Here is a 57,671-nt window from a genome sequence, read left to right on the forward strand (position 1 = left end):
TATTTCCTCAATTTCGCACTTACGGGTTACCCTGTCCAAGATGGGGACCCCATTGGCCATTTTTTCCAGGAAAGTTTTGGTGATGGGCCTATCTACGGTAACTATATATTCTTTCTGGTGCTTATTTCTGGCCCGTAAAATCTTATTTACTATATCTCCGTCATTGGTCAATAGAATTAAGCCTTCACTGGGTTTGTCCAATCTTCCAATAGGGAATATTCTACTTGGGTAATTTATGAAGTCGATAATATTGTCCTTTTCCACCCTGGTATCTGTAGTGCAAACAATACCAATGGGTTTGTTAAATGCAATGTATACAGGCTTTTCTTGAGGTTCGGATATAAGTTCCCCATCTACACGTACCTCGTCGTCCATAGTGATCTTGGTGCCCATTTCGGGAACTTTTCCGTTAATGGTTACCCGTCCCTGCTCAATAAGTTTGTCCGCCGCCCTACGCGAACAATACCCCATTTCACTTAAAAATTTGTTTATTCGGGTGGCTTCCTTCTCTTTCATATACGCTCCTTAAGCCCGATTTCCAAATCGGATTTAGGGGCGAAATATACTTAATTTAACGCTTATTATTGTTAACATTGGCACAAGATATTTCACCTCTATTTCTTCTGTAGTAAATTTTGGTAGGTAATTATTTTTTTAGGGGATCTGCATTCTCCATATAAATCTCTTTTGCAAGTTCGTTGTTCAATTTTTTAAAGAACATCATTTCTGCATAGAATTGCCAATCGAAATTTATGGATTGATTGGCCAAATGCACATGATGGTCCTGATCCAAAATATAATTATCCGGTTTGTTCAAATTACGGGTTTTGCCATAGACCATTTCCAATTCCTTTCTAAGGCTGGCGAATTCCGCTTCCAATTCCTTTAGCTTGGAAGCCGTGGCCATGATATCCTCCCTGCTATCCGCCATGTCGTAATCACGAAGGGCAAGTAGCATTTTTGGACTATAAGCGGAAAGTTTGTTTACCTTTTCATACACTTGTAGGTTGTAGTCGTTGCGCAGAGTAAGAGAACGGGCATTCTCTATTTTTTTTGCAATACTGTCTGTTTGGGATAGAGTTTGGGCAGCTGTCTTTAAACGCTCTTCATTGGCCAAGCTCCATGCCCCTATATTTTCTTTGTCCGGAAAGTCAATAACAGCCTCTTCCAAGGGGTCTTTCATCTTATGAAGGAAATTGCGCTGGTTTTTTTTAAGCAGTGCATTTTTCCAAAAGGCCACAGGGGATTCAAGTTCGGTAATAAAAGCCTTAGTGTCATCGGCCAAGGCATGCCCATATTCCCTTTGCCTAAAGGCCGACTTTATTTCTTCCTTACTGCGTTTGTCACCAATCCAGGAATATTCGGCAAAGGCCAAGATACCCCTCATGTACAATTCAAAATGAGGAGAATCATCATCCCATAAGGTCAATAACAATCCGTTTAGGCCACTGTCTATGGAGCTAACCGCAAAAGAACGGATGTTTTCCATATTGCTCTCTTCCTGCGGCATTAAAACCCATCTGGTTTGGCCTGCCGTGGCACCCATAACTTCCATGCCATGGTCTGTAAACCATTGCATTGCCTTTATGTTGCCAAGGGCTTGAGGGGAACTGTAATTCCATCGCATATAGATGCAATTCTTTGGGAAGATGTCCAAAAATTCCAACAATTTATGTTCATTATCGATCCAGACTTGATCTACTTCCTCCTGGGTCATATCTTTTTTGAACATTGGGTCATAGACATCGGCTTGTTTTAGAGGCATATCATCCCAGAAAATTGGGGTTTTCCCGTGTTCTTCTGCGAATTTGGCCACTTTGTCCAACCACATCAGTTGTAATTTTAAGGGCGATTCATTGCTGCCTCTTCCGGTAGTATGTACTTCGTCACCCCCCACATGCAGGTACCTTCCGTAGGGAAAAGCCTCCATAGCGTCCAAATAAAGGTCAAATTGTACTTCATAGGTCTTTGGATCCAGAGGATTAAAGGCCCAATCGCTTTCTGGGTTATCCCTGAGCTCCAGGTATTCCGGGTGTTTTAAAATAAACGAGGCATGGCCCAGGCCTTGAACCAATGGGCTTATTTCTATATGCCGCTCTTTGGCGTAATCGCTGATCTTTCTCCACTCTTCGATACTGAGGGCGTCTGCGGAGGCAACTGTTGGTTGGCGTTTAAATTTTAATTTGTCCTCAACTTCCAAAATAATACCATTTATCTTGTAGCTGGCAAACTTATCCATCAATTCGTAATAGTATTCGGTCTTTTCCAAATGGTGTTTTACATCCAAGTGGACGGAGCGGTAGGCTAATAAAGGGTAATCCTTTAGTTGGCATAATGGAAGGTTAACCTTTTGATCCTTGGCATCCAGCATTAATTGTTCCAAGGATTTGAAGGCATAGAACAATCCGGCTTCATCCTTGCCTTTTATTAGGATCTGTTCGTTTGAAATAGTCAGGGTGTAACCTTCTGCAGGAGTACCTAGATTGGAATCTATTTCATACATTAAAGCAATCTTTCCTTGATTATCATCCAGCACCAAAATATCCTGGTCAATTATAGGTAGTGCTTCCCCGTTTTTTGCTACTGCTTTCAGGGTTAGATCGGGAGAAATTGAACTAACCCCTGTAACTTCAATTTCTTGAGGTTGGGGAAGTAATTTAAAATCGCCTATCTTATTTTCTTTTGGGGAACAAGAGGATAGCAAAATGGAGATTGTCAATAGATAGATGCCTTGAATTTTTCTCATGAAACTTATAATTGGTAATTAATTTTTGATTTGATGTGTTGATTAATTTGCAAAAATATTGAATTATATTCAAATAAGGAATCTTTTTTGTCAATAGACCCAAAGCTTGGGGAGATGTTGTTCCTTAAGGGTTCAAAAGCGTTATTCCTTTGCTTTCTATACCCCAAATTGTTCCAGATGATGGTTGAGGTGTTTGTAAAACAAATTGTTCCATTCCGTTTTGGTCAAGGGACCAAAAGAATGTGATTCCTTATTGTGAAAGTAATCCTCTCCCAGTTCTTGTGTTTTTATCAAATGGTCCATCAATCGTTTTTTTTCCTTTTCAAAGTCCCTTTCGTCCACGATTAGGAAGGCAGGTGCAGTCCTGCTATTTTTTTTGTATGGTTTTTCATTGACTACTGTTTGCTTTACAAAAAGTTTTAGCATCAGTTTCATTGGTCCGTTGGGTTTGGGATGCTTTTCCGTATATACCATTTCATAGGAAACATTGCAGTGGGCCAACATCTGTGCAACATTCATTTTGCCCCATATTCCGGTACTTTTGGGGGTCAATTTATTAATTCTTCCTATTAGCTCGTCTACTACTTTTTTTTCAAAAATGTTTTTCATGTTCCAATGTTTTTAGTTGTTCCTGTTTCTATTTCTGGTCGTATAGTTCTACTTTTAAATAAAGGCTGGTTTGGCGGGAATTACGGGTTTTGGTCAACTAAATGGAACTTGCACGGCAAATTGGCCCCACTTGCATTATTTCACCATAAAAAGGGCATTGACGAAGAAGAGTTTGCCATTTTCCCAAAAACCCCTGAACAATGGGTTATCTACCATATAAATAACCTGTCCCTTGCCCACTTCCTCAACACCGAATACCAATGTATTGGCAATTTTTTTCTTAGCCTCACTTCCTGCAAAGCCCGCAATTGGTGAATTCGCGTTTTCCAAATAGACAACGGTCCCTGAATCTAAATTTTCAAAGGCATCGTCTCCTAATTTAAGGGTAAAATAGTGGTCGCCATAACCGTAGGCCAAGGGGTGTGTTTGGTCAACTTTAGTTCTAAAAATGGCTCCGGTAATCGCATTTTTAATGTCTTCCCTTTCCGCCTCTTCATATGGGAGTATGTTTTCTGTACTGTCTTTCTTTATCTCTTTTTCCTTTATTGCAAACCCATGCTCTCCATTTATACTCTTAATAGCTCCTTCCATGGCGATCAACTTTCCTCCGTTGGAGACAAACTCCTTCAATTCTTCCAGTTTATCTTCAGTGAAGAACTTGCTATACCATCCGTTGGGTAGAATAAGGACGTCGTATTCGGATAAATCCACTTCATCATAATATTCGGTATCCAAAATAGTTAGTGGATAGCGAAGTTGTTGTTCAAAAAAGTGCCATATTTCCCCAAATTCGAGGGTGTTGGTAGGTTCGCCGGATAGCATTGCTATTTTTGTATCCGTAATCATAGGTACATAGCTGGAACCAAAGTCGTTTCCTTTTTCAACAAATCCAGTATTGGTGGGGGTTAATATAGTCTTATTGTCATGCGCAACCCGGCTCAAGGTCTCCACAAAGTCTTTATGGTTTTTATTGTCCCCTTTGGTGATGATGAGACTACCCCTTTCAAATTTTTTGCCTTCTGCCCAAAAAGGATTTTTTGCAAAACGCACCCTAATATTTTCTTTCACCAATCCACTCAAAAAACGGGCATCCTTCATGCTGGACCAGTCACTTATATAGGCATAGGTGTCCTGGTCAATATTGGCTCCCTTTGGCGGGAGAACTTCCCAATCCCTAGAGGGGTCGGATTCCACTAACGTCTGGGAGGCAATAGTCTCCAATCCGTATGCATAGGGTAAAGACCATGCCGTTATATCATAGGTCAGCGAATCACTTAGCTTTGTATTGGGCTCCATCAATACCTGGGCCAATGTGCCTTTGGCTTGGTTGGTGGATACTACCAAACTGGAAGGGGAGGTTTTTATGGTCCCTAATTTTCCCGAGCTATAAAGATGGCCCTTGGCAGTACCTTCCTTTGCCCAGCCATATTTAATCTCATGGGACCTGAGAAGTGTCGCAATGGCATCAATTTTATCGGGATCCCCATTCATTACATAACTTTTGTATTTAAAATTTTTATTCTGATAAAACTTCTTGAATTCCCTGTTTAATTTTTCTGTGTTTTTGGAAGCTACTTCCACGGTAGACAGGCCAGTTGTAAGATGATGGGCAATACGATCGTGTAGGGTAAGGGTGTCTCCTATAAAAGTTCTTATGCCCAGTCCGGCACGCCCACTACCGCCCTGCTCGTAGGTCATACCTATACCGCCATTATATGTGGGGTAGGTATCACCGTAGCTAGGATATAAAAGGTCAAAAACTTCTTTTGTAAAATAAAACCAGCCATTGGCATCAAAGTACTTGGCGTGGTTCTTCCCTATGGTAATCTGAAAGTCGCGCTGAAAATCGGTTACCACCTCATGAAAGGGTTCTGCGGCCGGGGCAAAATAATAAGGGTTGTTTACACCTTGTTCATGAAAATCAACGTGTACATGGGGCAGCCATTGGTTGAAAACTTTTATCCGTTGCTGACTCTCTACCTGGGTAAGCCATGCCCAATCCCGATTAAGGTCGAACATATAGTGGTTGGAACGCCCATTAAGCCAACCTTCATGGTGTTCCTTGCTGTTAGGGTCTATATTATTGGGAGTGTTCTTAAACTGGTTGTACCAATTAACATATCTATCGCGACCGTCTGGATTAATACACGGATCTATTATTACTACCGTATTTTCCAAGTAAGTGGCCTTGCTGGTCAAAAGTTCATAAATGGTTTGCATGGAGGCCTCGGTACTGACGCTTTCATTTCCATGAACATTGTAGCTCAACCAGACTATGGCCTTGGTGGGTGATCCCTGGCCAATGGTATTCTTAAGGTGCTCCAATCTAATAGACTCCAAGGCAACAATGTTTTCCGGGGTAGAAACATAGGCAACGATCAGAGGCCTGCGTTCATTGGTTTTTCCATATTCTACTAATTTAACCCTGTCTGAAGCATTTTCGGCCAGATATTTATAGTAGTCGACCACTTGATGGTGCCTTGTAAATTCAGTTCCCAATTCATATCCTAAAAATTCGGAGGGAGATAGTAATGTTTGGGAAATACCCAAGGCGGTTGAAAGGAGAAAAAAGGTTAGTAGAAGTTTTTTCATTTAAATCCATTGATTTGCTAAGAATCAAATCTAAGGAATATTCGTGATATTAGTTGTCTTCCAACAATACTTGCCATTTAAGGGATCGAGTAAAGCGCGTATCAAAATGACATTAAAAAAGTGAATATTAAACTTCTTAACGTATTTTTAGGAACTGAAAAAAGGGATAATTTTATCTTTACCAGCTATTACCAACATTTCTATGGAAGTCGAAAGCATACCCTTTAAAAAAACTGGCTATTTTTCCAATTTAATATGTGACTATCTGGACGGAAAGGAAGCTTTGTCTCCTTTTTATGATAGGCCACCTAAAATAGATCAGTTTGCGGAGCAGATAAAAGCCAAGCAGAATTTTCCTAGGGCCCATCGTGAAGTTCTGTATTCCGTTCTGAAAAATCAATATAGGGATGTTGACACTTCGGAGGATACCAAGGTAAATATATCGCTCCTTAAAGAAGCCTCAACGTTTACGGTTGTAACCGGGCATCAATTAAATTTATTTACAGGGCCATTATATTTTTTATACAAGATCATTTCTACCATCAATTTGACCAAAGAACTGAAGCTGGCCAATCCGGAAAACAACTTTGTGCCTATTTATTGGATGGCTACCGAAGATCATGATTTTGATGAAATAAATTACTTCAATTTTAGGGGGAAAAAATTACAGTGGAATAAAAATGTCTCCGGTGCGGTAGGACCATTGGCAACGGATGGACTGGAATCTATCCTAGAGGCTTTTTCCAATGAAATGGGCAATAGTATAAATGCCAGTAAGCTAAAGGAATGGTTTACTAAGGCGTATTTGGAGAATGATAATCTTACCGATGCTACCCGTTTTTTGGCCAATGAACTTTTTGGTGAACACGGTCTGGTTATTTTGGATGGGAACAATACCGAATTGAAGCGTTTATTGGTGCCCTTTGTTAAGCGCGATTTGTTGGAAAATGCTTCGTATAATAAGGTCGTTGAAACCATAGATCAGCTACAACAGCTACCGGACAATTACGGTATACAGGTTAATCCACGGGAAATCAATTATTTTTATTTGATAGATGGGGTCCGGGAGAGGATCGTGGAGCAGGATGGCAGATTTTATATAAATGACACCAAAATTGAATTTAGCCAAGAAGAAATTCTGACGGAATTGGAGAGTTATCCCGAACGTTTTTCGCCCAATGTGATTACCAGACCGCTTTACCAAGAGGTGATATTGCCTAATTTGTGTTATATAGGAGGAGGAGGCGAATTGGCTTATTGGTTGCAATTGAGAACCATGTTTACGGAAATGAAGGAGCCCTTTCCTATATTATTGCTCCGTAATTCGGCCTTGGTCATTACAGGGAAGCAGATGGAGAAATTAGAGCGAATGAATATTTCCCTGGCCGATATATTTTTAAATCAAAGTAGTTTTATTAACAAAAAGATAAGGGAAATATCCAATATTGATATTGATTTTACCCCCCAAAAGAAATATTTACAAGAGCAGTTCAAGGAATTGTACGACCTGGCTGCCAAAACTGACGCTTCTTTTTTGGGAGCTGTTAAAGCCCAAGAGGTAAAACAATTAAAGGGGTTGGACAATTTACAGGGAAGATTGTTGAAGGCCCAAAAAAGGAAGTTACAGGACCATGTGTTGCGTATGACCGAGATTCAGAATCAACTTTTTCCAAATAAATCACTTCAAGAACGCAACCTTAATTTCTCGGAACTTTATCTAGAGTATGGAGAGCGGTTGATTCCACATTTGATGAAAGCACTTAAGCCACTTTCCGGAGAGTTTTCTATTGTAAAAATGGATTGATCAATACCGATTTATTGCAATACTTGAGAGGTTTGTAGACAGTCAAAAAGATTATATTTGTTAAAAACAGACTATGTCCATGCACAAAGTAGACTTTGAAATGGTGGAAATGACATTGGATGTCATGAAATACGCCATTGGTCGAATTACCCATCCAGCTCCTGAATTGGGCAAGCCCAAAAAGGAAGAGGAGTTAAAGGACTTGGTAGGGGAAACAATAACTCCCGACGGAATTGGCGGGGAAAGGGCATTTCAATTATTTAAAGAGGTGCTTATAAAGGCTACGGTACCTATTGATCATCCTAGACATTTGGCGTTTGTACCGGCCTCACCTACTAGGGCGGCGGTCATGTTCGATCTTGTAACTTCTGCCTCCAGCATCCACGGAGCTTATTGGATGGAGGGAGCCGGCGGAATATTTTGTGAGAACGAGGCCATGAAATGGTTGGTATCCCTAACAGGCCTGCCAAAGGGTTCCTTCGGGGTATTCACCAGCGGAGGAACTGCAGCCAATTTATCGGCCATGGTAGCAGCCAGGGAAAATTGGCGAAAGAATCCAAAAAATGTAAATAAAAAAGGATTGATCATAACTTCTTCAGGGGCCCATTCATCTGTGAAATCTATGGCCAAGGTCATAGATTGTGATGTGCTTTTAGTGGAAACCGAGGAACAGATGACTGCAGAGGCCCTAAGTGAAAGCATAAATTCCTTGGATGCCCAACAAAGGGATAGGTTATTTGCCGTTGTGGCAACTGGAGGTACCACCAATGCAGGTATAATAGATGATTTGTCCGGTATTGCGGAAATTTGTAGCACTGAAAATCTTTGGTTTCATGTGGATGCTGCCTATGGTGGAGGCGCCTTGGCCTCAAAATCGGCCCGGCCTTTGTTCCATGGGATAGAAAAGGCGGATAGTATAACCATTGATCCACATAAATGGCTTTTCTCACCCTATGATTGCGGGGCTATAATTTATAAAAATCCGGAATTGGCCAAGGAAGCACATTCACAAGAAGGTTCCTATTTGGAAATATTTAAGGATGAAGGTGCCCATGGTTTTAACCCTTCGGACTATCAAATACAATTGACACGCAGGGTAAGGGGATTGCCGCTTTGGTTTTCACTGGCCATGCACGGGACCGACAAGTATTCTTGGGCCGTAGATCAGGGTATTGGGTTGGCCAATTTGGCAGGGGAATTAATAAAGAAGCATCCCTTGGTAGAATTGGTAAGGGAGCCCAGTCTTTCATGTGTCCTGTTTAGAAGAAAAGGATGGTTGCCACAAGATTACACCCATTGGACCTATAAAAATCACAGGGAAGGTTTTGCTCTGGTGACTCCTACCAAGTATAGGCAAAAGGGCGTTTACGAAACTGTGGCGCGTTTTTGTTTTATCAACCCGGATACAACGGAGAAGGATATTTCCATGATATTGGATTCTATGGCTTAGAATGAGGCGAAATGGGTTGTCTAAAATATTTCTAGGGAACCAAATACTCACTTTCCCACTGAATACCAACTTTGGAGAACCGAACCCTAATATGATGGGGTTGACTTAATTTTAGGTATTCTATTTTGTAGGGTATAATCTCTACTAGGCAGAAATGATTTTCTTCACTTAAATATTCCAAATTCTGGGGGTTAATTAAATTACTTCCAGGAGACCTGCTCGTGGTATATTGTTTTTTTGCGTAGTCATCCAGTTTACTCCAATATTTCTCTTTGGTGGCCTCGTCATCTTTGTAGGTTGCCGTGCCTTCAATTTTTAATTGAAGCAATTTGGTTGGGTGGTACAGGAGTAGGCTAACCCTTTTATTTTCTTTTATATGTGTAATTTTTTTTGAGCGCTTATCGGTGTAAAAAGTAAGTTTTAGATTATCGGAAACATCCCTTAATACAACTGTGCGCAAACGGGCAACCTGATCCAATCCTACGGTGGCAAGCGTGAAAAATCGGAAAGGGTGGTCTTTTTCCGAGAGGACCTTTTGTAGCTCTTCCCTTATTTCCTCTAAGTAAACGGTGGCCATGATAATCTTTTTTTAGTTTTATTAAAGATAAAAATAATTGTTGGAGTAGGGTATTTCTTTTCTCAGGTGTTATAGATATAAATTGCTATGAATTTGAAAATAATTTCTAATGAAATTATGAGTAGTTATAATTAGTTAATTGGTTTAGGTTGGTTTTGATTAGCAAGCCCGGTTGGTTACCGGGCTTTTTTTTGTCCTTAATGCAAAAATCTTCGCAAATGAGCCAAATTTGTACCTTGTTCGAATTTGATTGTTGGGTATTTTTCCGAATAATTCTTTTTTTAACTAGTTGAAAGAAGCCTTTATTTAAAAGGCGATATCGGCAAAAAGCTTCCCCAATATCTTTCTGTTTATAAGTTTTATGATTATTATACCATAAAGATACTTTTTCAAAAATTTCAAATTACTATTTTTGCCCATGCAAAATAACGTCCTCATATTAGATTTTGGTTCCCAATATACGCAGCTCATCGCTAGAAGGGTCAGGGAACTTAATATTTTCTGCGAAATAAAACCGTACAACCATTTACCCGACGATTTATCGGAATACAAAGCGGTGATTCTTTCTGGATCGCCATTTTCGGTAAGGGGGGATGACGCACCACATCCGGATTTGTCTCAAATAAAAGGGAAAAAGCCTCTGTTGGCAGTTTGTTACGGAGCCCAATATTTGGCACACTTTAACGGTGGCAATGTAGCTCCTTCCAATACCCGTGAATACGGTAGGGCAAAATTGTCCTTTATAGATCACAGTGAATCCTTTTTCGAAGGGATTTCAGAAGGAAGCCAGGTTTGGATGAGCCATAGTGATACCATAAAGGAATTACCTGAAGGAGCCATTAAATTGGCAAGTACACATGATGTGGAAAATGCAGCCTATAAGCTTAAAGGTGAAGATACCTATGCTATACAATTTCATCCGGAAGTATACCATACTACCGATGGGAAAAAATTGTTGGAAAATTTTCTAGTGCACATATCCGGTGTTGCTCAGACATGGACCCCAGATTCCTTTGTTGAAACTACCGTTGCGGAATTAAAGGCTAAAATTGGTGATGAAAAGGTAATACTTGGCCTATCCGGAGGGGTGGATTCCACAGTAGCGGCAGTCTTGTTGCACAAAGCAATCGGAAAACATTTGCACTGTATTTTCGTAAATAATGGACTTTTACGGAAAAACGAGTTCCAATCCGTACTGGACCAATATGAAGGAATGGGGCTAAATGTGAAGGGTGTTGATGCTTCGGCACGTTTTTTGGATAGCTTGGAAGGAGAAAGTGATCCAGAGAAGAAAAGAAAGGCTATAGGTAGAGTTTTTATAGAGGTCTTTGATGATGAATCACACTTGGTGGAAGATGCAAAATGGTTGGCGCAGGGAACAATATATCCAGATGTTATAGAGTCTGTCTCGGCTACCGGCGGTCCGTCAGCGACCATTAAAAGTCATCATAATGTTGGTGGATTGCCAGATTATATGAAGTTGAAGGTGGTGGAGCCCTTGCGAATGTTGTTTAAGGATGAGGTTAGGCGTGTAGGTGCCAGTTTGGGGATCGATAAGGAGTTATTGGGCAGGCATCCCTTCCCGGGACCAGGCTTGGCTATCCGTATCCTTGGCGATATTACCCGGGAGAAAGTGGCTATTTTACAGGAAGTAGATGCCATTTTTATCAACGGATTAAAGGAATGGGGCCTATATGATAAGGTTTGGCAAGCGGGAGCCATGCTGTTGCCCGTTAACAGTGTAGGTGTAATGGGAGATGAAAGGACATATGAGAAATGTGTAGCTTTAAGAGCGGTAGAAAGCACGGACGGTATGACGGCGGATTGGGTAAATTTACCCTACGAGTTCCTGCAAAAAACCTCCAACGATATTATCAATAAGGTTAGAGGAGTAAATAGAGTGGTTTATGATATTAGTTCCAAACCACCAGCAACGATAGAATGGGAATAATTAGAGAGCAAGTGCCAGGGAATTTTAAATCTCTGGCTGCGCATTAATTTTTAATTTGTATTATAACATTGTTGTGTTAATGTTCGTTCTCAATTTTATACTTGGCTTATTTTAAATAGAACAAATAAAATCTATACTTGTGAAAATATACAGTAAAGTAATATTGACAACATTTTTATTAATGTTGGTGAGCATCAATGCAATTGCGCAAAAATTCACTACCCATTCTGTTAAGGCTGGGGAAACTTTGGAAAGTATCGCAAAAAGATACAATGTAAGCGAGCAAGGAATATTAAATTACAACAAAGAGATAAAAAAAGGTCAGGCCTTAAGGGCCAATACGATCTTGGTGGTACCATCGTCCAACGGCGCGGTTGTAAAAAAAGATAGTGTTTCGGAAGTAAACACCTTATTGCAAGCCTTACAAGGTGATGAGTTAGGCCCTCAACACCGGGAACCTATAGGCTATACATCCCATAAGACCAAAAGAAAGGAAACCTTGTTCGGTATTTCCAAACAGTATAATATCTCGGAGGATGATATTAAACGGTACAATAAAGAGTTGTATTCCGTTCAGTTGAAAAAAGGAATGATTCTTAAGATACCTAAATATAAAAAGGTAGACCCATCCGAAAAAGCATATATTGAAGAGAATTATGAAATCTATACCGTTCAACCTAAGGAAACGCGCTGGAGTATAGCCAATAAGTACGGTATTACCATAGATAGTTTATTGGTTTTAAACCCTAAATTGTCCAAAATAAGCGATTACCTTTCTTCTGGACAGGAGCTTCTATTGCCAAAGATATTGGGGAGTTCCATTAAGGATCAGGAAACCCAATTGTACAATTCATATACCGTCCCGGCCAAGCAAACTTTTTATAGTTTGGAGAAAAAATTTGGACTAACAGCCAGCGAAATTATAGCCTTGAATCCTGAAATAAAGGAAAGGGGAGGGCTAAAGGAAGGTATGGTGCTGCGGATACCGGCGAAAAAGATGGAGACCGGCGAGGTCAATATTGAGAATTATAATTTTTATGAGGTGAAACCAAAGCAGACCGAGTTTTCACTTACACGTAAATTTGGTGTTACTTATAAAGAATTATTGGAGCTTAATCCAGAATTAAAGGATGGGTTAAAGGCGGGTATGGTCTTGAAACTGCCCAAGGCCCAGACCGGAAATTTTGACGTAAAAAATGCCCTAATCCTGGATAAGATCAACCTAAGGGACAGTATCAATACATTAAACCGTCCAAAATTGGTATTTCTTTTACCGTTTAGATTGGATAGATTGGATTTAAACGATAACGCTGCCACCAAAAGTGCTATTGAGAACAGAAAGGACGTAAAATATAGTTTGGGACTATATTCCGGAGCAATGGTTGCCTTGGATTCTGTAGCCAAACTGGGAATTTCCGTAGATGTTAAAACATATGATACCCAATTGGACATGAATCGCACCAAGGGTATATTGCAAAAGGAAAATTTAATTGGGGTATCGGCAATTTTTGGTCCCTTGGAGACCCAATCCCTAAAAGAAGTAGCACTGCAAGCCTCGGAATATGGAGTGCCCGTTGTTGCACCCTTAACGGATAAGAGCGACTTAAGTTTGAACAATGTGTTTTTTGCCCTTCCTTCGGAAAAGGTGATGGAGGAACATATGATGACCTATGTTGAAGGATTGAGAACAAAGGAAAACGTAATCATAATTGCAGATCAAAAGAACAAGTCTACCGAATCTGCTTTGTTAATGAAGTTTCCTGGGGCCAAAATAGTGGCCTTAAAGGAAGATCGAACGGTGGATATCGATAAAATCTCCAAAATACTTTCTTTGGAGACCGAGAACTGGGTGTTTTTGGAAACTGATCAGGCCAATGTGGTTTATCACGTAGGTTCATTACTTAATTCTTTGATAAGTAAGGATATTAGCATACGTCTCTTTACAACAGACAAGAATAAGGCTTTTGATAGTGAAGTTGTTTCCTATTCCCATCTTTCCAATTTAAGGTTTACCTATCCTTCGGCTTCACGGGAAGTTGGGGAGAATAGTTTTGTGAAATTGTATAGGAAGAGGTATGGAGCAGACCCTGATCCATATGCGGTTCGTGGTTTTGACCTAACTTATGACCTACTCTTAAAATTGGCCTATAAAAATGATTTGGTAAGTGCTTCCAAACTTGTTGGGGAGACCGAATATGTGGGCAACAAATTTAACTTTAACAAAGATATCTCCTCCGGGTATTATAACAGGGCATCCTATATTCTCGGATATGAGAATATGAATATTGTGGAACTTAAAGAGTAAATCCAATGACCGCGAAAGTAACCTATACCGGTGGACTTAGAACGAACTGTGAACATACAAGATCGGGTAATTCCTTCATAACGGATGCACCATTGGATAATCATGGCTTGGGACAGGCATTTTCTCCTACCGATACGGTTGCCACGGGTTTGGCCAGTTGTATGTTTTCCGTTATGGGTATAAAGGCCAGGGGATTGGAATTGGATTTGGAGAATTCCACTGCAGAAGTTAAAAAGCATATGGAGGCCGATCCTAGGCGGATTACCAGGATTGATGTTAAATTTAATATGCCCAAGATAATTTCTGATAAACACAGAAAAATTTTGGAGCATACGGCACGTACCTGCCCTGTACATTATAGTTTGCACCCGGACATCGTAAGGAATATCACTTTCCATTGGGAACTTTAAAGAAAGTATTATGGCTTTTTATATGGCTGATGGTTCATTTGGGCTATGGCCAGGAAGATGAGGTGGTTTTATGGACCCCGTCTAGAAAATTAACCTGGTCCGATTTCAAGGGCAGGCCATCCAATATTTCCAACGCCGCGGCCATTACTGCCAGCGGTATCACCTACAGTTTTTCTGCTCAGGGAACCAAGGATAGAATGGAGCTTGATTTCAAGGTGGACACCCATTTTTATCCAGATAAATCGTGGTACAAACCTAAATTGGCCAATCCGATGATCTTGAGCCATGAGCAATTGCATTTTGATATATCCGAAGTATATGCCCGAAAATTGAGGCAAATTCTGGCCAAGACCAAATTTACCAGTAATGCAAAGTCTGAGGTAAAGGAGATATATAGGAATATTCTTCGGGAGCTAAACGACTATCAGAACCAATATGATTCCGAGACCAACTTTTCCAGGGATACCGTTCAGCAATTAATCTGGAATAAAAAGATTAAAAAAGCACTAAACAATTAAAAGGAGACTTTGTTCAAAGTCTCCTTTTAATTGGATTAATCCCTATTTATACGTCGCAAATGGTAACCCCTTCTTTTAGGGCCGCTATTTTATCGTCCCATGTAGGGATAAATTCTTGGGCCACATGTCCTTTATAGCCTGTGGCCAAAATAGCCTTCATTATTGCAGGGTAATACAATTCCTGGGTTTCGTTTATTTCATTTCGTCCAGGATTTCCACCAGTATGGTAATGTCCAAAGTACGAATGGTAGTCTTGGATGTTACGAATAATATCGCCCTCCATTATCTGCATATGGTAAATATCATAAAGCAGTTTAAAATTGTCGGATCCCAATTTTTTGCACAATTCCACGCCCCATTCGGTGTGGTCGCACATATAATCTTCGTGGTTCACCTTGGAATTCAATAACTCCATTTGAATAATCACTCCGTGTTTTTCGGCCAGTGGCATAATTTTTTTTAATCCGTCCACACAGTTTTGCAGCCCAACAGTGTCATCCATTCCCCTTCGATTGCCACTAAAGCAGATAAGGTTGCTATAGCCTGCTGCTGCCACCTTGGGAATCATCTCCGTGTAATTTTTAATCAGAGTTTCATGATATTTGGGGTCGTTCCATCCTTCGGTGAGGCTTATTTCGGCCCCGTTGCACATAGAGGAATTAATATTGTATTTTTTAAGCAATGGCCAGTCTTTTGGGCCAATAAGGTCAACACTTTTTATGCCCAAATCGTTTAGGGATTTTAGGAATTCTTCAAGAGGGATGCTCCCATAACACCAGTAGCATACACTGTGATTAATGTTGTTTTTTAATTTTGACTCTTCATTGTTGTTTGGCGCCATTGCATTTCCAGTTTTGTAAGCCAGCATGCCAACCGATGCTGCTGCTGAGGTTCCTATAAATGTTCTTCGTTTCATCTGTTCTACTTTATTTTTTTATTGAAGGTGCTAAGTGGGTTGCTATTAAAATTTCCCGGGCCTGCTCTTTACCACAATCTGCCCACCGCATTGCCCAAAATGCTGTTTTGGTCATATGTACAGTCGTAATTCATTATAAATGTAAATTGTACGTGTATAAAGATAGGTGATTTGTTATAAAAATACGAAATTTCGAAATAGAATGTTCAACAAAAGCTTGGTGCGTTTTTGGAAATAGATTTCAATCAAATGCTTGGGAAGCAATTCTGAAGATGGTATCTTTGGATAGAATCTTTAGTATGAATGTAGTTCCGGACAAGAGACAATTAATAGAATTGGCACATTATAGAATGCCATTTGGTAAATTTAAGGGAAGATATTTGGTGGAGCTGCCCGAACCTTATTTGGTATGGTTTCAACAAAGCGGTTTTCCAGAGGGAAAGCTCGGAAATTTGTTAAGGGCCATGCTGGAAATTAAAATTAACGGACTTGAGGGCCTAATTCGAAAAATTCAAAAAGATTTTCCCCAATAATACCCGTGAATTGTGATAGCAATTCGTATTTTTGCTCGCGTTACGAATTCAACCTAACGCTTCATGTCGCAGACTAAATATATTTTTGTAACCGGTGGGGTTACTTCATCCCTCGGAAAAGGGATTATAGCAGCCTCTCTTGCCAAATTATTACAGGCTCGGGGTTACAGAACTACTATCCAAAAATTAGATCCTTATATAAATGTTGATCCGGGAACTTTAAATCCCTATGAGCATGGTGAATGTTATGTTACCGATGATGGTGCCGAGACCGATTTGGACTTGGGCCATTATGAGCGTTTTTTAAATGTTCGTACTTCACAGGCAAATAATGTTACCACTGGAAGAATATACCAAAGTGTTATAGAAAAAGAACGCAGAGGCGAATTTTTGGGAAAAACCGTTCAGGTGGTGCCCCATATTACCAATGAAATAAAGGAGCGCATCCAGTTATTGGGGAAAAGTGGGGATTATGATATTGTCATTACCGAAATAGGGGGAACTGTTGGGGATATAGAATCCTTGCCATATATAGAAGCTGTACGACAGTTGCTATGGGAGTTGGGTGATAATAATGGGATTGTTATACATTTAACCTTGGTGCCTTACCTTTCTGCAGCCGGGGAATTAAAAACCAAGCCTACCCAACATTCCGTAAAGACTTTAATGGAAAGTGGTATTAAGGCAGATATTTTGGTCTGTAGAACAGAACATGAAATTCCGGATGACCTGAAGGAAAAATTAGCGCTTTTTTGCAATGTAAAAAGGGAAGCGGTAATACAATCCATAGATGCATCAACCATATATGATGTGCCTATTTTAATGCAACAGGAAGGATTGGATACCGTAACCTTGAAAAAATTGGCTCTGCCAGACAATGTGGTTCCCGATCTTACAAAATGGAATCAATTTTTGCAATGGCACAAGAATCCAAAAAATGAAGTAACCGTTGGTCTCATTGGAAAGTATGTGGAATTACAGGATTCCTATAAATCCATTTTGGAGTCATTTATCCATGCCGGATCTGTGAACCATGTTAAAGTAAAGGTAAAATCAATTCATTCCGAACATCTTTCCGCCAAGAATATAGAAAAGAAGATGCAAGGTCTGGACGGTATACTAGTAGCCCCAGGTTTTGGAGAAAGGGGAATAGAGGGCAAAATTAAGGCGGTGCAATTTGCCCGTGAAAATAAAATTCCATTTTTGGGCATCTGTTTGGGAATGCAGATGGCCGTAATAGAATATTCCAGAAATGTGCTCGGTCTTAAAGAGGCCAATTCTACGGAGATGGATGAAAACACGCCAGATCCAGTGATCAGTATTATGGAGGAGCAGAAAAATATTGTCAACAAGGGAGGTACTATGCGATTGGGAGCTTGGGACTGTCATTTGGAAAAAGGCAGTCTGGTGCAAAAGATCTATCATGGGGCATCCGAAATTTCTGAGCGCCACCGACACCGTTATGAGTTTAACAACAATTATAAAAAGCAATTGGAAGGCGCCGGACTGGTAGCTTCCGGTGTAAACAAGGTAACCGGATTGGTAGAAATAGTAGAGGTTCCTGCCCATCCATGGTTTATTGGGGTTCAATATCACCCGGAATACAAGAGTACGGTAGACAATCCGCACCCATTATTCGTAGGGTTTATTAAAGCTGCTTTAAAGCATCAGAAGGAAGGAAAGCAATAAACTAGTGCCAGTTTGACATATATAGCCTAATTGGGCATATATTTGCAAGCTGATTTAATCCGTTGGGACGTAGATGTTGTTTGTTTCCCTGCCGATAATATTTTAAAATTAAACTTTAGATGGAGGAAAAGAAATTGGATATTAATACCATTATCGGTTTTGTACTGATTTTTGGTATTCTTATTTTTATGTTTTGGCAGAACCAGCCAACACCAGAAGAGCTGGAAGCCCAAAAGGCAAAACAAGAGCAACTGGAGGCTGCTGAAATGCAAAAGGTAAATGCGGCCAAAGAGGAGATTGCCCAACCCAAAACAATCGATCTACAAGATTCAATGGCCGTAGCAGGTTACAAAAGTGCCATAGGTGCCTTTGGTTATACGGCTCCTTCAGAGGGAACAACAGTGTTGGAGAACGACGTTGTTTATTTGGAAATAAGCAACAAGGGAGGCCAGATTATCGAGGCGAAGATGAAAGGGTACGTAACCTATGATTCCATTCCCGTTTATTTAATAAAAGATGGCAATGCCAATTTTGCGCTTAATTTCAGTACTTCGGACAATAGGGTTTTAAATACCAACGACCTGTACTTTGAACCAACACTTTCCAAATCTGGTGAGAATCAGGTGTTGTCCATGAAAGCCAAAGTGGCATCGGATAAGTTTCTGGAATACCGGTACGAAATGAAACCTGATGAATACCTCATTGGTTTTGCAGTACGCTCCCAAGGCTTAAATGGTATCGTAAATAGTTCTAAGCCTATTGATTTGGATTGGAAAATGAAGGCAATCCGTCATTCCAAAAGTATCCAATATGAAAATAGATATACCAGGGTTACCTATAACCACGATGGGGACAAAATAAGTAAATTATCCGAAGGTAGTGAGGATGAGGAAACGGAAGTGGATGTAAAATGGATTTCTTACAGGCAACATTTTTTTAGTTCTATTCTTACCAATGCCAATAAGTTTGAAACGGCTAAACTGAATTCAGTAAATTTAGTGGAGGAAGAAAGTCACACCCAACAATTTACCAAGGAGTTCGCTGCCGAGGTGCCTTTGGAGTTGCAGGGCGGTGAGTTTGCCTATAATTTTAATTGGTACTACGGGCCAACGGATGTAAAGGTTTTGGCGCAGTACAAGGAATTGGGACTGGAAGATTCCATTCCATTCGGTTGGGGTATTTTTGGATGGATAAACAGATATATCTTTACCCCTGTATATACTTTTCTAAGTTCGTTCCTGCCTTACGGTATTGCCATAGTGGTCATGACCATTTTGGTAAGACTTATAATGTCGCCAGCTACTTATAAATCCTACTTGTCCCAAGCCAAAATGAAGGTATTGAAACCTGAGATTACAGAGCTTAATGAGAAGTTCAAGGACAATGCCATGAAAAAGCAACAGGAAACCATGAAATTGTATAATAAGGCCGGGGTAAGCCCTATGAGTGGTTGTGTGCCCGCTTTGTTGCAGATGCCAATCTTCTATGCCCTGTTTATGTTTTTCCCGACTTCCTTTGCGTTGAGACAGAAGCCGTTTTTATGGGCAGATGACCTTTCTTCCTATGATGCAATAGCGCAATTGCCGTTTACCATTCCATTTTATGGGGATCATGTAAGTTTGTTTCCAATTTTGGCCTCTGTTGCCATATTCTTTTATATGATGATGACCACAGGGCAGAATATGCAGACGCAACCCGGAATGCCCAATATGAAATTTATTATGTATTTGTCTCCCTTGATGATGTTGGTTTTCTTTAACAACTATGCAAGTGGACTAAGTTTATACTATTTTGTGTCTAACTTGATTACCATTTTTATTATGCTGGCCATCAAGAATTTTATTTTGGACGAGGACAAGATCCATGCCCAGATACAAGAGAACAAAAAGAAGCCTAAGAAGGAAAATAAGTTTCAAAAAAAGATGCGCGAGATGATGGAGCAGGCTGAGGAACAGAAAAAAATAGGCAAGAAATAAGTCTATATTTTCTTATAACATACGATTAAAGTGCTTGAATTTTTTCAAGCACTTTTTTTTGTACCTAATTGATGTGCTTAAATTATGGGATCAGTGTACTCGGATAATTATATAAATAAAAACCCCGGCCAGCTGGTCGGGGTTTTTAGCATTGATTTGGTTTAGTTTGGTAAGATTTGGGTCTCCAAAGATTGTTCTTTTTTAAACTGTAAAAAACTATTAGTTGTAAAGTGGTCTTTTTAGTATGCTAAAGTGGCTTCTTTTGTTGTATGGTTGTTTTTTTGATTTTAATTCTCCTTTTTTAAGGTGGGTGGTACTCTAATTTTAATAACCTGGTTTACTTAAAAAAAGATAGACCTAAGGTCTAATTAATTCCAGTCCTTATAATTTAATGGGTGGCAATCTATCATCGCTTAGTAAACGGATATCCCCTCAATTGTCATTGAACTATATTTTTGAGGGAAGCAAATTCCAATTTTGTATTTTTGCATGGTAATTGTAAGCCTGGAATGGTTTGCAGCGACCAAGGGTAAACAATAAAATATTACAGATGCAAAAGGTGGTAGTCGGACTTTCCGGCGGTGTAGATTCCAGTGTTACGGCATACCTATTAAAGGAGCAAGGGTATGAGGTTATTGGCCTTTTTATGAAGAATTGGCATGACGATTCCGTGACCATTTCCAAGGAATGCCCTTGGTTGGAGGATAGTAATGATGCCCTTATAGTCGCGGAGAAGTTGGGAATACCCTTTCAAACGGTAGATTTAAGTGCCCAGTACAAGGAACGCATTGTAGATTATATGTTCAGGGAATACGAGAAAGGGAGAACACCAAATCCAGATGTGCTGTGCAATAGGGAAATAAAGTTTGATGTGTTTATGAAAATTGCCATGCAGCTTGGAGCTGACTACGTGGCAACTGGACACTATTGCAGAAAGGGTGTTATTAAAAATGAGGACGGAACGGAAACATACCAGTTGCTGGCCGGTGCGGACGGAAACAAGGATCAATCCTATTTTTTATGTCAGCTATCCCAAGAGCAACTTGCCAAAACCTTATTCCCTATTGGTGAATTACAGAAACCTGAAGTAAGGAAAATTGCTGCGGAAAATGATTTGATCACTGCCGATAAAAAGGATTCCCAAGGGCTTTGCTTTATAGGGAAGGTACGTTTGCCAGAATTTTTGCAACAGAAGCTAAGACCCAAAAAAGGGGTAATCGTGGAAGTGCCGGCGGTATTGGAGCAGTACGCGAGTACAATTCCCCAGTTTAATTCCAAATTGGAAGAATTGGCCTATTACGCTGAAAAGCCACACTATGATCTAACCGACGGAAAGGTGGTAGGGGAGCATCAGGGAGCCCATTATTTTACAAAAGGACAGCGCAAGGGATTGGACGTGGGTGGTACCAAAGAACCCTTGTTCGTAATTGAAACCGATGTTGACCAAAACGTAATCTATACCGGTCAAGGGAAGAGTCACCCCGGACTTTACCGTAGGACTTTATTTGTAAACAATGATGAATTGCATTGGGTACGCACGGATTTGGCTTTGGAAGTGGACCAAACTATGGAGGTTATGGCCAGGATAAGATATCGTCAACCTTTACAAAAGGCAACACTTTATAGGGTGGATGCTGGTTTGTATGTAGATTTTGTTGAAAAACAATCGGCTATAACGGAAGGGCAATTTGTAGCCTGGTATATTGGAGAGGAATTGGTAGGTTCAGGCGTAATCTCCTAATATGGACAGGGTTACCCTTTTTCTAATTATAATAATCTCTTTTTGGGGAAGGGCACAAGAGCATGCATGGGTATATTTTAAAGATAAGGACCAGGTAGAGGAGTCCATTTCAAATCCATCTAGTATTTTATCTGAACGGGCAATACAAAAAAAGAATAGATTTAATATTGTCATAGACGAAAGGGATATTCCGGTCAACGAGGCTTATATAGCCCAATTAAAACTTCAAGCGGGGATTACGGTCAAGGCCAAGTCCAAATGGTTCAATTGTGCTCACGTAATTGGCAGTATATCCAATATTGCGGCTTTAATGGACCTTCAATTTGTAGACCGTATTTTTTATGCCGATAAAAGTATTAATGCCAAATCTACATCGGTATCGGAAAACCAACTCGATAATCATACCTATAAATTTCTGGAACAAGAAGTCGATTTTATATACGGGCAAAGTGATACTCAGGTAAAACAGTTGGGGGTAGATGAATTGCATAAAAATAACTTTACCGGTGAGGGTGTTTTAATTGCCGTTTTGGACAGTGGTTTTCCCAATGTGGACCAAATGATTGCATTTACGCGTCTACGATCTAACAATGATTTATGGGGAGGATATGATTTTGTAGACCGATCTACAGATATTTACACGACTAGTGGAGATGATCATGGTACTATGGTATTGTCCGATATGGGGGGTTTTGTGGATGCGCAATTTGTAGGAACCGCTCCGGACGCCAGCTATATTCTCTTTAGAACTGAAGATGGGGCAACGGAAACTCCAGTGGAAGAAAGCTATTGGGTGGAGGCCGCTGAGCGGGCAGATAGCCTTGGGGTAGATATTATTAACAGTTCGTTGGGCTATAGTACTTATGATAATCCAAGGTATAATTATTCTCCAGCGGATATGGATGGAAATACAGCTTTTATTTCCAAAGGGGCGAATATAGCAACGGAAAAAGGGATATTGGTTGTGAATTCTACCGGGAATTCCGGTGATAGCTCTTGGGGTATTATTACGGCACCGGCAGATGCCAATGTATTTGGTGTTGGAGCGGTTGATGCCTCTGGCAATTATGTGGCATTTAGTTCCAGGGGGCCAAGCGCCGATGGTAGGATTAAACCAGATGGGATGGCCTTGGGCAAGGGAGCAACGGTAATAAGCCCTGATGGCCGATTGGTAAAAAATAATGGAACCTCCTTTTCTTCGCCCATAATGGCCGGTGCCATCGCTTCCTTTTGGCAGGCGTTCCCGGAAAAAAACAATCTTGAAATTATGGCAATGGTACGGGAATCGTCTTCCCGTTATCAAAATCCAAATTCTGAAATGGGTTATGGTATACCCAATTTTTCAGCACCCTTGGGACTTTTGGGGATAGATGTTTCAAATGCTGAAGATGAATGGTACCTATTTCCGAATCCCTCCAAGACCGAGTTTCAAGTACAGCTTCCGGAGACCTATGGGAATGCGCATTTAACTTTGTTCGATACCTACGGAAAACGTATCCTGGAAAGGCAATTTAATCAAGGTAACGAGGAAATATCTGTAGAAACTTTAAGTAGGGCCATGTATATTGTACATGTAAATGTTGATGGGGTTCGCAAGGAATTTAAATTGATAAAAAACTAATGGGAAATAGAATTACCGATCTTTTTGGAATTCAATACCCCATAATTCAGGCTGGTATGGTATGGGCCAGTGGATGGCGTTTGGCATCTGCTGTTTCCAATGCCGGCGGATTGGGGATAATAGGAGCTGGGTCCATGTATCCGGAGGTACTTCGGGAACATATAGAGAAATGTAAGTTGGCCACCAATAAGCCTTTTGGGGTCAATGTGCCCATGCTATATCCGGATTTAGAAAAGCTTATGGAGATCATAGTGGAGCTGGATGTGAAAATTGTATTTACCTCTGCAGGAAATCCAAAAACCTGGACTACATATTTAAAGGACAGAGGCATTATTGTAGTGCACGTGGTGAGCAGTGTAAAATTTGCGCTAAAAGCTGAGGAAGCTGGGGTAGATGCCATTGTAGCGGAAGGTTTTGAAGCTGGTGGGCATAATGGTAGGGATGAGACTACCACACTAACATTGATTCCTGCGGTAAAAGAAAAAATAAGCATCCCTTTAATAGCAGCGGGGGGAATAGCAACTGGCAGATCCATGTTGGCCGTTATGGTTTTAGGTGCCGATGGGGTGCAGGTGGGCAGTCGATTTGTCGCGAGCAATGAAGCTTCGTCCCATCCCTTATTTAAGCAAAAAGTAGTAGAGGCCGGTGAAGGTGCCACGCAATTGACTTTAAAAGAGTTGGCTCCGGTACGATTGATCAAAAATAAATTCTATAGTGATATACAAAAAGCCTATGCCGGCTGTGCAACAGTAGAGGAACTGAAGTCTCTATTAGGTCGGGCCAGGGCCAAAAAAGGTATGTTCGAAGGCGATATGGAGGAAGGGGAATTGGAAATAGGCCAGGTGGCCGCCATAATACATGAAATAAAACCCGCTGCCCAAATTGTAATGGACATGATGGAGGAGTTTACCATTGCCAAGGCAGAGGTGAAGCATTTGTAGAAGAGATATAGGTTTGGTATAGTGCTACAGCCGAATAAAATAACCCAATTTGGGAAAAAAGATCTTCGAACATATTGGAGGTTTCCTTAAAATGTGCGTTGATATTTATAGGACAGAAGTTTTTAAAGCTATATCTGCATGTTTCCAGGCATTATTAAATTCTTGTTTGATCTTTTTTGCCTCCGCTATTTTGCCTTGACCAACAAGGCTTTCATGTAACCCCATTAAAGACCAGCCGTTTTGACGGAGTATTTCCAGGTCTTCCATATATACTTTTTCAGCTTCTTCATATTTTTGAGCCTTTAATAAAACGGCACCTAAAGTCTGCCTTACTGGTATATGCCATGCTGTAGGTTCGCTATAAATTAACTGGTCTTCATAATATACCGCTTGCTTTAGATATTCCAAGGCCTCTGTTGTATTGCCTTCTGCATGGGCTATTTCACCGGAAACAACCCCATGTGCAATTTGGGCTATACTTGAAGATGGATTGGTGTAATTGGCCACAACAGTTTCCAATTCTGGGTCGTTCTTCATTAGCCTAAGGGCTTCCAGTTCTTCCTTGGCCTCTTTGATGTTATTTTTCCTGACAAAGGCAATTCCCCTTGCGTAATGCCAAATAAGTTTAAGGTGTTTATATTGATCTCCTGGATAAGGTATGGTCAGAATTTCATTCCACTTTCCAAAGCGGGTATAAGCCAACAGTGGTGAAGAAGCAAAATCTTGTAAGAATGGCAAAGTTGCCATCTCGCCAATAGGTACTTTTTCCGCTGTTTTTTTTGCGGCGTCAATAGCTAGGTCACTGTTGCCCAAGAGGGTAGAGGCAGACCATAGAAAGTGTAGATTGTGCGGGTAATATCCCAATGGATACATGCCCTGGGAATAACATTGGGAGATATAATCCTCATCTGCCAAAATAGCTGCTTGATTTACCTTTACTGCATCCTCATACCTACCTACCCTTATATAAATATGTGAAGGCATATGTACAATATGGCCTGCTGCGGGCATTAGGGACCCTAGTTTATCCGCACTGGGAACAGCGAGGTCCGGTTTAGGAAGTTCCACCATATGAATATAATAATGATGGGCTCCTGGATGGTCGGGATTCAGGATCATTGCACGCTCCAAGGCAGCTTTTCCCTTTAGTGTATTCGGTGCTGGGTTACCATCATTGTCCCAATAATTCCAAGGCATAGTATTCATAATGGAGGCAGCGTACAAGGTCTGTATATGGGCATCATCTGGAAATGCTTCCACTACTTTTTCCATGGCACTCATATAGGCCATGTTCAATTCTGATATTTCTTTTGTTAAGTCACCACTATATCTATGGGTCAAAGCTTCTATTAAAGCTTTTTCCTTGGGAGAACTGCTTTGGGACAGGTTTTTGGCTCTTAATATTGCTTCATAAGATTTTTTCCTGCGCTCTTCATCTGGCATAGGGTCATTTATATTGGGGCCTAAGGCGTAGGCCTGTCCCCAATAGGACATGGCCGACTTAGGGTCTAGGCGCGATGCTTCCATAAACGAACGGTGAGCTTCGGCATGGTTAAAAGCATAGGTAAGTTTTATGCCCTGATCAAAATAAGCTTGGGCCTTTTGGTCTTTTGTGCTTATGCCGAAATGTAAATTACCTAGGTTCTCGAACAGCGGTGCAATTTGTTGGGTGGTATCCACATTGCTCAATAGGAATTTGGCAACGGTACATTTCATTGAGTAAAAACTGGCTTCCTGCGTTACCTCCAATACCTTTGGAGAGGTTTGAGGCGTCCAAAAATAGGCTATGGCCAATAAAACTATGGCCAATATGGAAAGACTCAATTTAGTTTTCATGACGTTGAAGTTTTAGATTGATGTTATTAATTCCTTTTTGGATTTCCAAGACATTACAATGGGGCAAACTATGTTTGAAGATAGGTTGCTTTGATATAGAATAGAGACTGTCTAATTGCAATGCCAGGGGGAATTTGTGATCGCTGACTTACAGGGGAGATGGAAAACTAATTTTTCCTATATCTAAAAGTAGTGAATTTCAGGGGGTTATACAAGTGTTAATTGGTTATTGAAGCAAAGCGACCAAAGTTTATATTCCAAAAACTATGATCTGGCCATTAATATGAATTATAGGGTCAAGAATGTTTCATAGGGAAATTTTTTGGCCATATCTTCTTTTAAGCACCAATAATTTTTTGGACAATACTTTGCGCTTTTGCCACTTCATCGGCATGGACATAAATTTCCTGGTTCCCTTGAATGGCAGATCCAAAACCTGCCAACCGTCCAGATTCGGATTCATCCTTTATCACCGGAACTATGCCAATTTCCTTGAGTTGATTTACTATGGTCTGTGCCAAAATAAAACTACCTGAAAATATGCGGGTATAATTTGAATTCATTTTTTAGTGTTTGTATACTGTCGTTAAGATACAAATTTTATATAATCCCCAGTGCAAGAGTATTTGTACAGCAGGCATTAGTATCTTTGTGGCCAATGAAAAGTATATTAATCGGTATTTTTATTTTTATATCTGCTTTGCCATTGAGTGCTCAAATAGAGAAGGATAAGGCCTTGCATTTTGGAGCTGGTGCCATAAGTGGAATTGTAGGTGCTACAATAGCTGATAAAGTTTCCAGAGGAGATCCCTATTGGAGATTTGCCGGGGCGATAACGGCTAGTTTGTTGGCGGGCTTGGCCAAGGAGGCCTATGATGAGAATAAGTACAAGGGTTGGGATAATGGAGATTTGGCAGCAACTGTATTGGGTGGTGTTACTGCAGGGGTTACTATTAATATTTTCTCCAAAAACAGGAGAAAAAGAAAGAATAAGGTGGTGCTAAATTCATTTGAAGAGTAAACAAATATAATCAGGTACATTTCATTACCCCACTTCCAATAATTAAATAAGTCCCCGCGCTTTTATTTCCAAATATTTGTTGATGGTGTTTATGGTCAAGTGCTCTGGTTTTGTTAGTATGGTCTGTATACCGTATTTCCTTAATTCGTTAACGATTAGCTTCTTTTCATAAACAAATTTCTCTGCAATTGTTTTTTCAAATATTTGTTGAATGGTCTCAGCCTTTTCATCGGTAAATTTGATCAATTCAGTGTTTTCAAAGAAAATGACCACTAATAGATGTTGCTTGGCAATTGCCTGTAGGTAGGGAAGTTGTCGCTGTAGGGCATCCAAGGTCTCGAAATTGGTATAGAGTAGTATTAGGCTCCTGTGGGTAATATTTCTTTTAATATCGGCGTATAATCGGCTGTAATCACTTTCTACGAAATTGGTCTCCAAATTGTAAAGTGTTTCCAAAATAAGGTTCATTTGGGAACTCCGTCTCTCGGCAACTACCCTGTTTTCAATCTTCTTGCTAAAGGCGAACATTCCGGCCTTGTCCTGCTTTTTAAGGGCAATGTGGGAAATAACCAATGTGGCGTTAATGGCATAATCCAATAAGCTGAGTCCGTCAAAGGGCATTTTCATGACCCTGCCCTTATCAATTATGGAATAAATAGGCTGCGACTTTTCATCCTGATACTGATTTACCATCAGCCCACCTTTTTTTGCTGTTGCTTTCCAGTTAATGTTCCGGATGTCATCGCCTAGGACATAGTCCTTGATTTGCTCGAACTCCATTGTATGACCAATGCGGCGAATTTTCTTAAGGCCATATTCGAAGAGTTTATTGGTAAAGGCCATTAGGTCATACTTCCGCAATTGTAGGAAGGAGGGGTACACAGGGACTTGCTGTTCATAACCAAAAGTGTACTTTTTGGATATGAAGCCAATAGGGGAGTGGGCGAAGACGTTTAAATTCCCAAAGGAATATACACCTCTTTCAGTAGGTCTTAGGTAATATCTGAACACCTTTTCCTTTCCTTTCCCAAGAGTAGTGGAAATACCGAAATCGCGCTTTTGAAATTGATGGGGAATTTCATCCAAAATCTTCAAACCGACCGGGAACAAATATGAATTGAATAAGCTTATTTTAATTTCGTTTTCATCCCCATTGGAAAGTTTTTCGGGAACTGAACGTTGGCCCTTTATTCCACCCTTGGAGGCAAATACCAAAATAATATCGACTAAAAAAATTAGGGCAAAAACATAGAATAACAATTTTATTGCCCCCAAAATATTAGGCACCATATAGGATATCAGGAAACCTATGACCAAACCAGTCAATACTATAAAGAACCTCTTTTGAAGATAGATGTTTCTTAGGATTTTTTTCATTTCCTTTATGTAACTATAGATATTTTAATGCCGACAGGTTTTGACTGTTATCTTGGAATTTCAATGGTCTCCATAATTTGTTTAATCACTTTATCCGGGGTAAAACCTTCCATTTCCCTTTCTGGTGTCAATATAACTCTGTGCCCTAATATTGGGGTTGCCACCTTTTTAATATCATCAGGTGTTACAAAATCGCGTCCGTTAATGGCTGCCAATGCTTTGGAGGCGTCCATGATAGCTATGGAAGCCCTGGGAGAGGCCCCCAGATATAGGTTGGCATTGTTGCGCGTATTGTGGACGATTCCGGCAATATATTTCATTAAATTGTCCTCTATTATAATTTCCTTGATAGTCTCTTGGTAGCTAGCTATTTGGTCAGCGGTAAGCACCGAAGTTATTAAGCTTTCCAAGTTTTTATTTTTTTGACGATGTTTGCTTTCCAATATCTCTATCTCTTCCTCCAGGGATGGATAGTTTACCTTAATTTTAAAAAGGAATCGGTCCAATTGTGCTTCCGGAAGTCGGTAGGTACCTTCCTGTTCAATAGGATTTTGGGTGGCAAACACCAAAAAGGGTGGCGTCATTTCATAAGCATGTCCATCCATAGTGATTTGACGTTCTGCCATAGCTTCAAACAAGGCTGCCTGCGTCTTGGCGGGTGCACGGTTTATTTCATCTATGAGAATAATATTGGAAAATAAAGGACCTTTTTTAAACTCAAATTCCGAAGTCTTGACGTTAAAAATAGACGTGCCCAATATGTCGCTTGGCATTAGATCCGGTGTAAATTGTATTCTGCTAAAGTCTACATTCATAGTCTTTGCCAAGAGTTTGGCAGTAACGGTTTTGGCTACTCCCGGTACCCCCTCAATTAGGGAATGCCCATTGGCGAGGATAGAAATAATCAGTAATTCTATCATGTCCTGTTGCCCTATGATCACTCTTCCCAATTCCGATTTTATCTGTGCCACCGATGTCTGTAGCTGATCAAGGTCTATTCTGCTTTTAAATTCGAAAGGCTTGTTGTCTTCCTCATGCCGACTTTCTTCCATGTATTATTTTTTGAATTGATTTAATTTTTTGTTCAGATGAATTACATCCTGTTCACTGTGATTTTTTTTGTTTTTAAGAAGCACTATCATATCTAAAAGGTCCTTGACTTCTGATAGAGGTTTGTCCGATCTGGCCGAAAGTACTGTCGCGGTTTTCTCGTTGATCGTTTCGGTGTTAAGGTGGTAATTACTTCTAAGGTGCTCTAGAAAAAAGTTAATTTTTTTAAAGATCAAATCTGTATAGTCCCTGTGCTCATAGTAAAGCCCTCCTACAGTTTTGGCAAATTCAATGGATGAATTCTCCAAAGGTTTAATTACCGGAATGATGCGTTGCTCCCTTTTGGCCTTGAATATTACAAAAATCAATAGCCCGACCATACCCAAGTAATAGGCCCACCTTAGGGGCACTTGATTAAGTATAAAGCGCATAGGGGAATCTATGACTACCCGTCCTGATTTTTTATAATTATCCCAATATACATCCAAATCCTTTAGATAGGAAAAGGCATTTGCCACATAGTCCTTATTGCCCTTTAGCATATAGTAGTTGGTAAACGCCTGTGGGGTAGAATTCAGGTAAAAATGGCCCTTGCCGAATCTTACCTTCACAAAATTGGTGCCCTTGGTCCGTTCATTGGATCCAGAAGATAAAGTTCCTTGTTCCGATTTAAAGGTAATATACCCTAAAACAGTTGTGTTTAAAGTATCCACGGAAGTAAAATGCGTATTGTAAACTCCACGCTTCAAGGGATAATTTTGTTTGGAGAATGAATTGTTGGTAAGATAGGTCAGAACGGTATCCTCTTGTATGTAGTATTGGGTTTCTACTTCAATGTTCAAGGTGTCCGCAAGGTAGGTCCCAAAGTTGGAGGCAGCAATAAAGGTATCGTTGCCGTCGTGCACATATTGAAGTAATTTATGGGTCTCTTGTTTGTCCAGGTCCAGAAAATCATTGATCAATAAATAGTTGGAGGCGATGGTGGAATCCCTTTCCGCAAGGATATTGTACAAACTTTCACTGGTAGTATGTATTTTTTGTTCTGGGAATAGATTGGGAAGTTCATTGAACAATACATAGCACCCAAAAGGTATTTTGTCCGAGGAAGTATAGGATGGCCTCCAGTTCAAGGGCTTGGGACGTACAATTTCGGTTACTACAATACCAATAAGTACCGCAAGGAACAACCCAAGGATTATTTTGGAACGCTTATCCATGGGCACTTATATTGTTTAGGTTGGTAAATGTCATCTGGGCGGCCCGGTATTTTTGATCGTCTATTTCCTGTTCTCCGTACCAAATATGATCGTATAGATAGGAAACATCTTTAAAGAGTAGCCTTATTTTAGGGGCTTCTATTTCTTTTTCGTAGTCCTGGTTGGTTTTTTCATAATGCCATTCAATGACCTGCTGTTGGGATAGTGTTTTTAATACTTTTAGGTATTGATAGCGAATGGCCAATCTGTAATTCTTTTGCTGCACGGCATCAGTTATCATAACATTCAGGTCCAGGCTTTCTATGTGTTCCTCTGCCAAGTTTAAATTTATGATTGCCGCCTCCTTTTTTCTAAATATGGCTGAGGCATTTTCTCCGGTCAGGAATTTTATAAGCAAGTATATGGCCAAAGCTCCCATTAGCCCATAAATTAGGTATTCCAATAATTTGGTAATTCCCGGAGGGATGTCAATACCAAAGACATCCCTGAGCCCGTTCATAACCCAGTTGAGAAAACGGGCAAGTAAATTTTGTGAATCCCCGTCCTTGATGTCGTAGTTAAACTCTTTTCCTTGATATTTTTGGATAAGATTTTCATCCAATGTTCGCAATACCAATTTACTGTTGGTATCTTGGGTTAAGGGTACCGAATCTTTTTCCCCTTGGGCCAACCCGGAGAATAGGATGAAAAAACAATAAATGGCGGCAGCTAATCTTATCACTGGTCTTAAAGTCCTATTTGGTCTATTTTGCTTCTTGAATTTAAATTATATGTTTTTTCGTGCAGGGAAAAGTACAATAGTCCATTTACGAACTGTGATAAACATTGTGAATAAACCGCTATTATCAAGAATAGGCAGGTGCCCAAAGTGTAAATGATGGTGGGTACCACGGAAGCTCCTAGATCAACATCGTTTTGAACTACGTGAAAAGTGTAGATACCTATAAGAATCCCGGGAATCATAATGACCACCATGAACAAAAGACCAATTAAGAACCCTAGGATAAAATTAACCCCCACGGACCTCCAAAAATTTTTGGTCACCAAGTTCCAACCTTCCCCAAGGGCATCGGTAACACCTCTTTTTTCTTTCAGCATAACAAAAAACGATACTCCAACCCAAGCCATTACGAAGTATTGAATTACATATTGTGCAAGCATTCCCACTAGCGGAATAAAGGTCAAGATTATGGCTGCGATCATAAGGCCAAAAAAGAGCAACATCAATATCAATATGAAAATAACAATGCTTCCCAAATTATTTTTTACTTCTTCCCAAACGTCGGTTTTATCAAAATTCTGTCCTTTTCGTTCTTCGTATTTTATCATATAAGAAGTGCTGAGACTATAATTTAACACAGCCACCATTAGAAAAATTACAAAGAACAAAATACCTCCAAAGATAAAGTACATAATATAGGCTTCGCTACCGGAACCTACTACGTCCAAGACTGTGTTTTGGTTATTGGTGATTAGGCCTATTACCCCGGACACCAGTAAATAGCTAACGACCAACAGTCCTATTAGGAAAATACCATTGTAGCTTAGAAAAACATTGGTAAATTTTTTAAGGTTTTGTTTAAAGAATTCGAAGTAAACATTGATGATATCCCCAAAGTCCCTATTAACTCTTAGTTCAATAAATTTTTCCTGGTTTTTGACTTGCATAAGATTGGTTTAACAAAATGGGATAAATGATATAATAAAAAATGATTAGGAGTAAAGACCCGCCTATAATTAAAAACGCCAACCAAGAGGGCATATTGGAATAGCGGGTTATAAACCCTTCTATAAATCCGGCAATAATAAAAAAGGGAATGGTGCTTACCACTACCTTTAATCCGTCCTTGGCTCCCTTCATAAAAGAAACCCTTCTGGAATAGGTTTTGGGAAATAGGATGCTATTCCCCATGATCAATCCGGCACAACCGGCTATAATGATTACCGAAATTTCTATGGTTCCGTGTAGCCAAATCTGTTTGTTTGCCTGATAAAAGACATCTTGAGTGTAAAAAAAAGTGATGAACGCCCCTAGCATTACACCATTGCTAAACAGAATATAGGCGGTGCCAATACTGGTAATTACGCCAAAAGAAAAGGCCATAAAGGCTACTTTAATATTGTTTATGGTAATCCCTAAAAAAGTACCAATTTCACTGCCCCCTTTATATATGGCCGTAGGGTCTCCGCTGGCAATATTGTTCAGGGTCTCATTAACATAGGCATCACCTAGGATCAATCTTACAAAGGTATCATCGTTCATAACGGAAATACTGCCTATAGCGCTGGCAATCATAAATATTAGGAAGGCGATACCCAAGGTTTTATGATATTGTCTAAAGAAAAGTGGGAATTCTGTTTTCCAAAAATCCACTATTCTGTTCCGGCTCTCCTTTTTGTTTTTATATATTTTTTGATGTGCCTGGGATGCCAAGGAGTTTAAGTACAATAATGTCTTGCTTTCAGCGTAATAAGTCTGTGCGTAGGCAAGGTCGTTGGTCAATTGAATGTAACCATTGGCAAGTTCGTCCGGGCTAATGTGGGCATTATAGTTGATAGCCTTTTCAAATGCTATCCATTTTTCTTTATTTTGCTTCACAAAAGCTGCCTCACGCATACTGGGATAATCCTTTAAAAAATAAAAATAGTACTAATATGTCCAAACTTCAAATCAATACAACGCAAAATGTAAACCTGGATTATAAAATTGTTGGTATTGGAGAAAGGATCGTAGCTTTTTTAATCGATGGATTTATACTATATCTCTACGCCATACTGGTGCAGTTGATAGGAAGGGCCATAGGTTATGTGTATGATGATAGTTGGACACAAATAGGGTTGGTAAGCCTTATTTTTCTTCCGGCCATGTTTTATAGCTTAATATTGCACTCACTTTTCAATGGTCAAACGGTGGGGAAAATGCTAATGAAAATAAGAGTGGTAAGATTGGATGGCTCCCCTGTACATTGGTCCAATTTATTGGTTAGGTGGATGCTGCGTGTTGTGGATATTTGGCTTTTCTTCGGGTCCGTAGGATTGTTGACCATTTTATTTACCGATAAAAAACAAAGATTAGGGGACGCCGCCGCCGGTACCGTAGTCATTAGTACAAAAAAATCAGTGAAAATTTCACATACCATTTTGGAAGAGGTAGAAGAAACCTATGCCCCTAAGTTTACCAATGTAACCCTTTTAACAGATAAAGATGTTCGCCTAATAAAGGAAACCTACCATATTGCCAGAAAAAGCCATGACTATAAGACCATGAAGGCCTTGAGGGATAAAGTGGAAAGTGTTTTAAATTCCAATTCGGACTTATATGACGTGCAATATATAGATGCCGTATTAAAAGATTATAATTTTTATACCCAAAAATCATAGCCCATGCTCTATTTTGTAATTGATATATTAGGAATAATTTCCTTTGCCATTTCTGGAGTTTTGGTAGCTATTGACAAAAAATTAGATCTTTTTGGGGTCTTTATCATAGCCTTTGTAACGGCGACCGGGGGTGGTACTTTAAGGGATTTGCTAATTGGCAATACTCCAGTATTGTGGATGCAGGAGCCCACCTATGTTTATGTGATTGCCGGAACCGTTGTTTTTGCCATAATTTTCAGGAATCAATTGAAATATGTACGCAGGTCACTGTTTCTTTTTGATACTATTGGTATAGGCCTGTACACTATGGTTGGCATTTCTCATGGGTTACAATCGGGCTTGCCACCGGTAATGTGCATAGCCCTTGGTACCATAACGGCTTGTTTTGGAGGGGTAATACGCGATATATTATGTAATGAAATACCTGTAATATTTAGAAAGGAAATTTATGCCACGGCCTGTATAATGGGTGGTGTTAGCTTTTTCCTCATTCGCAAATTGCCCTATGATGATGCATATGCCTATGTAGCTACCATATTGATCGTCATTGGGATCCGATTACTGGCCGTTAGATTCAAAATATCCCTTCCAAGTATCTACCGTAGTGTCAAGGAAGGGTAGTGGTTTTTATGGATAGGTTGCAAGTAGAGGGTAGGAATAGGACTGTTTGCTTTCTATCTATTTCGAATTATTTACCCCTATTAAAAAGCTTCCGCTTTTAGAATATAGATATTTTGGGAAGGCCAATCGCCGTTGTCCACAGGTTGGCTGTTTATTTTGTCTACCACATCCATACCGTCTATTACCCTTCCAAATGGGGTATATCCACCGTCCAAGTGATAGGAGCCCGGTTTGGTAACCACGATAAAGAATTCGTAAGGAGATGCCAATTTATGGGGATTGTTGATTTCACTGCTTGGCATGGATACAACTCCCCTATGGTGCTTATGCCCTTTTCTTGTATCCGGAGGTAAAAGATATCGTCCTATTTTTGACCTTTTTTCCGCCGTTTCCACATTGTCGGCATTTCCTCCCTGTATTATAAAGTTTTTAACCACTCTATGGAAATAGGTGTTGTTAAAATACCCCATTTTGGCAAGGTAGATAAAGTTGGCTTTATGGTATGGGACATTGTTGAACAACTCAATAGTAATTTCCCCTAAACTAGTGGTAAGTTTTACCTTGTTCTCCTTTAAGGTTTTGCTGTAATTAAAGAAAAACTCAATGGCATTATCCTCCGTTAGCTCAAAGGCCTCTTCTTCTTTTTCATCTTCTTTTGCAGGCACCTCGGGAACAATGCTATCTTTTTTAATATTGTTTTGGGGAAGCTTGTTTTCTTTGGTAGTCGGCTGATCTTTGCAGCTCCCTAAAAGGAACATAAACAATATTGCAAATAGTGAAATCTCTTTAAGTGCCATGTAATTTGTGTTATTTTTTAAATGAGTGTTAAATGATTAATATCGCCCAAGGGTTGGTTGTTTTTTAATTAATTTGCTGAAAAATTACAAAATTAGAATTTGTGCATTTTGACGATTTTTCCAACAGAGTATCAAAAATAGAAAATCTAGAACTTCCTGGGAGTGCTTCACATTATAAAATGGCCCCAATGTACAGGATAAAAGAGTTGGAGTCCGGTAAAATCGTAAAGAAAAATCCTAGGCAGGCTGCAGTAATGGCACTCTTTTACCCTAATATGGATTACCAGACCAACCTTCTTCTAATATTACGAAATACCTATAAGGGCATACATAGCAATCAGATAGCATTGCCCGGTGGCAAGGTAGAAAAGTTGGACCTAAATTTGTTGGACACCGCCCTGCGCGAAACTCAGGAAGAAGTGGGGGCAATTCGGGAGCAGATTACTGTAATCCGTTCCATGAGTGAAATCTATATTCCTCCAAGCAATTTTGAGGTTACGCCATACCTCGGGCTGTATAAAAAGGAGAAGCCGTTTTTAAGGCAGGTAGATGAGGTGGCAGCCATTGTTGAGGTTCCTTTGCATGATTTTATGGATGATAAGAAAATATTTCATCAAATTTTGAATACTTCATATGCCCAGAATGTAGAGGTACCAGCCTTTAAATTAAATGGTTATACGGTGTGGGGTGCAACAGCCATGATGTTAAGTGAAATTAAGGAATTGTTCAAACAAGTGTTATAAGTTACTTATTTTGTAATTTTGAACGTTAACAAAAAAAATATGGGCCTGTTTAAGAAAAATCCGTTTGGACATAATTTGTTTTTGAAGAAGTGGCTTATACGCATTCTGGCCGTTATCACCCACAAAAGATATAGGGGATTTAATACCATTGAAATTGAGGGGTCGGATATTATTAGAAAACTACCTCCGCAAAATGTTCTTTTCGTAAGCAACCATCAGACATATTTTGCCGATGTGGTAGCAATGTTCCATGTATTCAACGCCAGTTTAAGCGGAAGGGAAGACTCTATAAAAAATTTGGGGTACATATGGCAGCCCAAGTTGAATATGTATTATGTGGCGGCGGCAGAAACCATGAAAAAGAGTCTATTGACCAAGATTTTGGCCTATGCCGGTTCTATAAGTGTAGAACGAACTTGGCGGTCCGAAGGTAAGGATGTTAACCGGAAGGTTAAATTTAGCGATATATCCAATATTGGTACGGCCCTTAATGACGGTTGGGTAATTACCTTTCCACAGGGTACTACAACACCGTGGAAACCTTTGAGAAAAGGGACATCACATATTATTAAAAAATACAAACCTATTGTGGTTCCTGTTGTTATAGATGGTTTTAGAAGATCATTCGATAAAAAAGGACTGCGCATTAAAAAGAAAGGAATTCTACAGTCCATGGTAATCAAGGAGCCATTGGATATTGATTACGAGAATGAATCTTTCGATTCCATCATTGAAAAATTGGAATATGCCATAGAGCAACATCCTTCCTTTTTAAAGGTTATTCCCAAAAGTGAGTTAATGGCTTACGAAGAGGAAAATAAAAAACGGAAATTCAGGGTTTAAATATCCATTTCCTTCAGTTCCTTGTAGTTCTTCTTAAGTTTCTTTAGGAGGATTCCGTAAAGTAAAAAATAAATGCATCCCATTACCAGGGTAACAACTATCCCGAGAACAACCACTGTAGATATCAAAATGGTCTTTAATTTTTCAGGGCTAATATTTTCTGGATAATAGTTATATCCCATCGCGGCCATAGGGTCTTCGTTCAAGTATATTCCTACGGCCATGACAATAAAGGACATGAGTATCAGGGACAAACAAAAAATAACATAGTATTTAACGGTCTTTCTGGTCTTTAAAATATTGGATAGAAGTTTTTTGGCATTGTCCAAAGTTGATATTTCCCTATATCTTCTATAAAATTGAAAGATAAAATACAGTACCACGGTATATTGAACCACGTTGGAAATCAATAAAAAATTCCCCAGGCCCAGATCTTTCCAAACCGCCAAATTTTTGGACATAGAAGGAAGAAAGTACAATAAGTGGGGCACTAAAAATTCGATAATGCTTATTAAGAAAATCCATTTAACGATGGAAGACGATTTCTTCCATATCATTTTATAAATCTCATCAAAGGACAGTTGAGGCAATTGCTTGTCTTTCTTTTGCCAATCCCTTTTTAATAATTCCAGTTCATCCATCATATGGCTAGGGATTTAAAATGGTTTTTAACTTGTTTTTTATTCGGTTCATTTTCACTCTGGCATTTACCTCGGTAATACCCAAGGTTTCCGCTATTTCTCTATAGTCCTTGTCTTCCAGGTAAAGAAAGACCAAGGCCTTGTCTACATCCCCTAATTGCCTTACCGCATTGTACATCAGTTTAAGTTGTTGTTCCTCGGTAGGGTCGTATTCGTCCGCTGTTATTTTAAACATGACCGACTCATAGTCTTGGGTCGGTATACTTTTTTTTGATTTTCTATATAAGGTTATGGCCGTATTCAGGGCAACACGATACATCCAGGTACTAAATTTAGATTCTCCCCTAAACTTGGGATAGGCCTTCCATAATTGAATCGTTATTTCCTGAAATAAATCATTATGAGAGTCCCTGTCATTGGTATACAATGTACAGACCTTATGCACAATATTCTGATTGCACTCTAATTCCGTAACAAATTGATGTTCCAAATCTTTGGTCACTCGGTTCTAGTAGTTAGTTGATGATTAGTAGTAGAAAATATATTTTTGTTACAACCAATATATTTTTTTTAAAAGGGTTAATTGAAAATTAATAAGGATTTACTTCATTGGACAATATATTTCATCTATCCGAATGGTATAATCGTTGGTTAAAGTGGTGTGCTGTTCTATTTTTGGGGAATCTAAATATACTTAAATCCAATATTCTTCTTCTTGATTAGTTTGCGAATGTTTAAATTTACCCATATTTACATATATGAATATTCCTAAGACTAGTTTTCCAAGAATTGTTATTGTAGGTGGTGGTTTTGCAGGCATTTCCATTGCCAAAGGGTTAAAAAACAAAGAGGTGCAGGTTGTACTTCTGGATAAACATAATTATCATACTTTTCAACCCCTGCTTTATCAAGTATCTACTGGGGGGTTGGAGCCAGATTCCATTGCTTATCCTATAAGAAAAGTTTTAAAGGGCTATACCAACTTTTTCTTTAGGCTGGCCAATGTTGAGGAAATAAGAACCGAGGAGAATACTATTGTAACCAATATAGGTGCTTTGGAATATGATTATTTGGTGATTGCCACTGGTTCTGAAACAAATTATTACGGGAATAGGGAGATTGAAATAAATAGTATGGCCATGAAAACCATACCCCAATCATTAAACCTTAGAAGTTTAATACTCGAAAACTTTGAGCAGGCACTTCTCACCGATCAATATCATGAAAGGGATGCACTAATGAATTTTGTTATTGTGGGGGCGGGACCTACCGGAGTGGAATTGGCCGGTGCCTTGGCGGAAATAAAAAAAGGGATTTTGCCCAAGGACTATCCGGATTTGGATACCAGGCGGGTACAAATTCACCTTATTCAATCCGGAGATCGTATTCTTAAGGAAATGAGTGAAAAAGCTTCCCGAAAAGCGGAGGATTTTTTGGACGGACTTGGTGTTCAGATTTGGAAAAATACAAGGGTAACGGGCTATGACGGCAAAACGGTTACCACAGATACAGATGTTAACTTTGAAACAGCGACCTTAGTATGGGCAGCTGGTGTAAAAGGGGTTGAGATTAAAGGTTTGAATGCCAAGGATCTATTGGTGGGAGGAAGTAGAATTCCGGTGGATGAATTCAATAAGGTGAAAGGACATAATAATATTTTTGCTGTAGGGGATGTGGCCTGTATGCAGACGGAGGCTACGCCCAAAGGGCACCCTATGATGGCCCAGCCTGCAATGCAGCAAGGAAGGAACCTGGGAGAGAACTTAGTGCGATTATTGGAAAACAAGCCCTTAGAGCCCTTTGTTTATAAGGATAAGGGCAGTATGGCTACCATTGGAAGGAACAAGGCAGTAGTGGATATGAAGAATATTAGATTCCAAGGCGTTTTTGCATGGTTTGTTTGGATGTTCGTACACCTTTTCTTTCTCATAGGTTTCAGGAATAGAATGGTGGTCTTCGTGAACTGGGTATACAACTACGTTCGGTTCGATAGGGAGGCCCGATTGATCATTAGACCCTTCAATAGAAATTATAGCGCTTTTAAAGATTAGGAGTAATTAACCAATAAGTTTTATTGTCTAATCGGTTATTCCGCTTTTTCTTGGATGGTATTTATTCATTACTTCGGCCAAATGTGAACGATCTACATGCATATAAACTTCCGTAGTAGTAATGCTCTCATGGCCGAGCATTTGTTGAATGGCCCTCAAATCTGCCCCATTCTGCAATAAGTGGGTAGCGAAAGAATGCCGAAAAGTGTGGGGGCTTATAGTTTTTTGTAGCCCTATTTCCTGTGCAAGTTGTTTTATAATGGTAAAGATCATGGCACGGGTCAATTTGTTCCCTCGACGGTTTAAAAATAAGATATCTTCAGCACCTTTTTTAATGGCCATGTGTACACGAATTTCCTTCCTATATATGTTTATATATTTTTTGTTGATTTCACTAATGGGAACAAAACGTTGCTTGTCACCTTTTCCGGTAACCTTGATAAAATCCTCTTCAAAATAAAGGTCCGATAGTTTTAAGTCCAACAACTCTGAAACCCTTAGCCCACAGCCGTAAAGTGTTTCCAAAATGGCCCTATTGCGCTCTCCTTCCGGTTTGGAAAGGTCTATGGCCCCAATTAGCGCATTAATCTCCTCCTCGGAAAGGGTATCGGGGAGTTTACGGCCAACTTTGGGGGATTCTATCAACTCCATTGGGTTGTCTTGGCGATAATCTTCGAAAACCAAGTAATTAAAAAAGCTTTTTAATCCCGATATTATCCTTGCCTGGGATCTTGGGTTTACATTTTTTGCCAGTTCGTAAATGAATTGTTGAATGGTTTTTTTATCAATATTTAAAGGGTTTTCTACGATTTCATGGGATTCAAGAAATAAAATTAATTTCTCAACATCCAAAACATAGTTACTTATGGAATTCTTTGATAGACCACGTTCCAAATTTAGGTAATGTTGAAAATCCTGAAGGGCTTGATTCCATTTCATAGGCTAAATATAAAGCACTTTTTTGGGTTCGAATAGTATTCATATACATTAACTGTTCCGTGGTATCCAATATTCTTCTTTTCACAACTTTCATTTTATTGAAGGGATATACTCAACTAAGTTTGGCGGCATATTAATTAATAATAATATAATCCAATTATGAAAAAAGTTTTATTAGTAGCAATGTTTGCTGTAGGTGCAGTGTTTCAGGCAAAGGCCCAGGACGGAACCCCAACTGCCAAAGGAAAATATCTTATTGAGGCCAATACCGGTTTCGGTGGAGGAGGTTTAGGTGTTGGACATACCGCAAATACAAGTTTCGGTTTGGTTTCTATTGACGGCACCACTATTTGGTCTATCGGTGCTGAGGGAGGTTACTTTGTTGGGGATGATCTGGCTGTGAAGGTTGGATTAGGTTATGCCGACACAGATGGAAGCAATTCTTTTTCTTATAAGTTGGGAGCCAAGTATTATATAAATAGTTCCATTCCTGTTCAACTGGACTTTACGGGCGCGAGTATAAAAGATTTGGATGAAAATCCTTTATGGCTTGGTATTCAAGGTGGTTATGCCATTTTCTTAAATGATTTTGTTAGTGTAGAGCCAGGTTTGCGATATAATTTAAGTTTAAATAAAGATTTTACGGAGGAAGGGATCTTGGAATTTAGAATAGGGTTCGCCTTACATTTCTAGTTTGAACTTCAGTAAATTTGACTCTTTAAGTAAAGTATTTAAAAGTGGAATCAAGAATTTGCTTCCACTTTTTTTATGAATTACAATTTCTTACATTTATCCCATGAAGATTATCATTGTCAACGGACCAAACCTTAACCTTTTGGGCAAACGCGAGCCCGAGGTTTACGGAAAAACCACTTTTGAGGAGTATTTTGCCACTTTGCAATTCAAGTTCAAGGAGGTGCAATTGGAATATTATCAGTCCAATATAGAGGGTGAAATCATTAATAAATTACACGAATGCGGTTTTGAAGGATATGAAGGTATTATCCTGAATGCCGGTGCATATACCCATACGTCCATAGGTATTGGCGATGCTATAAAAGGAATTACCACTCCGGTGGTAGAGGTGCATATTAGCAATACTTTTGGGAGGGAGGAGTTTAGACATACCTCCTATATTTCCCCAGCGGCCAAAGGGGTTATTTTAGGCTTTGGGTTAAAAAGTTACGACCTGGCCATTCAAAGCTTTTTGAATAAAGTCTAAGGTTGTAGACTGGGTGAAGAAAATAATAGCCATTTAAGTTGATTACAGTAATTGTACAATATCAGGGACGTACAGTTATGCCTACTGAAAACTGCTTACTTAATACTGTCAACTACCTACTGCCCACTATTTATAGCCATTTGCGGCTTTAGATACTTCTTGTCAACATAAAAAGTACCAAAAGGAACAAGGGAAGCAATAAATAGGATGGCAAACATCTTTAGGTCCCACTTTTTTTCTATGCAGACCACGATTGCCAGGACCACATAGGCCATAAAAAGGAATCCATGGGCATACCCAATATAGATGTTGGGTTCTGGTATTTGGGCCATGTATTTTAAAGGCATTCCAATACCAAAAAGCAGTAAATAGGAAATACCTTCGAGAATTGCAGTCAAGCTAAATATCTTCAACATATCTTTTTCGGTAATGTTCTTGATCTAATTATTTTTTAGCCCCGTCAGGCTTTGGGTCTAACGGGGCTAAATTGTTAAAGGACTATGCCTTTAGTATAAATTTATATATGTATTACTTCCCCGTACGCATGTGCAACAGCTTCCATTACCGCTTCGCTCATGGTAGGGTGTGGATGCACAGCTTTTAGGATCTCATGGCCTGTAGTCTCCAATTTACGGGCCACTACAGCTTCGGCAATCATGTCCGTAACTCCTGCGCCGATCATGTGGCATCCTAACCATTCGCCGTATTTGGCATCGAAAATTACTTTCACAAAACCGTCTTTGTTACCGGAAGCACTGGCTTTTCCACTAGCTGAAAATGGGAATTTACCAACTTTTATTTCATATCCCTTTTCAATGGCCTGTTTTTCGGTAAGTCCAACCGATGCTATTTCAGGAGAGCAGTAGGTACATCCTGGGATATTACCATAATCCAAGGGCTCCACATGCATATCCGCAATTTTCTCCACACAAAGTATTCCTTCTGCCGAGGCAACATGGGCCAAGGCCTGTCCTGGAGTTACATCACCAATGGCGAAGTATCCAGGAATATTGGTCTGGTAATAATCGTTTACCAAAATTTTATCCCTATCCGTTGCAATTCCAACATTTTCCAAACCAATATTTTCGATATTGGTCTTGATACCCACGGCAGACAATACAATATCGGCCTCTAGGATTTCTTCCCCTTTACTAGTTTTTACGGTTGCTTTCACCCCAGTTCCAGAAGTGTCTACCTTGGTTACCTCGGAGGAGGTCATAATTTTTATTCCGGTCTTTTTAAGGCTACGTTCCAATTGTTTGGAAATTTCTTCGTCCTCTACCGGTACTACATTTGGTAAAAACTCCACTACGGTTACCTCTGTACCCATTGCATTGTAGAAATAGGCAAATTCGATGCCTATGGCTCCACTGCCCACTACAAGCATTTTTTTTGGCTGTTTGTCCAAGGACATAGCCTCACGGTAGCCTATAATTTTTTTGCCGTCCTGTGGTAAACTAGGTAGTTCCCTACTACGTGCACCTGTAGCAATAATAATGTTATTGGCCGAATACTCGGTCTCTTTACCGTCATCCGACTTTACACTTACCTTTTTGCCTGGTTTTAAGGTTCCATAACCTTGAATGACTTCAATCTTATTTTTTTTCATCAAAAATTGAACGCCTTTACTCATACCTTCCGCAACGTTCCTACTTCTTTTGACCACCGCATTAAAGTCTTTGTCCACACCTTCGGCCTTTAGTCCGTAATCGGCTGCATGAAGCAAATATTCGAAAACCTGAGCGGATTTCAATAATGCTTTGGTAGGGATACATCCCCAATTTAAACAAACGCCACCAAGACTTTCTTTTTCTATAATGGCAGTCTTAAATCCCAATTGAGAGGCTCTGATTGCGGCTACATAACCTCCAGGACCACTACCTAATACAATAATATCGAAATTGCTCATTTATATTTTTTTTGATAAATAAATTATGAAGTCGCAAAGTTACAAAACCATACTGAATCCACACAGAGGCCATTTTAAATTAATTGGAATAAATAAGGCTGGCCCGTATGTATGTACTGGCCAGCCTAAAGGATTGTTTAGTTTATGGAATTGTGGATGGACCTTATTTTTCCGGTACAAAGTTCAAGGCCGCCCCGTTTATGCAATGTCTCTCGCCAGTAGTTTTTTTAGGTCCATCGTTAAAAACATGACCTAAGTGGCCACCGCAGGTTGCACAGTGTTCTTCTTTTCTGGCATATCCTAAATCGTAATCCACATCAAAGGCAACATTTCCTTTTATCTCCCTGTCAAAACTAGGCCATCCCGTTCCGGAATCGAACTTGTGGTCGCTTTTGAAAAGCTCGGTTCCACAGGCGGCACAGGTATAAACACCTTTTTGTTTGTTATGCAGTAATTCGCTTGACCCAGGGTTTTCGGTACCTGCCTTTCGCAGCACATAAAACTGCATGTCCGTTAATTGTTTACGCCACTCGGCTTCTGTTTTGGTGACTTTAAATTGCTCCTTTTTTTTAGAATCTATTTTGGATACTTCCTTTTCCTGAGAGGTTCCCTTGCATCCAATAAACATTACACAAAGTGCGAATATTATTTTTTTCATAGCGTATTTTATTTTTTTTTGTGCTTCCTAACATTTAGACGAAATGAGGGTAGCTTCCTTTCATTCCTTGATCTGCGTCAATTCTTGATTTTCGGTTTTAATGTATAAAAATAGCCCTTATTTCTTGAAGGAAATAAGGGCCATTAAAATTTTAGAGCTAATTTTAGTCCAATGTAAATCGCTTAACGTCTTTGTTTTCAACTCCTATAGTTCTCATTACGGCATTAATATTGGATTTATCCAATTTTGATTCAGCATATTGGCTTGGTAGGATAACAATTCTGAACAATTGATTGTCCGTAAATCCGGTATCTAAATTGGAAAGGTCAAAATTTCCGTCAATAAAAAGCTCAACGTCTATAAATGTATGGGTATTGGAATATTGTATGGTTCCTTGAGGTACAAAGAAATTTTGCGGTATCAGGCTCCATGCGTCGGCTGTTGTATTGTCTTGATAATCAATGGAACCATCAAATCGGTATACCAAAACTGCATCAGATTCGTAAACAGGGAAACTTGTAAAATCAGAAAATGTAATAACGTAGGAATAGATGTCTCCTGCAGCATTATAACTGAAGTCAATATTGTCTACTTCAAATACTTGTCCTTGAATGCCATCCTCTCCGTCCTGTCCGTCCGCTCCATCAAAACCATCATAGCCTGGAGGTCCTGCAGGTCCTTCACAGGAGATAAAAAATAAAGCAATAAATGCGCCGAGTACTAGGGTAACTTTTTTCATAATAATTATTTTAGGGATTAATCAATATCTATAAAATGTTATTGTATTTTTATTGTAGTTTCAAAAAGCGTTCCATTTTTTATATCTATACTTGCAAAGTTAGGTTTTAGAGAAAACATTTTGTTCTTATATTCAAGTTACAGAACAAAGTTGTCTTAACTGTGCACTAAATAACGTAATCATGACCAAAGTAGTATCCCATAGTTTATTTACAGATTTTGACATTGATCTATTTAAGGCGGGCAAACATTTCAAATTATATGAAAAGTTGGGATCCCACCTTATTGAAGTCAACGGGGTAAAAGGCACTTATTTTGCCGTTTGGGCGCCTTCTGCGCGTTCCGTTTCTGTGGTGGGCGATTTTAATAGTTGGTACGAAGCAGACCATCAACTGTATGTTCGCTGGGACGGTAGCGGTATCTGGGAGGGGTTCGTTCCCGATTTGGGAAAGGGTACTTTGTACAAATATATTGTTCATTCTACCAATCACGGAGTGGTAACCGAAAAGGCAGACCCCTTTGCCCGAAGCTGTGAACACCCACCTATGACGGCATCTATAGTTTGGGAAGATAAACACCAATGGGGAGACAATACCTGGATGAAGTCCAGAAAGGAAAAAAATGCCCTGGATAAACCATTCGCTGTTTATGAAGTGCATTTGGGATCTTGGAAGCGAAAATCCAATAATGATTATTTGACCTATTCGGAATTGGCCGAAGATTTGGTGAAATATGTTAAGGAGATGAATTTTACCCATGTGGAGTTTATGCCCATTATGGAGTATCCATATGATCCATCATGGGGATATCAATTAACGGGTTATTTTGCCCCTACCTCGAGATTCGGAAAACCTGAAGGGTTTAAATTGTTGGTAGATGCATTGCACCAAAATGGAATTGGGGTTATCTTGGATTGGGTACCATCGCATTTTCCGGAAGATGCGCACGGTTTGGGATTTTTTGACGGCTCCCATCTTTATGAGCATCCCGATAGTAGAAGAGGCTATCACCCGGACTGGAAGAGCTTGATATTTAATTACGGTAGAAATGAGGTAAGGGCATTTTTGATCAGTAATGCCATGTTTTGGTTAGATCAATTCCATGCCGATGCACTGCGTGTAGACGCGGTGGCATCTATGCTATATTTGGATTATTCCAGGGATGAGGGTCAGTGGGAACCCAATATATATGGTAATAATGAGAATTTGGAGGCAATTTCATTTATAAGGGAACTTAATGAAACCGTTTATTCCAATTTTGAGGGAATACAGATGATTGCGGAAGAATCTACCTCCTTTTCAATGGTATCCAAACCAGTGAGTATGGGAGGCCTTGGTTTTGGAATGAAATGGATGATGGGATGGATGCACGATACCTTGGAGTATTTTAAAAAAGAACCCATTTATAGGAAGCACCATCAAAACGATTTGACCTTTAGTGCAACCTATGCCTTTACAGAGAATTTTATGTTGCCCTTTTCCCATGATGAAGTGGTTTATGGTAAACAGTCCCTATTGTATAGGATGCCCGGAGATGAATGGCAGCGTTTTGCCAATTTAAGATTACTTTTTGGGTATATGTATACCCATCCCGGGACCAATTTAATTTTCATGGGCGGGGAATTTGGGCAATCTTCCGAATGGAATTTTCAAAAAAGTTTGGATTGGCATCTTCTACAATATGACTTCCATAGTGGAATTCAAAAATTGGTGAAAGACTTGAACAAGTTATATCAGGAATATCCTGCCCTGTATGAGAAACAATTTAGTCCGGAGGGTTTTCAATGGATAGATTACGGGGACCATCAAAATTCCGTGCTTACCTATATTAGAAAAGGAAATGACCCTAAGCAAAATATCTATGTAGCCTGTAATTTTACCCCGGTTCCAAGGGAAAAATATAGAATGGGAATTTCTAAAACGGGGCAATTAAAGGAAATTTTCAATAGTGATGATACCAAATATGGCGGTACAGGAATGAAAAACGGCACATTGAAAATTGGTAAAACCGCTTGGCATGGATATGATAAGTCTGTGGAAATCAACATTCCACCACTTGGAATAGTCGTTTTTAAGTGATTTTAGGAATTATAATGTTACTGAATATAATTGCACCGCATATCATTTCTTTAATTCACATGAATGTACTTTTTTTGTATTCGCAAATTTAACCACCCATGATCACTAATACTGAACTTGAATACAAAGGCAATTTATACCCCAATACAATTGTTGAATTTCACAGGGATACGGATAAATTGTATTTTACCACCTCAAACGGTGTCATTTTGGAGATGACAATTTTGCGGGACAGTATATTGAGATTTAGATATGCTACCGAAAATATTTTTGAGCCCGATTTTTCTTATGCCATCAGCGAAAATGTTAGTGTTGGGTTTAATCACCTTAAGGTAGAGGAGACTCCAACAGAATATTTGGTATATACCGCCAAACTAAAGGTACTTGTAGATAAAAAGACCCTGAGGACCCAGATTTCGGATCTTGATGGCAATATCATTAATGAGGATGAGCTTGGTTTTCATTGGGAAGAGAACTATGAGTTTGGGGGGAATTCTGTAAAAATGAGCAAGATTACCCAAAATGCCGAGAGTTTCTACGGTTTGGGAGATAAAGCAACACATTCCAACCTTAAGGGCAAACGAGTAAGTAATTGGGTAACGGACCAATACGCCTATGGAAAGGATCAAGATCCTTTGTACAAGGCGATTCCTTTTTTTATAGGCTTGCACAATAATAAGTCCTATGGGATTTTCTTTGACAATACGTTTAAAACAAATTTCGATTTTGCGCATGAGCGCAGAAATGTAACCAGTTTTTGGGCAGATGGGGGAGAGATGAATTATTATTTCATCTACGGTCCACAAATGAGCCAAGTAGTCAAAGCCTACACCAATTTAACAGGGACGCCAGAGTTGCCGCCAATGTGGGCTATGGGTTACCATCAATCCAAATGGAGCTACTATCCGGAAAGTAATGTTAGGGCAATAGCCAAGAATTTTCGAAAAATGAAGATTCCTTGTGATGCCATTTATTTGGACATTGATTATATGGACGGATTTAGGTGTTTTACTTGGGATAAATCGCGTTTTCCGAATCCGAAAAAAATGATTTCGGATTTGGAGGAAAAGGGATTTAAAACGGTTGTAATGATAGATCCGGGCATAAAGATAGATAAGGATTATTGGGTATATCAAGAGGCCATTGAAAATGATTATTTCTGCAAACGGGCCGATGGTGCGTTCATGAAAGGTAAGGTGTGGCCCGGGGAATGTAATTTTCCGGATTTTACCAATCCCAAGGTTAGGGAGTGGTGGGCTGAACTGTATAAGGAAATGATGTCGGAAATTGGTGTCCATGCGGTTTGGAACGATATGAACGAACCAGCAGTTATGGAGGTTCCCACCAAGACGGCACCTTTGGATACCCGTCATGATTATGATGGACATCCTTGTTCGCACAGAAAAGCCCACAATGTATATGGAATGCAGATGGTTCGTGCTACCTATGAGGGCATTAAAAAGTACGTATATCCAAAGCGGCCCTTTGTAATTACCAGGGCGGCATTCGCGGGGACCCAAAGGTTTTCTTCTACATGGACCGGCGATAATATTGCCACATGGGAACATTTATGGATTGCGAATGTACAGGCGCAACGCATGTGTATGAGCGGCTATTCGTTCGTAGGTTCGGATATTGGGGGTTTTGCGGAACAACCCAATGGCGAGCTGTTTGCCAGATGGATTCAATTGGGAGTTTTCCACCCTTTCTGTAGGGTGCATTCCAGTGGTGATCACGGCGATCAGGAGCCATGGTCCTTTGATGACGAAGTAACCAATATTGTGCGCAAATTTATTGAATTGCGCTATCAACTATTGCCATATTTGTATACTATGTTCTACCGGTATTCCAAAGAAGGAGTGCCCATGTTGAAACCATTGGTGCATTTTGATCAAGAAGATCATCAGACGCATTTTAGGACCGATGAATTTATTTTTGGGGAGCAAATCTTGATATGCCCGGTTCATGAACCCAATGCCCAAGGTAGAAGGATGTACCTGCCCAGAGGTACTTGGTACAATTATTGGACCAATGAAGCCGTAGTTGGTGGTATGGAGAAATGGGTGGTAGCAGGTTTGGATAAAATTCCGATCTTTATTAAAGAAGGAGCCATGATTCCGAAATACCCCGTTCAACAATATGTTGGTGAACTGGAAATAAAAGAATTGGTTTTGGATGTATACTTTAAAAATGGTGTTGAAACTTCAACAGTCTACGAGGATGGCCAGGACGGTTATGATTACAAAAAAGGCAGGTACAGTCTTAGAAATTTTAATTTAAAGGGAAAAGCAAACGAACTGCTTATACAGCAGTTTAAGGACGGAAGTTTTATAACATCCTATACAACCTTAAAAATGAATCTTCATGGCTTGCCCTTCAAAATTAAGAAAATACAAATAGATAATGAGTTTGTGGATTTGAAGGATGTTAAGTTAAATGGGAACAACAATATTCATATCAGCAAGGATTTTACTTTGTTACACATTATTGGTGCCTAAATTTTTTGTAATTTTCGGTGAATAAATATTTAATCTTAAGATGAAAAAAATAGTTTTAATAATAATGGTCTTTTTAGGGGTTGCGGCCTGTAAGACCAATCCTTTTACAGGGCAAAAGGTTTTGAACTTTTACCCGAATAGTCAAATTTTTCCAACAGCTTTTGCTCAATATGACCAATTTCTTGGAGAGAACAAGGTAATTACCGGTACAGACGATGCAAAAATGATAACAAAAACAGGTCAGCGTATTGCAGCGGCTGCCGAACGTTGGTTAGCAGCCAATGGTTATCCAGGTTACCTCAAGGATTACAAATGGGAATATAATTTGGTGAATGATGAAACAGTGAACGCTTGGTGTATGCCGGGTGGTAAAATTGTTTTTTATACCGGGATCCTGCCTATATGTCAAGGGGAGACCGGAGTGGCAGTGGTAATGGGCCATGAGGTGGCGCACGCCTTGGCGGACCATGGAGCGCAACGGATGAGCGCCGGCACCTTGCAGCAATTGGGGGCTGTGGCTGGCAATGTGGTGATACAGGATGAGCAAAAAAGGAACATATTCAATCAAGCTTATGGAATTGGTTCCCAGGTTGGGGTAATGCTTCCTTTTAGTAGAAGTCATGAGACAGAAGCCGATAGAATTGGTTTGCAGATTATGGCCATTGCGGGTTATAATCCAGATGAAGCTGCAGAACTTTGGAAGAGAATGCAGGCCAATAGTGGAGGTAGTGCACCGCCAGAGTTTCTAAGTACCCACCCTTCCAACGAAACCCGTATTGCCAACCTTACGGAATGGGCACCTTTGGCCAAAAAAGAAGCGGCTAAATTTGGCATTACTACTTTTCAATAGTGATAGGTAAAATAAAAAATTAAGTACTAATTATAATTGGAAAGCTGCTCTTATAGGAGCAGCTTTTTTTATAAATGACTAGAATCTTTCCTATAAAGGGCAGTAAAAAATTATTAAACGCTTGGGCATTTTATGATTGGGCAAATTCTGTTTATAGCCTTGTAATTTCATCTGCTATATTTCCCATTTTTTATGGGGCCCTGTTCCGGGTGGCCGGAATAGAGAAGGTCGTTGTCTTTGGTGGGGAAATTGCGAGGGCACCCCTAATAAGCTATGTTACCTCGGCTGCGTTTTTGTTTATAGCCCTTATAACACCTATTTTATCCGGTATTGCAGACTATTTGGGGAACAAAAGGCTCTTTATGAAGTTGTTTTGTTACTTGGGGGCATTGTCCTGTATAGGATTATATTGGTTTTCCTTGGAAAATATTTACTTCAGTCTGCTTTGTTATTTTTTTGGATTGGTGGGGTTTTGGGTAAGTTTTGCCTTTAGTAACTCATACCTGCCAGATATTGCTTTTCCAGAACAACAGGATAGAATTAGTGCAAAAGGTTTTTCTCTTGGCTATATTGGAAGTGTTATTTTGCTGCTTTTTAATTTGGCAATGGTCATGAAACCCAATCTCTTTGGAATCGAAACTGACGCTGGCGGAATCGCGGAAATAAAGGCGATGAGGTATTCATTTCTAACGGTAGGCCTTTGGTGGATAGGATTTTCCCAGTATAGTTTTTATTTTCTTCCCAAAGGGTTTAAAAGGGAAGGGGTTAGGCAACATATAATACTTAATGGTTTTAGAGAGCTAAAGAATGTATGGCATCAAATGGCAGGGCAATTAAAATTGAAACGATATTTGGCCGCCTTTTTTATCTATAGCATGGCTGTACAGACCGTTATGTTGATTGCAACTTATTTTGGGGAAGAGGAGATTCAATGGAATTCGGATTCCGAAAGAACAACAGGATTGATTGTTAGTATCCTTCTTATTCAGCTTGTTGCCATTGCTGGGGCAACGCTTACCGCCAAGGCATCCAAAACCTTCGGCAATATTGGGACACTTATTGTGGTGAATATACTTTGGGTATTGATTTGCATTTATGCTTATTTTTTGATTACGCCTATCGATTTTTATATAGCAGCAGGGTGTGTGGGTATCGTTATGGGTGGGATTCAGGCGCTTTCTAGGTCCACCTATTCCAAATTTTTACCAGAAACCACAGATACTGCATCTTTTTTTAGTTTTTATGATGTAGCGGAAAAGATAGGAATTGTTATAGGCACTTTCTTATATGGTTTTGCGGCCCAATATTTTGGAAGTATGCGATACGCCATTATTTTGCTTGGATTGTTTTTTATGGCAGGCGCATTTCTTCTGACCAGGGTAAATAGGGCCAGGGGAATATAAGTTCTTAAGGTAGTATTTTCATTTATTGCATGGTTATGTCTCCAGATCCTGAAACCTTAGTATTAATTTTTTCAGGATTGCCCCGATAATCTATATCGCCCGAACCAGATACTTTTGCGTTTATTTCCTTATTAGCGGTTACCTTTACATTTGCCGAACCCGAAACAGTGGCATCCACATGGTCGGCACTTAGGTCATAGGCATTGATATTCCCAGATCCTGAGATAGATACATCTAAATCGGTTGTTTTTCCACTTAATACCATATCCCCGGAACCGGACATACTTGCTTTCAAGGATTTTACCTCGAGTGCTAGGGAAATGTCTCCTGAGCCCGATATTGTGGTTTCAAAAAAATCGGCTTTTAAGGTCTTTTTACTAACAATATCCCCAGAGCCAGATAAACTCAAGGCACTTATGCTTTCTACAGGAATGGTTATGGAAACCCCTTTTCTCCAAGAAGACGGATTTAGGTTATATCCGTTTTTGACTTTAATGGTTAATTTATTCCCATTAACTTCGGTTGTAATATGGTCCAATATATTTTGTTCTCCCACTAACGTGAGCAAACCTTCCTTGCCTTCTACCAAATCAATATCGAAGAATCCTGAAATTGCAATTTGATCGTAGTGCTTTGTGGTTCTCTCGATGGTAACCTGATTACCGTTTCCTCTTATTTTATTGTTTCTTTGGGCGCTAATGCTACCAAGGATAAATAGACTGAGTAGGGTGGTTGTTATGTGTTTCATCTTTATCTGTTTAAAGTTATTTTTTATTAAATGAAATCCCGCCGTATTCACTTGTAATAGTCATTAGATTGCCACTGTTTTGACTTCCGTAATAGCCTTTAAAGTATTTTTGGTGGGATTTTTCGTTGCTAATGTTTATTTCGAATTCATCCTTTCCACTTACCCCTGCATATTTTGTGTCGATTTCAAAATCGAAATGATAAGCTGGGGAGTACCCTATTTTTATGCCGGTGTAATCCGTGTTTATCCGAAGGTTTTTGGCATCAGCTGCCATCTCATCAATTTTCACTGACCCGTAGCTCGATTTTATATCCACGTTGCCATGTATTGTTCCCAAGCTTACATTTATATAATCACCATTGCCCTGAATATTTCTGGCCTGCCCGATTTCCAATTTGCCATAATCGCAAACATAGGACAGGTCTTCCATTGTTTGGACCGTGGCGTTGGTGTAGTCGGCAACAATATCCAGATTCCCTGCCTTTTCAATGGTAAAGCCGGAATAATCGGCATTGATTTTGCCGCTATTTATATAACCAATGGTAGATTTGGAGGTATAATCGAAGGATAATTGGTTGCTTCTCCCGTGTAGTTCCCCAATTTCCAATCGTCCATAGTCGCAATTAATTTTGGCGTGGCCGTCTATTCTGTCCAAAATAATACTACCATAGTCGTTACTAAGATTAACACTGTTCTTTATGGGGATTTTAACCGTATAGTTTACTTGCATATTTACATTATTGCTGCTGCCCCAATTCCATCCCCAACTATTTTTATCCTTGTTAAAGATGGTAGTGGCAGAAACCATAGTGCTGTTGCCCTCAAAATCCACGGTAATTTCATCCAGCTTACGCTGTACCTTATCTTCGTTGTCCCCAGTGGTCTTAATATGGACCTCTATGGTTATCCTATCCTGGTTCCAAGAGCTTATATTTAAATTTCCATAGCTATTATCGATTTTCAATAAGGCTTCCAGATTTACTTTGTACTCTTTTTTAATGGTTTTTTCCTTGGTGTATTTACCTCTAGGCATATCATTGTTGGAAAAAGAACTGATGGGAACAAGCCATAACAAGGCGAGTATATATCTAAGCCGTAATATTTTCATTTTTGTAGTTTTTAAAATTTTTAATTTCTTCAATTTGCTCCAACACTTCATTCAATAGATCTATTCTGGTCTGAAAATTGGTGATCATGGCACTTAATATCAGTTTGCTATTGCCGCCATCCAATAGATCCTGCTCCATTTTTTTGTAATCCCTATCCAAGTTCTTAAGTTGGATCATGGTATCGGCAATCAATTTTTGAGTCTCGGGTGTACTTTCATTTTGCATTTTTTTTACCTGATCCTCTATTACACTGGCAAAGTAGTATTCGGTGTTGGTGATTTCCGGGGAAATTTTGGAAACCTGCTGTTGCACGCTTGGGGATGTATATAGGAAATTGAATCCTAGGGAGCATAATATTAGCACAGCAGCGGCTATGGATAGAGGTTTCCATCCGAAACGTTTCCTTTTGGTTTTTACTACCGCTGTAGACGAGGCTTCTAATTTTGTGAAGAACCTTTGTCTGTGGCCATCTACCGGTTCTGCTGTATCAAAGGAGCCTTTTAATTCCCCAAACAGTTTTTCTATAGGATCAACTTCCATGGTATTCGATATTTAATTTTTGCCTCAGGCTTTCTTTTGCCCTTGAAATCATTGTTCTGCAATTGGCATAACTCAAATTCATTATTTCGCATATTTCTTCGTAATCATATCCTTCAATTAAATGTAAGGTCAAAGAAATTCTGTAATTGTCTTTTAACAGCTTCATGGTTTCAATCACTTTTTGAGCCTTTAGTTCAATCATTCCATTATCTGGGACATATCCATCATTATCTTCGACCTTGTACATTACATTTCCAAGATCGACTTCCTGGCGTTTTAACCTTTTTTTATATTGATGAATACTGTTGTTGACCACGATTCGCTTTAGCCAGGCCCCAAAGGAAACTTCTCCCTTAAATTGGTCCAGTTTGGTCAATGCGCTTAATAGCGATTCCTGCATTACATCTTCTGCAATAGCGCTGTCTTTTACAATCCTATAGGAAACATTGTACATTCCCTTGTAATAGCGATTGTAAATTTCTAGTTGCGCGTTCCGGTTGCCGTTTAAGCACAATGGTAACAACTCATCAATATGTCTCTTTTCTAGGCTCAAAAAGGTATTGGTTTGCTTAATAGATGAGGTAATTTATGGAATGTTACAGTTTATTTATAAAAAGATTTTCCTTGTTGGCATAAGAATTGCCCAAATAGAAATAAAAGGAAATGCTAGAATCCTCAACCTCCTGATTATTATAGGGAAAGAAGGTATACACAGGATTAAATATAAATTATTTTTCTGTCTAACAATGACAGAATGACCGAAAATAGAATATGGCTAAAACAAAAAACATACAATTTGACACTATGTCATTGCAGGGGATTGATGAGGATGCGGAGTTAATACCCTTGATGACACCTGAAGATGAGGAGGAAATTAACAATGAAAAGTTGCCCGAAACCTTGCCTATATTGCCGTTGCGTAATACTGTATTGTTTCCCGGTGTGGTAATTCCTATTACAGCAGGAAGGGATAAGTCCATTAAATTGATAAAGGATGCCAATAACGGATCAAAGGTTATTGGTGTGGTGGCCCAAAAGGATGAGGAAACAGAAAATCCCGGTGTAAAGGATATCAATACTTTGGGGACTGTGGCGAGAATTTTAAGGGTGCTGCAAATGCCCGATGGGAACACTACCGTGATCATTCAGGGTAAAAAACGATTTGAAGTAGCCGAAGTGCTTACTGAAAAGCCTTACATCACCGCTACCGTGAGGGAAACAACCGAAGTTAGACCGGCACGAGACGACAAGGAGTTTAGGGCAATCATAGATACTATAAAAGAATTGTCATTGCAGATTATTAGGGACAATCCCAATATCCCCAGTGAGGCTTCTTTTGCTATAAAAAATATACAGAGCGATTCTTTTCTGATAAATTTTGTCTCCTCCAATCTCAACTTGAGCGTAAAGGACAAACAGGAATTATTGGAGATTGGCAGCTTACAGGATCGTGCATTGGCTACCCTTAAATATATGAACATTGAGCTTCAGAAGCTGGAACTGAAAAATGATATTCAGTCAAAGGTTCGAACTGATATGGATCAGCAACAACGGGAGTATTATCTTCATCAGCAAATGAAAACCATCCAAGAGGAATTGGGAGGACTTTCTTATGAAGAGGAAGTGGATGAGATGCGTAAAAAGGCCAAAAAGAAAAAATGGAGCAAAGCCGTTGCCGAGCACTTTGAGAAGGAATTGGCCAAAATGCAACGGATGAATCCGCAGGTGGCCGAGTATTCCATTCAGCGTAATTATTTGGATCTGTTTTTGGAGCTTCCCTGGAATGAATATTCCAAGGATAAGTTCGATTTAAAAAGGGCCCAAAAAATATTGGATAGGGACCATTATGGTCTGGAAGATGTAAAAAGAAGGATTATTGAATATTTGGCGGTGCTAAAATTGAGGAATGATATGAAATCGCCTATCCTATGCCTATTTGGACCTCCGGGAGTTGGTAAAACCTCCTTGGGTAAATCTGTGGCCGAGGCATTGGGAAGGGAATATGTACGAATTTCACTTGGTGGTCTCAGGGACGAGGCCGAGATTCGTGGGCACCGTAAAACCTATATAGGAGCCATGCCCGGTAGAATTATTCAAAGTTTAAAAAAGGCAGGTAAGTCTAATCCTGTTTTTATTTTGGATGAAATAGATAAACTGTCCAATAGCCATCAAGGTGATCCTTCCTCGGCTATGTTGGAGGTATTGGATCCCGAACAAAACAATGAGTTTCATGATAACTTTTTGGAAATGGGCTACGACCTATCCAAAGTAATGTTCATTGCTACGGCCAATAGCTTAGCGGAAATACAGCCTGCCCTAAGGGATAGGATGGAAATTATACATGTAACCGGGTATACCATAGAGGAAAAGGTGGAAATTGCAAAAAGGCATCTATTGCCAAAGCAGTTAAAGGAGCATGGCTTAAGTGTAAATCATCTGAAAATTGGGAAGCCTCAATTGGAAAAGATTGTCGAGGGGTATACCAGGGAATCCGGGGTAAGGTCTTTGGAAAAACAAATAGCCAAAATGGTACGGCATGCCGCAAAATCTATTGCAATGGATGAGGAATACAACCAAAAGGTTTCCTTTGAAGATGTTGAAAAGGTTTTGGGACCTGCACGAATGGAAAGGGATAAATACGAGAATAATGATGTGGCGGGTGTGGTTACAGGATTGGCCTGGACCAGTGTTGGAGGTGATATTTTGTTCATTGAGTCCATTTTGTCCAGGGGAAAAGGGAATCTGACCATTACAGGTAACTTGGGTACGGTGATGAAGGAGTCTGCCACAATAGCTATGGAGTATATTAAATCCAATTCGGATAGGTATGGTATTGATCCAGAAGTATTCGATAAATACAATGTGCATATTCACGTTCCGGAAGGGGCTACGCCAAAAGACGGACCCAGTGCGGGAATTACCATGTTGACCTCTTTGGTGTCCTTGTTTACCCAGAAAAAAATAAAAAAGAGTCTGGCCATGACGGGAGAAATTACCCTAAGGGGCAAAGTACTTCCTGTGG

The 57,671-nt window shown here is 39.6% G+C and carries 51 protein-coding genes (2 of these 51 cut by a window edge); 25 read left to right on the forward strand and 26 right to left on the reverse strand.

Features of this window, described 5'->3' with window-relative positions:
- From rluF to KO529_RS03235, 4 genes are all read right to left on the reverse strand, one after another.
- Positions 1–516 carry the 5' portion of a 23S rRNA pseudouridine(2604) synthase RluF gene (gene rluF / locus KO529_RS03220; protein WP_215946476.1) on the reverse strand. It extends 219 nt beyond the left edge of the window, so 516 of the gene's 735 nt are visible here — the first part of the coding sequence; the start codon lies at positions 514–516; its stop codon lies beyond the left edge, outside the window.
- Positions 517–646: 130 nt separating this feature from the next.
- A complete protein-coding gene (locus KO529_RS03225) occupies positions 647–2,746 on the reverse strand; it encodes a beta-N-acetylhexosaminidase (protein WP_215946477.1) in 2,100 nt (699 codons plus the stop codon).
- Between the two features lie 156 nt (positions 2,747–2,902).
- Entirely contained in the window at positions 2,903–3,355 is a 453-nt protein-coding gene (locus tag KO529_RS03230) for a DUF1569 domain-containing protein (protein WP_215946478.1), read from the reverse strand.
- 135 nt (positions 3,356–3,490) lie between these two features.
- Positions 3,491–5,947 carry a M14 family metallopeptidase gene (locus KO529_RS03235; RefSeq protein ID WP_215946479.1) on the reverse strand — a complete coding sequence of 819 codons (2,457 nt, stop codon included), beginning with the start codon at positions 5,945–5,947 and terminating at the stop codon, positions 3,491–3,493.
- A 202-nt stretch (positions 5,948–6,149) separates the two neighbouring features.
- On the opposite strand from KO529_RS03235, the gene bshC reads away from it, so the two are divergent.
- Positions 6,150–7,751 (forward strand): bacillithiol biosynthesis cysteine-adding enzyme BshC, encoded by a 1,602-nt coding sequence (gene bshC, locus KO529_RS03240; protein WP_215946480.1) that lies wholly within the window; start codon positions 6,150–6,152, stop codon positions 7,749–7,751.
- Positions 7,752–7,830: 79 nt separating this feature from the next.
- Entirely contained in the window at positions 7,831–9,201 is a 1,371-nt protein-coding gene (locus tag KO529_RS03245) for a pyridoxal phosphate-dependent decarboxylase family protein (RefSeq protein WP_215947101.1), read from the forward strand.
- 31 nt (positions 9,202–9,232) lie between these two features.
- Here the strand turns inward: KO529_RS03245 and KO529_RS03250 are convergent, their stop codons facing one another.
- Entirely contained in the window at positions 9,233–9,778 is a 546-nt protein-coding gene (locus tag KO529_RS03250; RefSeq protein WP_215946481.1) for a pyridoxamine 5'-phosphate oxidase family protein, read from the reverse strand.
- Positions 9,779–10,196: 418 nt separating this feature from the next.
- Here KO529_RS03250 and guaA point away from each other — a divergent pair, with 418 nt between their 5' ends.
- From guaA to KO529_RS03270, 4 genes are all read left to right on the forward strand, one after another.
- Positions 10,197–11,729 carry a glutamine-hydrolyzing GMP synthase gene (gene guaA, locus KO529_RS03255; protein ID WP_215946482.1) on the forward strand — a complete coding sequence of 511 codons (1,533 nt, stop codon included), beginning with the start codon at positions 10,197–10,199 and terminating at the stop codon, positions 11,727–11,729.
- 139 nt (positions 11,730–11,868) lie between these two features.
- Positions 11,869–14,034, forward strand: a complete 2,166-nt coding sequence (locus KO529_RS03260) for a LysM peptidoglycan-binding domain-containing protein (RefSeq protein WP_354667765.1) — start codon at positions 11,869–11,871, stop codon at positions 14,032–14,034.
- A 5-nt stretch (positions 14,035–14,039) separates the two neighbouring features.
- Complete coding sequence (locus tag KO529_RS03265; RefSeq protein ID WP_215946483.1) at positions 14,040–14,444, forward strand: OsmC family protein; 405 nt, start codon at positions 14,040–14,042, stop codon at positions 14,442–14,444.
- Positions 14,432–14,962: a DUF922 domain-containing protein gene (locus tag KO529_RS03270; protein WP_247095810.1), complete on the forward strand. Its 531-nt coding sequence runs from the start codon at positions 14,432–14,434 to the stop codon at positions 14,960–14,962. The genes KO529_RS03265 and KO529_RS03270 overlap by 13 nt, the downstream gene beginning before the upstream one ends.
- Before the next feature lie 46 nt (positions 14,963–15,008).
- Here KO529_RS03270 and KO529_RS03275 read toward each other — a convergent pair whose 3' ends face one another.
- Entirely contained in the window at positions 15,009–15,878 is an 870-nt protein-coding gene (locus tag KO529_RS03275; protein WP_215946484.1) for a hydroxypyruvate isomerase family protein, read from the reverse strand.
- A gap of 299 nt (positions 15,879–16,177) precedes the next feature.
- Here KO529_RS03275 and KO529_RS03280 point away from each other — a divergent pair, with 299 nt between their 5' ends.
- From KO529_RS03280 to KO529_RS03305, 6 genes are all read left to right on the forward strand, one after another.
- Entirely contained in the window at positions 16,178–16,411 is a 234-nt protein-coding gene (locus KO529_RS03280; RefSeq protein WP_072862729.1) for a DUF3820 family protein, read from the forward strand.
- A 63-nt stretch (positions 16,412–16,474) separates the two neighbouring features.
- Positions 16,475–18,100 (forward strand): CTP synthase, encoded by a 1,626-nt coding sequence (locus KO529_RS03285; protein WP_215946485.1) that lies wholly within the window; start codon positions 16,475–16,477, stop codon positions 18,098–18,100.
- 119 nt (positions 18,101–18,219) lie between these two features.
- Positions 18,220–20,076 carry a membrane protein insertase YidC gene (yidC, locus tag KO529_RS03290; protein ID WP_215946486.1) on the forward strand — a complete coding sequence of 619 codons (1,857 nt, stop codon included), beginning with the start codon at positions 18,220–18,222 and terminating at the stop codon, positions 20,074–20,076.
- A gap of 550 nt (positions 20,077–20,626) precedes the next feature.
- Positions 20,627–21,817, forward strand: a complete 1,191-nt coding sequence (gene mnmA, locus KO529_RS03295; protein ID WP_215946487.1) for a tRNA 2-thiouridine(34) synthase MnmA — start codon at positions 20,627–20,629, stop codon at positions 21,815–21,817.
- A gap of 1 nt (position 21,818) precedes the next feature.
- Complete coding sequence (locus KO529_RS03300) at positions 21,819–23,438, forward strand: S8 family serine peptidase (RefSeq protein WP_215946488.1); 1,620 nt, start codon at positions 21,819–21,821, stop codon at positions 23,436–23,438.
- Positions 23,438–24,379, forward strand: coding sequence for an NAD(P)H-dependent flavin oxidoreductase (locus tag KO529_RS03305; protein WP_215946489.1), 942 nt, complete (start codon positions 23,438–23,440; stop codon positions 24,377–24,379). Before KO529_RS03300 ends, KO529_RS03305 begins: the two co-directional genes overlap by 1 nt.
- A 105-nt stretch (positions 24,380–24,484) precedes the next feature.
- On the opposite strand, the gene KO529_RS03310 is transcribed toward KO529_RS03305, so the two are convergent.
- Positions 24,485–26,215 (reverse strand): tetratricopeptide repeat protein, encoded by a 1,731-nt coding sequence (locus KO529_RS03310; protein WP_215946490.1) that lies wholly within the window; start codon positions 26,213–26,215, stop codon positions 24,485–24,487.
- A 338-nt stretch (positions 26,216–26,553) separates the two neighbouring features.
- Positions 26,554–26,778: a putative signal transducing protein gene (locus tag KO529_RS03315; RefSeq protein ID WP_215946491.1), complete on the reverse strand. Its 225-nt coding sequence runs from the start codon at positions 26,776–26,778 to the stop codon at positions 26,554–26,556.
- Between the two features lie 95 nt (positions 26,779–26,873).
- Between KO529_RS03315 and KO529_RS03320 the strand changes: the two genes are divergently transcribed.
- Positions 26,874–27,236: a hypothetical protein gene (locus KO529_RS03320; protein ID WP_215946492.1), complete on the forward strand. Its 363-nt coding sequence runs from the start codon at positions 26,874–26,876 to the stop codon at positions 27,234–27,236.
- A gap of 42 nt (positions 27,237–27,278) precedes the next feature.
- Here the strand turns inward: KO529_RS03320 and KO529_RS03325 are convergent, their stop codons facing one another.
- Genes KO529_RS03325 through KO529_RS03350 form a run of 6 tightly spaced genes read right to left on the reverse strand, consistent with a single transcriptional unit; the run spans position 27,279 to position 33,497 of the window.
- On the reverse strand, positions 27,279–28,613 hold the full coding sequence (locus KO529_RS03325) for a DUF58 domain-containing protein (RefSeq protein WP_215946493.1): 1,335 nt from the start codon (positions 28,611–28,613) through the stop codon (positions 27,279–27,281).
- A 47-nt stretch (positions 28,614–28,660) separates the two neighbouring features.
- Positions 28,661–29,665: an AAA family ATPase gene (locus tag KO529_RS03330; protein ID WP_215946494.1), complete on the reverse strand. Its 1,005-nt coding sequence runs from the start codon at positions 29,663–29,665 to the stop codon at positions 28,661–28,663.
- A 3-nt stretch (positions 29,666–29,668) separates the two neighbouring features.
- Positions 29,669–30,880 carry a DUF4350 domain-containing protein gene (locus KO529_RS03335; RefSeq protein ID WP_215946495.1) on the reverse strand — a complete coding sequence of 404 codons (1,212 nt, stop codon included), beginning with the start codon at positions 30,878–30,880 and terminating at the stop codon, positions 29,669–29,671.
- Entirely contained in the window at positions 30,873–31,601 is a 729-nt protein-coding gene (locus KO529_RS03340; protein ID WP_215946496.1) for a DUF4129 domain-containing protein, read from the reverse strand. The genes KO529_RS03335 and KO529_RS03340 overlap by 8 nt, the downstream gene beginning before the upstream one ends.
- Positions 31,602–31,606: 5 nt before the next feature.
- Positions 31,607–32,548, reverse strand: coding sequence for a hypothetical protein (locus KO529_RS03345; protein ID WP_215946497.1), 942 nt, complete (start codon positions 32,546–32,548; stop codon positions 31,607–31,609).
- The gene (locus KO529_RS03350; protein ID WP_215946498.1) at positions 32,517–33,497 is read right to left on the reverse strand and encodes a stage II sporulation protein M; all 981 of its coding nucleotides are present in this window, start codon (positions 33,495–33,497) and stop codon (positions 32,517–32,519) included. The genes KO529_RS03345 and KO529_RS03350 overlap by 32 nt, the downstream gene beginning before the upstream one ends.
- A 38-nt stretch (positions 33,498–33,535) precedes the next feature.
- Here KO529_RS03350 and KO529_RS03355 point away from each other — a divergent pair, with 38 nt between their 5' ends.
- Together KO529_RS03355 and KO529_RS03360 are read left to right on the forward strand one after the other, a co-directional pair.
- Positions 33,536–34,261: an RDD family protein gene (locus tag KO529_RS03355; protein ID WP_215946499.1), complete on the forward strand. Its 726-nt coding sequence runs from the start codon at positions 33,536–33,538 to the stop codon at positions 34,259–34,261.
- 3 nt (positions 34,262–34,264) lie between these two features.
- Positions 34,265–34,882, forward strand: a complete 618-nt coding sequence (locus tag KO529_RS03360; RefSeq protein ID WP_215946500.1) for a trimeric intracellular cation channel family protein — start codon at positions 34,265–34,267, stop codon at positions 34,880–34,882.
- Positions 34,883–34,962: 80 nt separating this feature from the next.
- Here KO529_RS03360 and KO529_RS03365 read toward each other — a convergent pair whose 3' ends face one another.
- Entirely contained in the window at positions 34,963–35,679 is a 717-nt protein-coding gene (locus tag KO529_RS03365; protein WP_215946501.1) for a peptidylprolyl isomerase, read from the reverse strand.
- Positions 35,680–35,780: 101 nt separating this feature from the next.
- Between KO529_RS03365 and KO529_RS03370 the strand changes: the two genes are divergently transcribed.
- Together KO529_RS03370 and KO529_RS03375 are read left to right on the forward strand one after the other, a co-directional pair.
- A complete protein-coding gene (locus KO529_RS03370) occupies positions 35,781–36,422 on the forward strand; it encodes an NUDIX hydrolase (RefSeq protein WP_215946502.1) in 642 nt (213 codons plus the stop codon).
- A gap of 39 nt (positions 36,423–36,461) precedes the next feature.
- The gene (locus tag KO529_RS03375) at positions 36,462–37,265 is read left to right on the forward strand and encodes a lysophospholipid acyltransferase family protein (protein WP_215946503.1); all 804 of its coding nucleotides are present in this window, start codon (positions 36,462–36,464) and stop codon (positions 37,263–37,265) included.
- Here KO529_RS03375 and KO529_RS03380 read toward each other — a convergent pair.
- Both KO529_RS03380 and KO529_RS03385 read right to left on the reverse strand, forming a co-directional pair.
- Complete coding sequence (locus KO529_RS03380) at positions 37,262–37,909, reverse strand: hypothetical protein (RefSeq protein WP_215946504.1); 648 nt, start codon at positions 37,907–37,909, stop codon at positions 37,262–37,264. The genes KO529_RS03375 and KO529_RS03380 overlap by 4 nt on opposite strands.
- 4 nt (positions 37,910–37,913) lie before the next feature.
- Positions 37,914–38,408, reverse strand: coding sequence for an RNA polymerase sigma factor (locus KO529_RS03385; protein ID WP_031442937.1), 495 nt, complete (start codon positions 38,406–38,408; stop codon positions 37,914–37,916).
- Between the two features lie 256 nt (positions 38,409–38,664).
- Between KO529_RS03385 and KO529_RS03390 the strand changes: the two genes are divergently transcribed.
- On the forward strand, positions 38,665–39,957 hold the full coding sequence (locus tag KO529_RS03390) for an NAD(P)/FAD-dependent oxidoreductase (RefSeq protein ID WP_215946505.1): 1,293 nt from the start codon (positions 38,665–38,667) through the stop codon (positions 39,955–39,957).
- Between the two features lie 27 nt (positions 39,958–39,984).
- Here the strand turns inward: KO529_RS03390 and xerD are convergent, their stop codons facing one another.
- Complete coding sequence (gene xerD / locus KO529_RS03395) at positions 39,985–40,896, reverse strand: site-specific tyrosine recombinase XerD (protein WP_215946506.1); 912 nt, start codon at positions 40,894–40,896, stop codon at positions 39,985–39,987.
- Between the two features lie 159 nt (positions 40,897–41,055).
- Between xerD and KO529_RS03400 the strand changes: the two genes are divergently transcribed.
- Complete coding sequence (locus KO529_RS03400) at positions 41,056–41,589, forward strand: hypothetical protein (protein WP_215946507.1); 534 nt, start codon at positions 41,056–41,058, stop codon at positions 41,587–41,589.
- Between the two features lie 103 nt (positions 41,590–41,692).
- Positions 41,693–42,118 carry a type II 3-dehydroquinate dehydratase gene (gene aroQ, locus KO529_RS03405; RefSeq protein ID WP_215946508.1) on the forward strand — a complete coding sequence of 142 codons (426 nt, stop codon included), beginning with the start codon at positions 41,693–41,695 and terminating at the stop codon, positions 42,116–42,118.
- 116 nt (positions 42,119–42,234) lie between these two features.
- Here aroQ and KO529_RS03410 read toward each other — a convergent pair whose 3' ends face one another.
- The 4 genes from KO529_RS03410 to KO529_RS03425 all read right to left on the reverse strand — a co-directional run bounded on the left by KO529_RS03410 (position 42,235) and on the right by KO529_RS03425 (position 45,424).
- Entirely contained in the window at positions 42,235–42,534 is a 300-nt protein-coding gene (locus KO529_RS03410; protein ID WP_215946509.1) for a DUF3817 domain-containing protein, read from the reverse strand.
- 101 nt (positions 42,535–42,635) lie between these two features.
- On the reverse strand, positions 42,636–44,027 hold the full coding sequence (gene lpdA / locus KO529_RS03415) for a dihydrolipoyl dehydrogenase (protein ID WP_215946510.1): 1,392 nt from the start codon (positions 44,025–44,027) through the stop codon (positions 42,636–42,638).
- Between the two features lie 163 nt (positions 44,028–44,190).
- The gene (msrB, locus tag KO529_RS03420) at positions 44,191–44,685 is read right to left on the reverse strand and encodes a peptide-methionine (R)-S-oxide reductase MsrB (protein ID WP_215946511.1); all 495 of its coding nucleotides are present in this window, start codon (positions 44,683–44,685) and stop codon (positions 44,191–44,193) included.
- A gap of 163 nt (positions 44,686–44,848) precedes the next feature.
- Entirely contained in the window at positions 44,849–45,424 is a 576-nt protein-coding gene (locus KO529_RS03425) for a collagen-like triple helix repeat-containing protein (protein WP_215946512.1), read from the reverse strand.
- A 181-nt stretch (positions 45,425–45,605) separates the two neighbouring features.
- On the opposite strand from KO529_RS03425, the gene glgB reads away from it, so the two are divergent.
- The 4 genes from glgB to KO529_RS03445 all read left to right on the forward strand — a co-directional run bounded on the left by glgB (position 45,606) and on the right by KO529_RS03445 (position 52,252).
- Complete coding sequence (gene glgB, locus KO529_RS03430; protein ID WP_215946513.1) at positions 45,606–47,501, forward strand: 1,4-alpha-glucan branching protein GlgB; 1,896 nt, start codon at positions 45,606–45,608, stop codon at positions 47,499–47,501.
- 98 nt (positions 47,502–47,599) lie between these two features.
- Positions 47,600–49,999 (forward strand): glycoside hydrolase family 31 protein, encoded by a 2,400-nt coding sequence (locus KO529_RS03435; RefSeq protein WP_215946514.1) that lies wholly within the window; start codon positions 47,600–47,602, stop codon positions 49,997–49,999.
- A gap of 40 nt (positions 50,000–50,039) precedes the next feature.
- Entirely contained in the window at positions 50,040–50,849 is an 810-nt protein-coding gene (locus KO529_RS03440) for a M48 family metallopeptidase (protein WP_215946515.1), read from the forward strand.
- A gap of 74 nt (positions 50,850–50,923) precedes the next feature.
- Positions 50,924–52,252: an MFS transporter gene (locus KO529_RS03445; RefSeq protein WP_215946516.1), complete on the forward strand. Its 1,329-nt coding sequence runs from the start codon at positions 50,924–50,926 to the stop codon at positions 52,250–52,252.
- A gap of 22 nt (positions 52,253–52,274) precedes the next feature.
- Here the strand turns inward: KO529_RS03445 and KO529_RS03450 are convergent, their stop codons facing one another.
- Genes KO529_RS03450 through KO529_RS03465 form a run of 4 tightly spaced genes read right to left on the reverse strand, consistent with a single transcriptional unit; the run spans position 52,275 to position 55,202 of the window.
- Positions 52,275–53,000 carry a head GIN domain-containing protein gene (locus KO529_RS03450; protein ID WP_215946517.1) on the reverse strand — a complete coding sequence of 242 codons (726 nt, stop codon included), beginning with the start codon at positions 52,998–53,000 and terminating at the stop codon, positions 52,275–52,277.
- 16 nt (positions 53,001–53,016) lie between these two features.
- Positions 53,017–54,108: a hypothetical protein gene (locus tag KO529_RS03455; protein ID WP_215946518.1), complete on the reverse strand. Its 1,092-nt coding sequence runs from the start codon at positions 54,106–54,108 to the stop codon at positions 53,017–53,019.
- A complete protein-coding gene (locus tag KO529_RS03460; RefSeq protein ID WP_215946519.1) occupies positions 54,089–54,649 on the reverse strand; it encodes a hypothetical protein in 561 nt (186 codons plus the stop codon). Before KO529_RS03460 ends, KO529_RS03455 begins: the two co-directional genes overlap by 20 nt.
- Entirely contained in the window at positions 54,639–55,202 is a 564-nt protein-coding gene (locus KO529_RS03465; protein WP_215946520.1) for an RNA polymerase sigma factor, read from the reverse strand. Before KO529_RS03465 ends, KO529_RS03460 begins: the two co-directional genes overlap by 11 nt.
- Positions 55,203–55,420: 218 nt before the next feature.
- Here KO529_RS03465 and lon point away from each other — a divergent pair, with 218 nt between their 5' ends.
- On the forward strand, positions 55,421–57,671 hold the 5' portion of the coding sequence (gene lon / locus KO529_RS03470; RefSeq protein WP_252734292.1) for an endopeptidase La. The gene runs 200 nt beyond the window's last position; 2,251 of the gene's 2,451 nt are visible here — the first part of the coding sequence; it begins with the start codon at positions 55,421–55,423; its stop codon lies off the right edge, out of view.

Origin of the sequence: Arenibacter algicola (assembly GCF_018860365.1) — a bacterium.
Lineage (GTDB): Bacteria > Bacteroidota > Bacteroidia > Flavobacteriales > Flavobacteriaceae > Arenibacter > Arenibacter algicola_B.

What these genes read in the sequence shown, in the direction of transcription:
- msrB (WP_215946511.1), bottom strand. Translation starts at nt 44,685, where the DNA reads ATGAAAAAAATAATATTCGCACTTTGTGTAATGTTTATTGGATGCAAG.
- KO529_RS03230 (WP_215946478.1), bottom strand. Translation starts at nt 3,355, where the DNA reads ATGAAAAACATTTTTGAAAAAAAAGTAGTAGACGAGCTAATAGGAAGA.
- glgB (WP_215946513.1), top strand. Translation starts at nt 45,606, where the DNA reads ATGACCAAAGTAGTATCCCATAGTTTATTTACAGATTTTGACATTGAT.
- KO529_RS03245 (WP_215947101.1), top strand. Translation starts at nt 7,831, where the DNA reads ATGCACAAAGTAGACTTTGAAATGGTGGAAATGACATTGGATGTCATG.
- KO529_RS03380 (WP_215946504.1), bottom strand. Translation starts at nt 37,909, where the DNA reads ATGATGGATGAACTGGAATTATTAAAAAGGGATTGGCAAAAGAAAGAC.
- KO529_RS03275 (WP_215946484.1), bottom strand. Translation starts at nt 15,878, where the DNA reads ATGAAACGAAGAACATTTATAGGAACCTCAGCAGCAGCATCGGTTGGC.
- KO529_RS03355 (WP_215946499.1), top strand. Translation starts at nt 33,536, where the DNA reads ATGTCCAAACTTCAAATCAATACAACGCAAAATGTAAACCTGGATTAT.
- KO529_RS03345 (WP_215946497.1), bottom strand. Translation starts at nt 32,548, where the DNA reads ATGCAAGTCAAAAACCAGGAAAAATTTATTGAACTAAGAGTTAATAGG.
- KO529_RS03265 (WP_215946483.1), top strand. Translation starts at nt 14,040, where the DNA reads ATGACCGCGAAAGTAACCTATACCGGTGGACTTAGAACGAACTGTGAA.
- KO529_RS03315 (WP_215946491.1), bottom strand. Translation starts at nt 26,778, where the DNA reads ATGAATTCAAATTATACCCGCATATTTTCAGGTAGTTTTATTTTGGCA.
- KO529_RS03250 (WP_215946481.1), bottom strand. Translation starts at nt 9,778, where the DNA reads ATGGCCACCGTTTACTTAGAGGAAATAAGGGAAGAGCTACAAAAGGTC.
- lpdA (WP_215946510.1), bottom strand. Translation starts at nt 44,027, where the DNA reads ATGAGCAATTTCGATATTATTGTATTAGGTAGTGGTCCTGGAGGTTAT.
- aroQ (WP_215946508.1), top strand. Translation starts at nt 41,693, where the DNA reads ATGAAGATTATCATTGTCAACGGACCAAACCTTAACCTTTTGGGCAAA.
- KO529_RS03235 (WP_215946479.1), bottom strand. Translation starts at nt 5,947, where the DNA reads ATGAAAAAACTTCTACTAACCTTTTTTCTCCTTTCAACCGCCTTGGGT.
- KO529_RS03440 (WP_215946515.1), top strand. Translation starts at nt 50,040, where the DNA reads ATGAAAAAAATAGTTTTAATAATAATGGTCTTTTTAGGGGTTGCGGCC.
- KO529_RS03335 (WP_215946495.1), bottom strand. Translation starts at nt 30,880, where the DNA reads ATGGATAAGCGTTCCAAAATAATCCTTGGGTTGTTCCTTGCGGTACTT.
- xerD (WP_215946506.1), bottom strand. Translation starts at nt 40,896, where the DNA reads ATGAAATGGAATCAAGCCCTTCAGGATTTTCAACATTACCTAAATTTG.
- KO529_RS03350 (WP_215946498.1), bottom strand. Translation starts at nt 33,497, where the DNA reads ATGCGTGAGGCAGCTTTTGTGAAGCAAAATAAAGAAAAATGGATAGCA.
- KO529_RS03410 (WP_215946509.1), bottom strand. Translation starts at nt 42,534, where the DNA reads ATGTTGAAGATATTTAGCTTGACTGCAATTCTCGAAGGTATTTCCTAT.
- KO529_RS03320 (WP_215946492.1), top strand. Translation starts at nt 26,874, where the DNA reads ATGAAAAGTATATTAATCGGTATTTTTATTTTTATATCTGCTTTGCCA.
- KO529_RS03330 (WP_215946494.1), bottom strand. Translation starts at nt 29,665, where the DNA reads ATGGAAGAAAGTCGGCATGAGGAAGACAACAAGCCTTTCGAATTTAAA.
- KO529_RS03360 (WP_215946500.1), top strand. Translation starts at nt 34,265, where the DNA reads ATGCTCTATTTTGTAATTGATATATTAGGAATAATTTCCTTTGCCATT.
- KO529_RS03450 (WP_215946517.1), bottom strand. Translation starts at nt 53,000, where the DNA reads ATGAAACACATAACAACCACCCTACTCAGTCTATTTATCCTTGGTAGC.
- mnmA (WP_215946487.1), top strand. Translation starts at nt 20,627, where the DNA reads ATGCAAAAGGTGGTAGTCGGACTTTCCGGCGGTGTAGATTCCAGTGTT.
- KO529_RS03375 (WP_215946503.1), top strand. Translation starts at nt 36,462, where the DNA reads ATGGGCCTGTTTAAGAAAAATCCGTTTGGACATAATTTGTTTTTGAAG.
- KO529_RS03365 (WP_215946501.1), bottom strand. Translation starts at nt 35,679, where the DNA reads ATGGCACTTAAAGAGATTTCACTATTTGCAATATTGTTTATGTTCCTT.
- KO529_RS03425 (WP_215946512.1), bottom strand. Translation starts at nt 45,424, where the DNA reads ATGAAAAAAGTTACCCTAGTACTCGGCGCATTTATTGCTTTATTTTTT.
- KO529_RS03300 (WP_215946488.1), top strand. Translation starts at nt 21,819, where the DNA reads ATGGACAGGGTTACCCTTTTTCTAATTATAATAATCTCTTTTTGGGGA.
- KO529_RS03225 (WP_215946477.1), bottom strand. Translation starts at nt 2,746, where the DNA reads ATGAGAAAAATTCAAGGCATCTATCTATTGACAATCTCCATTTTGCTA.
- KO529_RS03390 (WP_215946505.1), top strand. Translation starts at nt 38,665, where the DNA reads ATGAATATTCCTAAGACTAGTTTTCCAAGAATTGTTATTGTAGGTGGT.
- guaA (WP_215946482.1), top strand. Translation starts at nt 10,197, where the DNA reads ATGCAAAATAACGTCCTCATATTAGATTTTGGTTCCCAATATACGCAG.
- KO529_RS03460 (WP_215946519.1), bottom strand. Translation starts at nt 54,649, where the DNA reads ATGGAAGTTGATCCTATAGAAAAACTGTTTGGGGAATTAAAAGGCTCC.
- KO529_RS03455 (WP_215946518.1), bottom strand. Translation starts at nt 54,108, where the DNA reads ATGAAAATATTACGGCTTAGATATATACTCGCCTTGTTATGGCTTGTT.
- KO529_RS03325 (WP_215946493.1), bottom strand. Translation starts at nt 28,613, where the DNA reads ATGAAAAAAATCCTAAGAAACATCTATCTTCAAAAGAGGTTCTTTATA.
- KO529_RS03310 (WP_215946490.1), bottom strand. Translation starts at nt 26,215, where the DNA reads ATGAAAACTAAATTGAGTCTTTCCATATTGGCCATAGTTTTATTGGCC.
- bshC (WP_215946480.1), top strand. Translation starts at nt 6,150, where the DNA reads ATGGAAGTCGAAAGCATACCCTTTAAAAAAACTGGCTATTTTTCCAAT.
- KO529_RS03280 (WP_072862729.1), top strand. Translation starts at nt 16,178, where the DNA reads ATGAATGTAGTTCCGGACAAGAGACAATTAATAGAATTGGCACATTAT.
- KO529_RS03435 (WP_215946514.1), top strand. Translation starts at nt 47,600, where the DNA reads ATGATCACTAATACTGAACTTGAATACAAAGGCAATTTATACCCCAAT.
- yidC (WP_215946486.1), top strand. Translation starts at nt 18,220, where the DNA reads ATGGAGGAAAAGAAATTGGATATTAATACCATTATCGGTTTTGTACTG.
- KO529_RS03400 (WP_215946507.1), top strand. Translation starts at nt 41,056, where the DNA reads ATGAAAAAAGTTTTATTAGTAGCAATGTTTGCTGTAGGTGCAGTGTTT.
- KO529_RS03285 (WP_215946485.1), top strand. Translation starts at nt 16,475, where the DNA reads ATGTCGCAGACTAAATATATTTTTGTAACCGGTGGGGTTACTTCATCC.
- KO529_RS03305 (WP_215946489.1), top strand. Translation starts at nt 23,438, where the DNA reads ATGGGAAATAGAATTACCGATCTTTTTGGAATTCAATACCCCATAATT.
- KO529_RS03445 (WP_215946516.1), top strand. Translation starts at nt 50,924, where the DNA reads ATGACTAGAATCTTTCCTATAAAGGGCAGTAAAAAATTATTAAACGCT.